The 57,671-nt window shown below is 58.3% G+C and carries 40 protein-coding genes and 3 pseudogenes (1 of these 43 cut by a window edge); 20 read left to right on the plus strand and 23 right to left on the minus strand.

Annotation, left to right across the window (positions count from 1 at the left end; translation table 11 throughout):
• Window positions 1–44 precede the first annotated feature (44 nt).
• From AC1MDT_RS16725 to AC1MDT_RS16735, 3 genes are read right to left on the minus strand one after another with little or no spacing between them, the layout of a single operon-like run.
• Window positions 45–542, minus strand: a complete 498-nt coding sequence (locus tag AC1MDT_RS16725) for an N-acetyltransferase family protein (RefSeq protein ID WP_480418164.1) — start codon at window positions 540–542, stop codon at window positions 45–47.
• Between the two features lie 2 nt (window positions 543–544).
• A complete protein-coding gene (locus AC1MDT_RS16730; protein ID WP_480418165.1) occupies window positions 545–1,183 on the minus strand; it encodes a LysE family translocator in 639 nt (212 codons plus the stop codon).
• A 25-nt stretch (window positions 1,184–1,208) separates the two neighbouring features.
• Window positions 1,209–1,631: an NUDIX hydrolase gene (locus AC1MDT_RS16735; RefSeq protein ID WP_480418166.1), complete on the minus strand. Its 423-nt coding sequence runs from the start codon at window positions 1,629–1,631 to the stop codon at window positions 1,209–1,211.
• Window positions 1,632–1,862: 231 nt separating this feature from the next.
• On the opposite strand from AC1MDT_RS16735, the gene AC1MDT_RS16740 reads away from it, so the two are divergent.
• From AC1MDT_RS16740 to AC1MDT_RS16755, 4 genes are all read left to right on the plus strand, one after another.
• A complete protein-coding gene (locus AC1MDT_RS16740) occupies window positions 1,863–3,737 on the plus strand; it encodes an EAL domain-containing response regulator (RefSeq protein WP_480422810.1) in 1,875 nt (624 codons plus the stop codon).
• 44 nt (window positions 3,738–3,781) lie between these two features.
• On the plus strand, window positions 3,782–4,741 hold the full coding sequence (locus AC1MDT_RS16745) for a cytochrome-c peroxidase (RefSeq protein WP_480418167.1): 960 nt from the start codon (window positions 3,782–3,784) through the stop codon (window positions 4,739–4,741).
• Window positions 4,738–6,549: a DAHL domain-containing protein gene (locus AC1MDT_RS16750; protein WP_480418168.1), complete on the plus strand. Its 1,812-nt coding sequence runs from the start codon at window positions 4,738–4,740 to the stop codon at window positions 6,547–6,549. The genes AC1MDT_RS16745 and AC1MDT_RS16750 overlap by 4 nt, the downstream gene beginning before the upstream one ends.
• A gap of 320 nt (window positions 6,550–6,869) precedes the next feature.
• Window positions 6,870–8,489, plus strand: a complete 1,620-nt coding sequence (locus tag AC1MDT_RS16755) for an FMN-binding glutamate synthase family protein (protein ID WP_480418169.1) — start codon at window positions 6,870–6,872, stop codon at window positions 8,487–8,489.
• 25 nt (window positions 8,490–8,514) lie between these two features.
• Here the strand turns inward: AC1MDT_RS16755 and AC1MDT_RS16760 are convergent, their stop codons facing one another.
• The 3 genes from AC1MDT_RS16760 to AC1MDT_RS16770 are packed head-to-tail and all read right to left on the minus strand — an operon-like array spanning window position 8,515 to window position 11,337.
• Window positions 8,515–10,023, minus strand: a complete 1,509-nt coding sequence (locus AC1MDT_RS16760; protein ID WP_480418170.1) for a glucosyltransferase domain-containing protein — start codon at window positions 10,021–10,023, stop codon at window positions 8,515–8,517.
• 1 nt (window position 10,024) lies between these two features.
• A complete protein-coding gene (locus AC1MDT_RS16765; RefSeq protein WP_480418171.1) occupies window positions 10,025–10,966 on the minus strand; it encodes a glycosyltransferase family 2 protein in 942 nt (313 codons plus the stop codon).
• A complete protein-coding gene (locus AC1MDT_RS16770; RefSeq protein WP_480418172.1) occupies window positions 10,963–11,337 on the minus strand; it encodes a GtrA family protein in 375 nt (124 codons plus the stop codon). The genes AC1MDT_RS16765 and AC1MDT_RS16770 overlap by 4 nt, the downstream gene beginning before the upstream one ends.
• Before the next feature lie 255 nt (window positions 11,338–11,592).
• Between AC1MDT_RS16770 and AC1MDT_RS16775 the strand changes: the two genes are divergently transcribed.
• From AC1MDT_RS16775 to AC1MDT_RS16785, 3 genes are all read left to right on the plus strand, one after another.
• A complete protein-coding gene (locus tag AC1MDT_RS16775) occupies window positions 11,593–12,717 on the plus strand; it encodes an OpgC family protein (RefSeq protein ID WP_480418173.1) in 1,125 nt (374 codons plus the stop codon).
• A gap of 1,098 nt (window positions 12,718–13,815) precedes the next feature.
• The gene (locus AC1MDT_RS16780) at window positions 13,816–16,935 is read left to right on the plus strand and encodes a transglycosylase domain-containing protein (protein WP_480418174.1); all 3,120 of its coding nucleotides are present in this window, start codon (window positions 13,816–13,818) and stop codon (window positions 16,933–16,935) included.
• Between the two features lie 378 nt (window positions 16,936–17,313).
• Window positions 17,314–22,122: an NEL-type E3 ubiquitin ligase domain-containing protein gene (locus AC1MDT_RS16785; RefSeq protein ID WP_480418175.1), complete on the plus strand. Its 4,809-nt coding sequence runs from the start codon at window positions 17,314–17,316 to the stop codon at window positions 22,120–22,122.
• 54 nt (window positions 22,123–22,176) lie between these two features.
• Here the strand turns inward: AC1MDT_RS16785 and AC1MDT_RS16790 are convergent, their stop codons facing one another.
• From AC1MDT_RS16790 to AC1MDT_RS16820, 7 genes and pseudogenes are all read right to left on the minus strand, one after another.
• Window positions 22,177–23,445, minus strand: a complete 1,269-nt coding sequence (locus AC1MDT_RS16790; protein WP_480418176.1) for a hypothetical protein — start codon at window positions 23,443–23,445, stop codon at window positions 22,177–22,179.
• 66 nt (window positions 23,446–23,511) lie between these two features.
• Window positions 23,512–24,773, minus strand: a pseudogene (locus tag AC1MDT_RS16795) (hypothetical protein).
• Between the two features lie 77 nt (window positions 24,774–24,850).
• Window positions 24,851–26,095: a hypothetical protein gene (locus AC1MDT_RS16800; RefSeq protein ID WP_480418177.1), complete on the minus strand. Its 1,245-nt coding sequence runs from the start codon at window positions 26,093–26,095 to the stop codon at window positions 24,851–24,853.
• A gap of 116 nt (window positions 26,096–26,211) precedes the next feature.
• Window positions 26,212–26,706 (minus strand): CS1 type fimbrial major subunit, encoded by a 495-nt coding sequence (locus AC1MDT_RS16805; RefSeq protein ID WP_480418178.1) that lies wholly within the window; start codon window positions 26,704–26,706, stop codon window positions 26,212–26,214.
• A 15-nt stretch (window positions 26,707–26,721) separates the two neighbouring features.
• Complete coding sequence (locus AC1MDT_RS16810; RefSeq protein ID WP_480418179.1) at window positions 26,722–27,462, minus strand: molecular chaperone; 741 nt, start codon at window positions 27,460–27,462, stop codon at window positions 26,722–26,724.
• Window positions 27,463–27,502: 40 nt separating this feature from the next.
• On the minus strand, window positions 27,503–30,025 hold the full coding sequence (locus AC1MDT_RS16815; RefSeq protein ID WP_480418180.1) for a CS1-pili formation C-terminal domain-containing protein: 2,523 nt from the start codon (window positions 30,023–30,025) through the stop codon (window positions 27,503–27,505).
• Between the two features lie 109 nt (window positions 30,026–30,134).
• On the minus strand, window positions 30,135–30,626 hold the full coding sequence (locus tag AC1MDT_RS16820; protein WP_480418181.1) for a CS1 type fimbrial major subunit: 492 nt from the start codon (window positions 30,624–30,626) through the stop codon (window positions 30,135–30,137).
• 488 nt (window positions 30,627–31,114) lie between these two features.
• On the opposite strand from AC1MDT_RS16820, the gene AC1MDT_RS16825 reads away from it, so the two are divergent.
• A complete protein-coding gene (locus tag AC1MDT_RS16825; protein ID WP_480418182.1) occupies window positions 31,115–31,690 on the plus strand; it encodes a PadR family transcriptional regulator in 576 nt (191 codons plus the stop codon).
• Window positions 31,687–32,469 (plus strand): siderophore-interacting protein, encoded by a 783-nt coding sequence (locus AC1MDT_RS16830; protein ID WP_480418183.1) that lies wholly within the window; start codon window positions 31,687–31,689, stop codon window positions 32,467–32,469. Before AC1MDT_RS16825 ends, AC1MDT_RS16830 begins: the two co-directional genes overlap by 4 nt.
• A gap of 104 nt (window positions 32,470–32,573) precedes the next feature.
• On the opposite strand, the gene AC1MDT_RS16835 is transcribed toward AC1MDT_RS16830, so the two are convergent.
• Both AC1MDT_RS16835 and AC1MDT_RS16840 read right to left on the minus strand, forming a co-directional pair.
• Window positions 32,574–33,245, minus strand: coding sequence for a Pr6Pr family membrane protein (locus AC1MDT_RS16835; protein ID WP_480418184.1), 672 nt, complete (start codon window positions 33,243–33,245; stop codon window positions 32,574–32,576).
• A 2-nt stretch (window positions 33,246–33,247) separates the two neighbouring features.
• On the minus strand, window positions 33,248–33,478 hold the full coding sequence (locus AC1MDT_RS16840; RefSeq protein ID WP_059406114.1) for a VF530 family protein: 231 nt from the start codon (window positions 33,476–33,478) through the stop codon (window positions 33,248–33,250).
• 373 nt (window positions 33,479–33,851) lie between these two features.
• Between AC1MDT_RS16840 and AC1MDT_RS16845 the strand changes: the two genes are divergently transcribed.
• From AC1MDT_RS16845 to AC1MDT_RS16885, 9 genes are all read left to right on the plus strand, one after another.
• The gene (locus AC1MDT_RS16845; RefSeq protein WP_480418185.1) at window positions 33,852–35,234 is read left to right on the plus strand and encodes a carbohydrate porin; all 1,383 of its coding nucleotides are present in this window, start codon (window positions 33,852–33,854) and stop codon (window positions 35,232–35,234) included.
• A 213-nt stretch (window positions 35,235–35,447) separates the two neighbouring features.
• Window positions 35,448–37,856, plus strand: coding sequence for a glucose/quinate/shikimate family membrane-bound PQQ-dependent dehydrogenase (locus AC1MDT_RS16850; protein WP_480418186.1), 2,409 nt, complete (start codon window positions 35,448–35,450; stop codon window positions 37,854–37,856).
• A 387-nt stretch (window positions 37,857–38,243) separates the two neighbouring features.
• Complete coding sequence (locus AC1MDT_RS16855; RefSeq protein WP_480418187.1) at window positions 38,244–40,295, plus strand: putative bifunctional diguanylate cyclase/phosphodiesterase; 2,052 nt, start codon at window positions 38,244–38,246, stop codon at window positions 40,293–40,295.
• A 259-nt stretch (window positions 40,296–40,554) separates the two neighbouring features.
• Window positions 40,555–41,907: an imelysin family protein gene (locus tag AC1MDT_RS16860; protein ID WP_480418188.1), complete on the plus strand. Its 1,353-nt coding sequence runs from the start codon at window positions 40,555–40,557 to the stop codon at window positions 41,905–41,907.
• A 267-nt stretch (window positions 41,908–42,174) separates the two neighbouring features.
• Window positions 42,175–43,602 carry a di-heme oxidoreductase family protein gene (locus tag AC1MDT_RS16865; RefSeq protein ID WP_480418189.1) on the plus strand — a complete coding sequence of 476 codons (1,428 nt, stop codon included), beginning with the start codon at window positions 42,175–42,177 and terminating at the stop codon, window positions 43,600–43,602.
• Window positions 43,603–43,627: 25 nt separating this feature from the next.
• Window positions 43,628–44,692 (plus strand): imelysin family protein, encoded by a 1,065-nt coding sequence (locus AC1MDT_RS16870; protein ID WP_480418190.1) that lies wholly within the window; start codon window positions 43,628–43,630, stop codon window positions 44,690–44,692.
• Window positions 44,693–44,706: 14 nt separating this feature from the next.
• Window positions 44,707–45,804, plus strand: coding sequence for a DUF1513 domain-containing protein (locus AC1MDT_RS16875; RefSeq protein ID WP_480418191.1), 1,098 nt, complete (start codon window positions 44,707–44,709; stop codon window positions 45,802–45,804).
• A gap of 263 nt (window positions 45,805–46,067) precedes the next feature.
• Window positions 46,068–47,216: an efflux RND transporter periplasmic adaptor subunit gene (locus AC1MDT_RS16880; RefSeq protein WP_480418192.1), complete on the plus strand. Its 1,149-nt coding sequence runs from the start codon at window positions 46,068–46,070 to the stop codon at window positions 47,214–47,216.
• Between the two features lie 13 nt (window positions 47,217–47,229).
• Window positions 47,230–50,256 (plus strand): multidrug efflux RND transporter permease subunit, encoded by a 3,027-nt coding sequence (locus AC1MDT_RS16885; protein WP_480418193.1) that lies wholly within the window; start codon window positions 47,230–47,232, stop codon window positions 50,254–50,256.
• Window positions 50,257–50,431: 175 nt separating this feature from the next.
• On the opposite strand, the gene AC1MDT_RS16890 is transcribed toward AC1MDT_RS16885, so the two are convergent.
• The 5 genes and pseudogenes from AC1MDT_RS16890 to colR form a co-directional block, all read right to left on the minus strand.
• On the minus strand, window positions 50,432–50,659 hold the full coding sequence (locus AC1MDT_RS16890) for a hypothetical protein (RefSeq protein WP_480418194.1): 228 nt from the start codon (window positions 50,657–50,659) through the stop codon (window positions 50,432–50,434).
• Between the two features lie 56 nt (window positions 50,660–50,715).
• Window positions 50,716–50,826: pseudogene (locus AC1MDT_RS16895) on the minus strand (lipopolysaccharide kinase InaA family protein); the annotation flags it as partial.
• A gap of 9 nt (window positions 50,827–50,835) precedes the next feature.
• Window positions 50,836–51,504, minus strand: coding sequence for a class I SAM-dependent methyltransferase (locus tag AC1MDT_RS16900; protein ID WP_480422811.1), 669 nt, complete (start codon window positions 51,502–51,504; stop codon window positions 50,836–50,838).
• 161 nt (window positions 51,505–51,665) lie between these two features.
• A complete protein-coding gene (locus AC1MDT_RS16905; RefSeq protein WP_480418195.1) occupies window positions 51,666–52,955 on the minus strand; it encodes a sensor histidine kinase in 1,290 nt (429 codons plus the stop codon).
• The gene (gene colR, locus AC1MDT_RS16910; RefSeq protein ID WP_414910041.1) at window positions 52,945–53,628 is read right to left on the minus strand and encodes a two-component system response regulator ColR; all 684 of its coding nucleotides are present in this window, start codon (window positions 53,626–53,628) and stop codon (window positions 52,945–52,947) included. Before colR ends, AC1MDT_RS16905 begins: the two co-directional genes overlap by 11 nt.
• Before the next feature lie 154 nt (window positions 53,629–53,782).
• Here colR and AC1MDT_RS16915 point away from each other — a divergent pair.
• Window positions 53,783–54,057: pseudogene (locus AC1MDT_RS16915) on the plus strand (sulfatase-like hydrolase/transferase); the annotation flags it as partial.
• Between the two features lie 53 nt (window positions 54,058–54,110).
• A complete protein-coding gene (locus tag AC1MDT_RS16920; RefSeq protein ID WP_480418196.1) occupies window positions 54,111–54,854 on the plus strand; it encodes a phosphatase PAP2 family protein in 744 nt (247 codons plus the stop codon).
• Window positions 54,855–55,039: 185 nt separating this feature from the next.
• Here the strand turns inward: AC1MDT_RS16920 and groL are convergent, their stop codons facing one another.
• From groL to AC1MDT_RS16935, 3 genes are all read right to left on the minus strand, one after another.
• On the minus strand, window positions 55,040–56,683 hold the full coding sequence (gene groL, locus AC1MDT_RS16925; RefSeq protein ID WP_414910040.1) for a chaperonin GroEL: 1,644 nt from the start codon (window positions 56,681–56,683) through the stop codon (window positions 55,040–55,042).
• 49 nt (window positions 56,684–56,732) lie between these two features.
• Window positions 56,733–57,026 (minus strand): co-chaperone GroES, encoded by a 294-nt coding sequence (locus AC1MDT_RS16930; RefSeq protein ID WP_019827816.1) that lies wholly within the window; start codon window positions 57,024–57,026, stop codon window positions 56,733–56,735.
• A 247-nt stretch (window positions 57,027–57,273) separates the two neighbouring features.
• Window positions 57,274–57,671, minus strand: partial view of an FxsA family protein gene (locus tag AC1MDT_RS16935; RefSeq protein ID WP_480418197.1) — the 3' portion only. 79 nt of this gene lie beyond the right edge of the window; 398 of the gene's 477 nt are visible here — the last part of the coding sequence; its start codon lies beyond the right edge, outside the window; it ends in the stop codon at window positions 57,274–57,276.

Below are 57,671 nucleotides of genomic sequence, written 5' to 3' on the forward strand. Positions count from 1 at the left end.
CGCCGCCCGGAGCAAGCTCGCTCCTACAGGGGGGGCGGTGATCCTTAGAGTTCACGCCACATATGAATTTTATCGAAGTAGTCTTCGCCCACGCGCACGGCCAGCGGTTCGAGGCCGAACTGGATGAAGCCGCAGCGCTGGTAGAGGTTTAACGCGGCTTCGTTGCCGGCCGTGACAGTCAGCTGGATCAGCTTCAGGCCTGGATGGGTCTGCGCTTGATTCAGAGCCGCTTGGACCAGTTGATAACCGAGCCCACGCTGTCGAACCTTGCCGGACACGTACATGCCAAACAGGGTCACTTTGTGCCGGGCCTTTTCCCGAGGCTCGAAGGCCAGCCCGACGATGCCCGCCAGCTTGCCCTCTTCAAACGCCCCGAGTACCACATCCAGCTTGCTGGTCAGGCGCGATTCCCACCAGCTCAGCGGCATCACGGCGCGCTCGCGTACGCTGGAGGTAAACGCCTGGGGATGCAGGTCATAGGCTTCGAGCATCAGCGCCCGATAGTCCAGGGCATGGCTGGCGTCCAGCTGTTCGATCCACATGGTCAAGCCGCCCTTCGTTGCTCAAGCATCAGGCGCACCGCCAGCGCAGACAGGACAAAGCCCATGAAGTAACGCTGCACCGCCAGCCAGGTCGGGTTGTTGACGAACCAGGAGGCGATGCTCGCCGCAAACACCGCAATCAGCAGATTGACGCAGAAGCTGACGCTGATCTGCGTCAGGCCGAGAATGACGCTTTGGGAAAACACCGAACCGTGCTCAGGCGTGATGAACTGGGGAAACACCGACAGATAAAACACCGCGATCTTCGGGTTCAGCGCGCTGGTCAGAAACCCCATGGTGATCAGTTTGCGCGACGAGTCCGGCGCTAACTGCTGCGCTTCGAACGGTGAGCGCGCACCCGGCTTGACCGCTTGCCAGGCCAGCCATACCAGGTACAGCGCACCGGCCCACTTCAACACTTCATACGCTATCGGCACTGCCATGAACACGGCGGTCAAACCGGCGGCGGCCGCGAATAGATGCACGAAAAAACCCGCGACCACGCCAAGCAACGAGGTCACTCCAGCCTTGCGCCCCTGGCAGATCGAACGGGAGATCAGGTAAATCATGTTCGGCCCAGGCGTCAGCACCATCAACAATGCGGCAGCGGCGAAAATCAGCACGTCTTGAAGCGGGATCATGGGCAGTCCTTTAGTCCAGAGATGATCAAGCGGTCGCGGTTAACGAGGCTCGATAAAACGGCAGGATCAGGTCCCGTGTCAATGGCGCCAGCGTGATATCACCGTCGGTGGACGGGTCAATCCAGCGCACCTCTTCGATCTCCGCCGCAGGTGATACGAGCGAATCGATCGTCAGCTGAAAAAGTTCGGCCTGCACCACAAAACCCGGTTCGTTGGCGGCCGGTGCCGAGAATTGCCCCAGGTAAGTGGCGCACGCCGGATCGATCACCAACCCCAACTCTTCTTCCAGTTCACGGGCCAGGGCGTGGACCGGTTGTTCATGGGCTTCGATCTTGCCGCCGGGTTGCATGAAGGCTTCGGTGCCGCGTTTGCGGACCAGCAAGGTGCGGCCGTCGGGACCGATCAACAGGGCGGCGGCGATGCGGATGATACGGGGTGCAAGGGTCATGGATCGGGTATGGCCTTGAGTAAAAGGCCTAAGGATCACATGGGGGCAGGGTCTTCGTCACCTTGGGAAAGGATCAGAGCCTTCGGCAGTTTTGCCGCGCGAAGTTGGCGTCTGGCGACTATGCTCTGCGCATTCGGATCCATTATCTGTAGCCGTTGGCCTGGAGATCAGGGAAAGGATGCCCCTTATGAAAACGCCGCACACAACCGCCATCGCCCCCCACACATGCCAATGAACACGCTGCCGGCGCGGACCAATCGTCGGATTCTGATCGTCGACGACACACCGTCCATCCATCAAGACTTTCGCAAGATCCTCGGTCCCGAGTCCGAAGGCGAGCAAAGCCTGGCCGGCACTGAAGAAGCCCTGTTCGGCACGCCGCAGCCTGATCGCCTGACGTTCCAGCTCGATTCGGCTTACCAGGGTCAAGAGGCGCTGGAACTGGTCAAGCGCGCACTGGCCGAAAGTCGCCCCTATGCCCTGGTGTTCACCGACATGCGCATGCCTCCCGGCTGGGACGGCCTGGAAACCATCGAACAATTGTGGAAGGCCGACCCGCACCTGCAAATTGCGCTGTGCACCGCGTTTTCGGATTACTCCTGGGAAGCCATGGCCGAGCGCCTGGCATTCGGCGATCAGTTACTGGTGTTGAAGAAGCCTTTCGACAGTCTGGAGATCCGCCAGATGGCCAGCGCCCTGACCTGGAAGTGGCAGATGGCGCAGGACGCCGCGATGAAGGTGCTGAGCCTGGAACAAACCATCGAGGCCCGGGTTCACGAACTGCTCAAGGTGTCCCACCTGTTGCAGTACGACGTCTTGACCGAACTGCCCAACAGCGCGCTGCTCGGCGACCGGTTGAACCAGTCCCTGGCCCTGTCCCGCCGCCATGACAAGCAGTTGGCGGTGATGTTTCTGGGACTGGATCGCTTCAAGCGCATCAACAATGCCCTGGGCCATCCGGCCGGTGACGAAATCCTCAAACGGGTCGGGCAAAACCTGGTAGCCACGGTGCGCGAGTCCGACTCGGTGTTTCGCTACGGCTCCGATGAATTCGTGGTGATCCTCGCCGACGTCCGCCATCCCCAACAGACCAAGGGCATCGCCGAAAAACTCTTGAACGCCATCCGCGCGCCCCAGCATATCGCCGGGCATGATCTGATTGTCACCGCCAGCCTGGGCATCAGCATTTACCCGGACGACGGCTTTGATGCCATCGCACTGATCAAGAAAGCCGAAACGGCGATGCGCAACATCAAGGAAAGCGGCCCGAACGATTTCAGTTTTTTCATCGACGAGATGAACCAGCGTGCCCGCGATCAGCAAAGCATCGAAACGGGCATTCGCCTGGGGCTGGAGCGCAAGGAATTTGTCCTGCATTACCAACCCAAACTGGACCTGCGCACGGGTCAGGTCGTCGGTGCCGAGGCATTGATTCGTTGGCAAAAACCGGGGGGCGGACTGGTCTACCCGTCGGAATTTATCGGTGTGGCCGAAGACAGTGGCTTGATCGTGCCGTTAAGCAAATGGGTGCTGGCCGAGGCCTGTCGACAAGCCTGCGCCTGGCAGGCCGCCGGCCTGCCTAAGCTCTGCATGTCGGTGAACATGTCAGCCATCGATTTTCGCCAGCGGGACTTCGTCGACGGTGTTGAACAGACACTCGAACAAACGGGTCTGGAGCCGACCTTGCTGGAGCTGGAAATAACCGAAGGCGTGCTGATGCAGAACATCGACATTACGGTGAACGCCCTGGCCCGGCTCAAGGCATTGGGGGTCCGGCTGGCCATCGATGACTTCGGCACCGGTTACTCCAGCCTGAGTTACCTGCGCCGGTTTCCCGTCGATGTGCTGAAGATCGATCAGTCATTCATTCGCGGCTTGAGCAGCGACAGCAATGACGCCGCCCTGGTCAGCGCCATCATCAGTCTGGGCCGCAGTCTCAACCTGACCATCATCGCCGAGGGGGTGGAAACCCTCGAGCAACTGGATTTCCTCAAGGCACATCAGTGCGAGGAAGGCCAGGGTTACTACTTCAGCAAAGCCGTTGAGCCCAGCGCTTTCGTCCAGTATCTGCGGTCGGTAAAACCGCCTCCCTCTGCCGTCTCGTGAACGATACGCAACGACACGCAGGCCGCCAGCCAAGGAATTATCCGATGTCGCCGTCCTTTCACCGACTGCTCCTGATGCCGCTACTCGGGTTCTGTTTGAGCGTCGTCGGTGCGCCGCTGGATGAACCACTCAAACCGCTGCCGGCGTTGCCGCAACAAGATCCGCTGCGGGTCGAACTCGGTCACCAGTTGTTCAACGAGCCCCGCTTGTCGGTCAACGGCAGCCTGTCCTGCGCCAGTTGCCATCGCCTGGAAACCGGTGGCGCCGACAACAAGGCGTTTTCCATCGGTTTCGCCGGCCTCCCGGTGACGATCAACACCCCCAGCGTGCTCAACGCCAGTCTGAACTTCCGGCAATTCTGGGACGGTCGCGCCGACACCCTGGAAACCCAGGTCCACGAAACAGTGCAGAGTCCCAACGAGATGGGCAGCAACTGGGTACACGTGATGCAGACGCTGTCCGCCGATCCGGCTTATCGGACTTCATTCGAGGAGGCTTACCTGGACGGGGTAACCCTCAACAATGTGCAAAATGCCCTGGCCACGTACGAACGCACGCTGATCAGCGCGAATTCCCGTTTCGACCAATACCTGCAAGGCAATACCGACATTCTCACCCTCGATGAAAAATACGGTTACCAACGTTTCAAGGAGTACGGCTGCATTGCCTGTCATCAGGGGGTGAACATCGGCGGCAACATGTTCCAGAAGTTCGGTGTCATGGGCGATTACTTCCAGAAGCGTGGCAACCCGAGCGAATCCGACCTCGGACGCTACCGGGTGACCAAGGAGGAAGAGGACCGCTATGTGTTCAAAGTCCCGAGTTTGCGCAACGTTGCCGTGACCGCGCCGTACTTTCACGACGGCACAGCCACCACCCTGGAAGACGCGGTGGACGTGATGTTCAAGCTCCAGCTCGGGCGCATTCCTGGCGCCGAGGACAAGACCCTGATCATCAAATTCCTCAAGACCCTGACCGGGGAATGGGGAGGCAAACCGTTATGAAAATGTCCCGCCGCCGCAGCCTGGCGCTACTGGGCGTTATCGCCCTGATGCTGGCCTCGACACTGCTGTTCTTGTACCTCAAATCCAGTTCGAACCAAACGACGACCTACGCCGAATCCCGAGACCTGATCGGGCGAGTCAAACAGCTCAATGCACAATGGGAAACCGAGATCCTCAAAGCCAGGCTCTCCACTAACTACGACTACGATCCGCTGGTTACGCCGCTAACCGAGATAACGCAACTGTGGGAACAATTCGACACGATGGCGTCGAACCACGGTCGCAAGGATTCACCCGGCTGGCGGGCCAGCCATGATGCGTTCCTGACCGCCATCCAGGAAAAGTCCCGGCTGGTGGAACAGTTCAAGTCGCACAACGCAGTTTTGCGTAACTCGCTGGCGTTTCTGCCCACCGCAGAGGACGACATTCTGCAACCACTGGCCCAGTTGCGGGACGGCGACAAACTGCAACTGCAAAACATTGCCACCGACACGTATGACCTGGTACTCAGCACCCTGGAGTTCGCCCAGGTCACCTCTGACGACAAGGCTGCGGAAGTTCTGGTGGGGTTGAATACGCTGGGCATCAACAAGCAACGTTTGCCTGATCCGTTTCACAGTCCAATTGATGTGCTGAGTAACCACATTGCGTTGATCCTGCGGGAACAACCCGTGGTTAATCGCTTACTGGAGAACATCGAGGCCATTCCCGTGGCCGAACGCCTGGACGACATCACTCGCCTGCTGAACACGAACCAGCAGCAGGCCGTCGCGGTCGATCAGCGCTACCACTTTTACATGTTGGTATTTTCGACATTGCTGGTGCTGTTGCTGGTGTACCTGGCCATTCACTTGATGCGCAGTTTCACGGTCATCAATCGCGTCAACAAAGCCCTGAAAACCGCCAATGACGACCTTGAACGGCGGGTGGAAGAACGCACCCGGGAACTCAGGGACACCCAGAGTGAACTGGTCGACGCCGCGCGGCAGGCCGGCATGGCCGAGATTGCGACCAATGTGCTGCACAACGTCGGCAACGTGCTCAACAGTGTGAACATCTCGGCCGATCAGGTGAGCCGCAAACTGCGCGCCAGCAAAGCGCAGGGCCTGGGCAAGGCCATGCAGTTGATCAACGAGCATCCTCATGACCTGGGGGCTTTCCTGACTCAGGATGAGAAAGGCAAGTTGCTGCCCGTCTACCTTAACCAGCTAGTGGAGGCCATTGGCCTGGAACAACAGAGCATGACCGACGAGCTCGCCCACCTAAGGAAAAGCGTCGACCACATCAAGGACATTGTGGCCACCCAGCAATCCTACGCGGGCGCCAACAGCCTGATGGAACCGTTGCACATCAGCGAACTGCTGGAGGACGCCCTGCGCATGAACTCCGGTGCCCTGACCCGACACCACGTCATGGTGGTCAAGGAGTACGGCGAAGTGCCGCAGATCATGGGCGACAAGCACCGGTTGCTGCTGATTTTGATCAACCTGATCAGCAACGCCAAATACGCCATGTCCGACCTTAGCGACCGCCCGCGGCAAATGACCCTCGGGGTAAAAATCGTCGACGACACGACCCTGCAAGTCAGCGTCAAGGACGACGGCGAAGGCATCGTCGAGGAAAACATGACACGCATCTTTGCCCACGGTTTTACCACCCGTCAGGAAGGTCATGGCTTCGGCCTGCACAGCTGCGCCCTGGCCGCAATGGAGATGAACGGCCACCTCACTGCCCATAGCGACGGACCGGGAAAAGGCGCGCTGTTTACCTTGCAAATCCCGCTGAAAACCGTGCCAGTGGAAGCTTGAACCTTCTGTGATTCAGGTCGTTTCGGCATTGACTGTCAGGGCCTCTTCGCGAGCAAGCTCGCTCCCACATTGACCGCGAATAACCTGTGGGAGCGAGCTTGCTCGCGATGGCGGCAGTCCCGCCAATCGGGCGAGTTCGAACTTTCATGGGTATTACTGGTCAGGGGCCGGGTGGCAGAAAGATTGCCCGGTCGGTGTGTGTGCGCCAGTATGCGCAGTCAGTAACTGGCCTGGGCCACCGGGGTAACGCGATTGAGGTCTCACCCCAAAGCTGTCTGTCACTGGCCTACTACAACCACGTTCGAACCCAAGGAAACCGTATGAGCCTGTCACTCCTGAGCCGCTACGCCTTCTTTGCCGTCTGTGTGATTTTCACCCTTGCCAGTCTGCCTTTCCTGGAACATGACTGGCTTTGGCCGATCGCCGCCGTGACCGGCGTTCTGAGTCTGATCGGCCTTTTCGATCTGCTGCAGATCCCCCATGCGGTGCGCCGCAACTACCCGATCCTGGGCAATATCCGTTATCTGGTGGAGGGTATCCGCCCGGAAATCCGCCAATACCTGCTCGAGTCCGACAGCGACGCCCTGCCCTTTTCCCGAGCCCAGCGTTCGCTGGTTTATTCCCGGGCCAAAAATGAAAGCGCCGACAAACCGTTCGGTACGCTCATCGACGTGTATCAGTCGGGTTTCGAATTCATCGGCCATTCCATGCGCCCGGCACCGTTAAGTGATCCCAACAGTTTTCGGGTGATCGTCGGCGGCCCGCAGTGCACGCAGCCGTACTCGGCGTCGGTGTTCAACATCTCGGCCATGAGTTTCGGCTCCCTCAGCGCCAACGCGATTCGCGCGTTGAACCAGGGCGCCAAACTCGGCAACTTCGCCCATGACACCGGTGAGGGCAGCATCAGCGCGTATCACCGGGAAAACGGCGGCGACCTGACCTGGGAACTGGGCAGTGGCTATTTCGGCTGCCGCACGGCTGACGGCCGATTTGACCCGGAACGCTTCGCCGCACAAGCGCAGACACCGCAAGTGCGGATGATCGAAATCAAGATGAGCCAAGGCGCCAAACCGGGCCACGGCGGCATACTGCCCAAGCACAAAGTCACCCGGGAAATCGCCGAAACCCGCGGCATCCTGATGGGCGAAGATTGCATCTCGCCGTCTCGGCACAGTGCCTTTTCCACGCCGATCGAACTGATGCATTTCATCCAGCAATTGCGTGAACTGTCTGGCGGCAAACCGGTGGGCTTCAAGTTCTGCCTTGGCCACCCGTGGGAATTCATGGGCATCGCCAAGGCCATGCTGGAAACCGGCATCCTCCCGGACTTCATCGTCGTCGACGGCAAGGAAGGCGGCACCGGTGCCGCGCCCGTGGAATTTACCGACCACATCGGCGTGCCGATGCGCGAAGGCCTGCTGTTCGTGCACAACACGCTGGTGGGCCTGAACCTGCGAGACAAGATCAAACTCGGCGCCAGCGGCAAGATCGTCAGCGCCTTCGACATCGCCAGCGTCCTGGCCATTGGCGCCGACTGGGCCAACTCGGCGCGCGGCTTCATGTTCGCCATCGGCTGCATCCAGTCGCAAAGCTGCCACACCAACAAATGCCCGACCGGCGTTGCCACACAGGACACCCTGCGCCAACGCGCGCTGGTGGTACCGGACAAAGCCCAGCGGGTGTTCAACTTCCATCGCAACACGCTGAAGGCTTTGGCCGAGATGCTGGCTGCCGCGGGGCTTGATCATCCGTCCCAGTTGTCTGCCAAGCATTTGGTACGACGCATGTCAGCCACCGAAATCAAACTGTTCTCGCAGTTGCATGTGTTCCTGAAACCGGGGGAATTACTGACCGGTGAAGTGAATGGCGAGTTTTACTCGCGGATGTGGCAAATGGCGCGAGCGGACAGTTTTGAACCCAATGAGATCGCGGCGGCCTGACCCCGACGGCCCCAGTCATCGCGCTTTACCAGTGAAGCGATTTAATCGGGGCCGGCTCTTTAAAGACGATAAAACCGTAATCACCCAGCACATAAATCCGGTAGTACGGGCTCTCCACCAGCGGTGGATAACCCAGATAACCGACCAAGGTCGCGTTACGTCGCTCCTTCTCCGCCACCACGTTGGTGATGCCCACTTTCGGCAGGTCCTCGGCCAGCAGGTAAAAGTCGATGTTCAGCAAGTAGTGCAATACCGGCATCTGCTTGAATGAGCCCGCCGCCCCCATCAGCCAGTGATCGGAATACGTCACCGACATATAAATACGCTTGGCTTCGCGCAGTTCCCGGTGAGACGCAATGTCTTGCTCAAGGTTCAGCAGCGCGCTGGTGGCGAAGGTTTTCTGCATCGTCAGCACCCGGCCATAGGCATACGACAATGAAAGCATCGCCAGCAAAGGCACCACCAACAACAATGGAAGCCGCATGTGGAGGCGCCCCAGCGCCAAATGGCTCAAATAGAACAACAGCACCAACAGGACCCCGAAGCCCATCAGTGTCCTGGCGCCTTCATTGAAATCCTGGAAAAACAGCGCGACACCCGACACCAGCAGCACCACGGCGGGCAATGTCAGCAAACACCCCAGCGCGATCAGCCCTTTCCTCACCCCTGTGTCCTGACGCTCCAGCACGTTCAGGCCAAGGCGCACAGCGCCGGCCAGCGCACACAGCAACAGTACCGCGAACACCCAGGCAAATCCGCCATGAAACAGCCGCACGATTTTTTCCAGCACTCGCTCGATGTTGATTTGAAGTTGCAGCAAAGGCGCCGCCGTCCAATTCAACAACGCCGTGCGATTTTGCCTCATGTACGGGTAAGCACTGGCCGAGTAGATCAGCCAGGCGAGCACGATCTGGGCGACTTTCCAGCCGATCAAATCGCGCCATTGCGCCCAGGCCAACCGATCATTGGCGGCCCTGAGCAGCTCCAGGCAACACAAGCCCAGAAACACGTTGAGGCTGATTTGATAGAGGCCCAGCGCCAGCGCGACCAGGAAAGAAGGCACCAGCCACTGAAGGATGCGCGAGGGATGACGATACGTAATCGCGTAGATCACCGAGACCAGGCTCAAGGCCATGACGGGGCCGTCGTATTGATACGTCAGGTTTTGCAGGAAAAACGGGTTGTACCACAGCGGCAATACCACCAGACAATGGGAAATCGTCGGCTGCGGGTCGTAATGAAACGTCAGGCTGGTCAATGCCGAGGCCATGGCCAGCGTGGCGATCAACAGTGGTAATGGATAGATGTTCGGGGCGGCATTGCTGAACGTGAGCAGCTTGTAAAACAGCTCGGCAAACAATCGGCCCTCCTGTGCCCACGCCATTCCGGCCGACAGGGAACGCCAGTTGTCATCGATATAGGCAAAGTCCGCGAGCATCAACGGCACGACATACACAAGGGTCGCGAGCAGAAAAAACAGGAAGACCTGGCGGCGTCCGAGTTCTTTGCCGAGAAAATCGCTAAACCTGCCCATGCTAAAGCCCTAGCCGGTCTTTGCCGCCGACGACGTCTTTCACCACATAGCGCGGCCGATGCTTGGCTTCGATGTAGATCCGACCGACGTACTCACCGAGTATCCCGATGCCGATCAGCTGTACGCCGCCGAGAAACAGAATGGCCGTCATCAACGAGGGGTAACCGGGCACGCTGTTACCGAAGAAAATCTTGTCCAGCACCATGTACACCGCGTAGAGCACCGCAAAGAGCGAAATACTGCCGCCGACGTATGTCCATAAACGCAACGGTACGGTGCTGAACGACGTCACGCCTTCCAGCGCCAGGTTCCAGAGCTTCCAGCCGTTGAATTTGCTGGTGCCCGCTACACGCTCCGCTCGCTCATATTCCACCACCACGGTGTTGAACCCCGCCCATGACAGCACGCCCTTCATGAATAACTGATGCTCGGGCAGTGCGCGAATCACGTTGACCACCTTGCGATCCATGAGCCGGAAATCGCCGACGTTTTCTTCGATCCGGGTGTAAGCGATTCGATTCAGCACATGGTAGAACAGCGCGGCACTTTGGCGTTTGAGGTACCCGTCAGCGGTGCGATCGCGGCGTTTGGCGAGCACCACATCGGCGCCTTTTTGCCATTTTTCAATCAGCAACGGGATGACACTGATTGGGTCCTGCAGGTCCACATCCATAGGGATCACCGCATCGCCGGTGGCATACTCCAGGCCTGCGAACAGCGCCGGTTCCTTGCCGAAGTTTCGCGAGAAGTTAATCAGCATTACCTGTTCATCGGCTTGCGCCAGCGCTTTGATCTGCTCAGCCGTGCGGTCGGAACTGCCATCGTTGATAAATACAATTTCGATCTCGGCGCGTTCAAGTCTCAACTCTTGCCGCACAGCCAAGTAAAACAGGCTGATCGCCTGCTCTTCATTGAATACCGGGACGATCAACGAGACTTTCATTCGTCACGCTCGCGAAACACTACGTACTTTGAAAACAGAAAACCAAACACAAGGCTCAGTGCCGAAAATATAGCCACTGTCAGCAAGCCGTGTAGTTTCCATACGTCTCCCAGATGGCCGATACCCAGACTCAACGCCCCCATGGCCCCCAGAAACAGCAGATACCCGCCGGGCGTTGCCTTGGCGTCGAAGGTATAAAGCGCGTTCATGCAGTAAGAGAATGAGGCGGCAACACAGAAGGCGGACAGGTTACTCACCGCCTGACTGAAGTCAGCCGCCACACTCAGCAGGAAAAAGATTTGCCAGTGAATCAGGGTATTGGCGATCCCGATCACCGTGTACCTGGTAAACCCTTTCCACAAGAGCCTCATGGTGATTCTCCTGTCTGACAGCGCGGCACGAACCCGTCATAAAACTTTGAACCTGTCTACTGTCAGAAATCACAGGTCTGACAACGTTTCAGACCAGTGGTCGCGCGCACCGGCCACTCCAAGAGACATCCCGTAATATCCCGACTTTGCAATTGCCCACGAATCACGCCACCCTGCGCGCCGCCGATGTGCGGCACCCATCCTTTGGCGCCTTCGGTTACTCCCTTTTAAACACCCGTTCACGAGCCCGCCGTCATGACGTTTGAACGCGATCACCGGATCGACTTTTTTCGAGGACTCGCGCTGATCTTCATTTTCTGGGATCACGTGCCTCACAACCCGCTCGGCCAAATCACCCTGCGTAACTTCGGCTTCAGTGATGCGGCGGAAATATTCGTGTTTCTGGCCGGGTACGCAGCGGTGCTGGCCTACGGCAAAATCCTCCAGCGCGACGGTTACCTGATTGCCTGCGTGAAGATTCTGCGCCGCGCCTGGGTGCTCTACGTGGTGCATATATTCTTGCTGGCGATGCTGATGGGCATCGTCTTCTTCGCCAACAGCCACGTGGAAACCCGGGACCTGGTGGAAGAAATGGGCCTGCACCATTTCATCAGCAATCCCCAGCAAGCCTTGGTGGATGAATTGCTGTTGCGCTTCAAACCGAACCTGATGGACCCGCTGCCGTTGTACATCGTGCTACTGGCGGGTTTGCCCTTGGTGCTGCCGATGCTGATGCGCAAGGCCGGGGCGGTGGTGGCGGTGTCGTTGACGGTGTACCTGCTCGCCCCCTGGTTTGGCTGGAACCTGGCCGCCATCAAGGACGGCGTGTGGTACTTCAACCCCGTTACCTGGCAATTGCTGTTTGTGCTCGGCGGCGCCGCAGCGATTCATGGGCAGCGGCCGCGCGTGCCTGACATTCGACCGCTGGCGCGCCAGCCCTGGTTTGTCGGCGCAGCGGTGTACGTGGTGGTGACCGGGGTGATTACCGTTTCGTGGCGGTGGCCGGAAATACACGATGCCGTGATGCCGGCCCGCCTGAGCAACTTGTTGTACCCGATCAGCAAGACCGATCTGTCGCCGGTACGCCTGTTGCACTTCCTGGCGTTGGCCTATGTCACCGCCCGGCTGTTGCCCGGTAACGGTTGGACGCAAAACTGGCCGGCACAGCAATGCTGTCGCATGGGGCGTTATTCGCTGGAGGTCTTTTGTCTGGGTGTGCTTCTGGCGCCGTTGGCGGACATGCTCAATGCACTGACCGACGATGCGTTTGCCATGCAAGTATTCACTGCGTTGGTGGGGGCTGGGTTGATGGTGTTGCTAGGGATGTGGCTGGATTTCAACAAGCGCCTGACCCGTTCACCGCAGTTCGCGGCAGCCTGAAACGAAAAGTCCCCCGGTACGAAAGTTTTTGGGTTGGGTTGGGTCGGGTCGGGTTGGGTTGGGTGGTGTACATATCCGTTTCTGCGGTAACGGCAGCTTAGGGTTCCGCCCTTACGGCGGGTCACTTTGAAAAGCGCAAAGTAACCAAACGCTTTTGCCCCGCCATTCGGTGCCTCGCTAAGGCTCGGCATGCCTTAACGAAGGCATTGCTTCGGGGGCCCGCCGCCATCGGCCATCCATGGCCGCGGTGCCCCCTGCGCAACGCCTGCGTTCGGCCTCTGGGAAAGGGGCGGCAGATCTGAAGCCGAAGCAACGGCAACGGCAACGGCAACGGCAACGGCAACGGCAACGGCAACGGCAACGGCAAGATCAAGAGCTTCGCGAGCAATGTAGGAGCGAGCTTGCTCCGGGCGGCGTTCCGACGATGAATTAGAAGGCAACGCATTTTTCCAGACAGCACGCGTTATCGTTCACGTCCATCGCGAGCAGGCTCGCTCCCACATTGGATCGGCGTACCGCAATTATTCCCCCCCACAATGGATCGGCGTACCGCTTTTGATCCTCACCACTCATCAGGCCGAGCGTTAGCTCGCCTTCAGCTTTTGATCTTGAGGCACCGCCCCCTCGAGAGGCCGAGCGGAGGTTCTGCGCAGTGGGCAACCCGGCATGGATGCCGGGTTAGCCGCCCCCGGCCATGGATGGCCGATGGCGGCGGGCCCACGGAGCAGGACCGGAGCGAGGGCATGCCGAGCCACAGCGAGGCACCGAACGAAAGGGGCAAAAGCGTTTGGTTACTTTGCGCTTTTCAAAGTGACCCGCCGTAAGGGCGGAACCAATAGTCGCCATAACCCAAAAAACGGATATACACCCAAGAAAAGCCCCCATCCCCCACCCACAACGACAAGCCCCCCCTGAAGCCCCCGAGCCAAATCAAACCAGTGCCAATCGAGATCACTCCTTCCAGCTTGTCAAGCTCCCTGACCACAAAAAAACAATGCACTTTTCGAAATATGTGTATTCACAATTTTTTCACCAATGCCAACCACCGTCTAAGCTTCAGTCAAGTCCGATCAATCTGCGTGAATGGATCAGTCGACTATGGGCGCATTATGGCAAACCGATTCGAGTAAAACTGTGGTCCCGACTGAACGTGTGGATGAAGCACCTTTACCCGAAAAACCCCGTCGCAGTCGCATCAAGCACGGGTGGAAGGCGTTTTGGCTGCTGTTGCTGATTATCCTGATCGTCCTGAGCCTGGCCGCCGCCAAGGAAATGCGCACTTCGAAGTTCCAGGCCCAGGAAGTCAGCAAATTTGCCGCATCCCTGAGCTACGAACTGAAACCCGGCCCCAGCGATGCTATTCGCTATCCCGGGGCAGGCCCGTTCGACCTGCGTCTGGGCTACAGCTCTCTGGATGAATTCCTGCCGCGCCTGATCAAGCGCGACTACGTCATCGCCGCACAAACCCGCTTTTCCCAAAAGCTGATGGACTACACCGACAGGGGCTTTTTCGTGCCCTACCCGGAGAAAATCCAGGCCGGGCTGTCGATTACCGACTGCCGTGCGGCACCGCTGTACCAGTTCAAATATCCCCAACAGCTGTATTCGAGTTTTGCCGCCATCCCGCCGGTAGTGGTCAACAGCTTGCTGTTCATCGAAAACCGCTTCTTGCTCGATCCCCGGCAGCCCCAGGCCAACCCCGCCGTGGACTGGCCACGGTTCGGCATGGCGGCATGGTCCCAGGTCGCCAAACTGATGCACATGCCTGGCCAATCTGCCGGTGGCAGTACCCTGGCAACGCAACTTGAGAAGTACCGGCACTCACCCGATGGCTTGACGGTGTCAGGCGGGGAAAAAATCCGTCAGATGATATCCGCCAGTGTGCGCGCCTATCAGGCCGGTCCGGAGACGCTGGCGGCTCGGCAGAACGTGGTTCGCGACTACCTGAACAGCGTGCCCCTGTCCGCCGTACCGGGCCACGGTGAAGTGCATGGCATGGCCGAAGGTTTACGCGTCTGGTACGGCGCCGACTTCAACCAGGCTAACGAATCGCTGGCCAGCAGCGCGACGGATCCAAAAACCATGTCGGAAAAAGGCCTGGCCCTGCGTGAGATGTTGTCACTGATGATTGCCCAGCGTCGTCCTTCCCATTACTTGACCAAGGGGCGCGAAGAACTGGTCGACCTCACTGACAGCCACATTCGCCTGCTCGCCCAGAATGGTGTGATCGATGAAGCGCTGTCTGAAGCGGCCCTGGCCAGCAAGGTGACTTACCGTGACTGGCAGACTCAGCCGACTATCCAGCCCATCGAAACCAACAAGGGCATCAGCGTGGCGCGCAGTCGTCTGGGCGGTTTGCTCAATCGTCCGTTGTATGACCTCGACCGCCTCGACCTCTCGGCCACCAGCACCCTGCAAGGTGTTCTGCAAACCAAGGCCACCGAATACCTCAAGCATCTGGCCGACCCGGCGTTTGCCGCGCAGATCGGTTTGATGGGCGAACACTTGCTCACCCCGACCAGCACTTCCCAAGTGCGCTACAGTTTCACGCTGTTTGAACTGACACCTGACGGCTCGCGCGTGCGGGTGCAGACCGACAGCACCGACCAGCCGTTCGACATCAACGAAGGCAGCAAGCTGGAACTGGGCTCAACCGCAAAAATGCGCGTGCTCACCACTTACTTGCAGATCATCTCCGAGCTGCACGATAAATACGCCGGGATGACCGTCCCGGAACTGAAGAAAGTCAACGTCCCGGAACAGGACCATATCAGCCGCTGGGTCGTCGATTACCTGATCCAGAATAAGGATCGCAATCTGCCGGCCATGCTTAGCGCCGCGCTGGACCGCAAATACTCCGCCAGCCCCGGCGAAGCCTTTTTTACCGGTGGCGGGTTGCATGTATTCCATAACTTTCGCAAGGAAGACAATGGCCGCATTCCGACACTGCGCGATGCAATACGTGAGTCGATCAACCTGCCGTTCATTCGGCTGATGCGCGACCTGGTGCATTACGCCACCTACTCCGGCCCCAACAACAGCGCCGAATTGCTGGTAGACGACCGTGATCCACGTCGTCAGGAATACCTCGCCTCGTTCGCCGACAGTGAAGGCACATCGTTCCTGCTGAAGTTCTGGAAAAAGTACAAGAACAAGGACACCCAGGCGCGGCTCGAAACCTTCCTCGACGGCATGCACCCGACGCCCATTCGCATGGCCGCGGTACACCGGTATCTGTTGCCAGAGGCCAGTCAGGAAAGCTTCAACACCTTCGTGCGTTCGCACCTCAAAGGCGCCAAGCTCACCGAAAAACTCACTGACGAACGCCTCCAACGCCTCTACGAAAGTTACGGCCCTGGCGCTTATGACCTGCCGGACCAGGGCTTCATCGCCAAGGTCCACCCGCTGGACCTGTGGTTGATGGGTTACCTGCTGAACAACCCGGATGCCAAGTGGAGCCAGATCGTCAAGGCCAGCCAGTTTGAACGCCAGGAAGTCTACAGCTGGCTGTTTAAAAGCCGTCACAAGGGCGCCCGCGACAGTCGCATCCGCACCATGCTGGAGATCGAAGCGTTCCTCGACATTCACCAGCGCTGGCAGAAAGTCGGCTACCCGTTCGATCACCTGGTGCCGTCACTGGCCACCGCCATCGGCAGTTCCGGCGACCGCCCGGCGGCCCTGGCGGAGCTGATCGGGACCATCCTCAATGACGGTATTCGCATGCCAACGTTGCGCATCGACTCCCTGCACTTCGCCGCGAATACGCCGTATGAAACCAAATTGATCAATAACCCGAATGTCGGCAAACGGGTGATGCCTTCCGAGGTTGCCACGGCCATGCGCGAAGCCTTGTCGCAAGTGGTAGACGCCGGTACCGCCAAACGGGTTTCCGGCAGTTTTACCACACCCGATGGCAAACCATTGGCCATGGGCGGCAAGACCGGGACAGGCGATAACCGCATTGAAGCCTTCGGTCCGGGCGGACGGGTTCTCAGTTCAAAATCCATCAACCGTACCGCGACCTTTGTGTTCTACATCGGCAAAAATCACTTCGGGACGTTGACCGCGTTCGTTCCCGGCCAATCTGCCGAAGCCTTCAAGTTCACTTCGGCGTTGCCGGTGCAAGTACTCAAAGGCATGGCGCCGATTCTCTCGCCGTATCTGCAACCAGAGAGTCATACGCAGTGCCTGCCTGTCGAGGTGGCACGGAGTGAATGAACGAAGGTGGTAATTAATTATTTTCGGCATTGATAATTCCGGTGCTTCGTACTGACGAACACCGGTTTAACCACAGATATTCAGACTTTTACTTTGGGCGATGGAAGATAGGCTGGTGACTTCCATCATCACTCAAGGCTTGTTACCACGATGTCTGATTTACAAGGACGTACACCCGACAACAAAGGCCGCCATTACGACTTCATCAACAGTCGTATCCCTCACCCATTCAAAAATGCCTCAGTGCAGAGAATCCAGGATCTCAGTGCCGCTCGAAAGGGCCGCACGCAATGGGTAATCACAGCCTCAAACTTTAATCACAACCTGTTACAAGACGCCAACCTGAAACTCTGGGCAGCCCAAAACAACGTCGATCAGATGCTTGATGAGTTACAGGATATTTATACATTCGCCGCACCGTTACTGAGCGCCGCACTGAAAGAACACTACGGCGTCGACGATGATGTCAGAACCACTTACTTGCGTCTTTACCTGCCCAAAGAACGCCCCTGGTATGCGATCAACCTCTCCCAGGGCGTGGTGACCCGTACGGTTTCACTGCTTGACGCTGCACTGCATAACTTCGCCCGATCCGAAACCTGCGAAGCGGACTCCGACTTCATCAGCCAGCCCGATCAGCGAGGGCTGTTCGATATCAAGCCGATCAAACGCAAAATGTCCATCGCCCAGTTCCAGACCCTGTGTCGCGAACTGGACATCGGCGCGCGATACACCCAGTACCTCGAAAGCATCTTGCTGCCCAGCGATGCAGTCGCCAGAACGTCCTTGAGACACAAAGTCATCGAGAGCGAGAAAGCGGCATTCGTGGCCGCGGCCCACCTGGCCTTCATCACCAAAGACATCGACCGCAACGCCCGTGACCTGGTACTGGCCATGCTCGACGGGCAGCACTACCTCACCCTCAAAGGCAAAGCGGTGCGGTTCGCCGAACTGTCCATCATGAACACCACCCTGACCGGAATAGTGCTGATTGCCCCGGACCTTGAGAAAAGCCATAAGGTCGAAGGCCTGATCGCTTACATCCCCGGTGACCCCGAGCATCCACTCAAAGAGTATGCCTCGGTGACCGACTTCCTGAACCAGTTGACCGGCCAGTTGCGGGACGACGCCTTTATCGAATCGGCCCGGATGACCTACCGCCAGTTTTTCAGCCGGTTCGTCGACCAGCAAGAGCGAGGACACTTTTTCGCCGGTCTCCAGCAACGCCTGTTCAGGGTTGAATGGCATAAGAAAGAAACGCTGGACCAACGTCCGACGTGGCGAGAAGAACCGGTAACCAACCCCCATCTGCAATTCAACGTCACACCGATCACCGGTGCTTTGTGGACTCATCTCTATCAGCAAAAGCTCAACAAGATCCTCAATGACGCCAGACACGTCGCCGTCTCCACCGCCGATACCGATAGCAACGCACGCTGGGCCTGGTGGGATAACTTCAAGAAAATCGTGTCTGACATCTTCAATGTCGCGCTGATGGTGATCACGCCCTTCGTGCCGGGGCTGGGTGAATTGATGATGGCTTATACCGCCTATCAGATTGCCAACGACGTCATCGAATCCATCATCGACCTGGCCGAAGGCCTGTGGATCGAGGCCATCGAACATGTTGTGGCCGTCGTGAACGATGTCGTGCAACTGGCGGCTTTTGCGGCGGGCGTAAAGATTGGCAATATCGCTCGCCTCAAACTCTCGGGGCTGATCGAAGGCATGAAACCGGTTGAACTGCCCGACGGCCAACGCCGCCTGTGGCACCCCGATCTCAAGCCCTACGAACAGCCAAACCTGAAGTTGCCGGCCGACTCCCGTCCCAATGAGCAGGGTCTGCACTCACACAAAGGCCAGGACATTCTGCCTTTGGATAATAAAAACTACGCCGTGCAGCAAGATCCAAAAACGGGCAACTATCGCATCAAGCACCCACACCGCTCCGATGCCTATTTGCCCGAGCTGAAACACAACGGTCGCGGTGCCTGGACCCATGAAGCCGAAACCCCGCGAGCCTGGGAAGGCCCGACACTGATGCGTCGTCTCGGGCATAGCGTGGACAGCCTTAGCGATGCCGAGCTGGCGCGAATCCGCATCACCAGCGGTACCGAGGACAATGCGCTGCGCAAAATGCACGTCGACAACACTGCGCCGCCACCGCTGCTGGCCGACAGCCTGAACCGCTTCAAACTCTTCAAAGACGCCGCGCAGGCGAGCGAACGGATCCGTGCCGGCCAGCCACTGGCGCCGTCCTCCTATTGGTTCGAACCGCTCCCCACCTACTTGGAAGGATGGCCCGCCGACAAAGCGTTGAAGGTCTACGAAGACGCCGGCCGGACAGGACACTTTCGCCAGTATGGAAATCCTGGGGCGAGCGCCGACCAGACACTCGTCACCCATCTCTCTGAGGTCATGAGTGGAGAATGGCCGCAAAACATCATCGACTTCCTTGACGAAAAAGAACTCAAGACCCTGTTCGGTCGGCAGATGCCAAAAGATGAGCAGGTACAAACGCTGCGCAACAGGCTGGCTGACGAAGCGGACAAGCTCAAGACGGAGATCTTCGACCAGCACTACCAGGCCGGTGAAACGTCGAATAATCCCCAGGTTCGACTGTTTAAAAATACGTTCCCGGAGCTGCCGACCAAAGCCGCGCAAACGCTATTGGGCAACGCCAGTGCCGCCGAGCTTGAGCGCATGACCGTCGAGCAACGGCTACCGTTACGCCTGAAAAACCAGGCCCGGGAATGGGCATTCGAGGCGCGAACCAGTCATGCTTACGAAGGGTTCTACAACGACGTACAGCTGACGGCGGATACCGAGCGTCTGGCCCTGAATACGCTCAGGATCTACACCGACACGTTCAATGATTGGCGTATAGAAGTCCGTGAGGGCACCACTGACGGCCCGCTGCGTTGCAGCGTGGGTGAAGGAGATGCGGCGACCGTGCGGATTCTGGTCAAGGATGAATTTGCACAGTACGAGGTTCATGGCGACCGCAGGCCCCGTGAAGCAGAGGATTTTTTTCAGGCGATTTTGCAGACACTGCCCGCAGACAAACGCCAGGCACTGGGTTACCGCACGGGCGAAGGGCAGAAGCTCAAGCAATGGATCATGGAAAAAACCGCCGCCCCCGCCGAGCGTCGAACCGTCCTCGCAACGCCGCCCATCCGCCCCGTCGCCGACCCCGACAACGCTCTACTGTTGCGCGGCCCCGGTCTTTCAAAATCGGGACAAACACTGGAAGAACGGACGAGTGATCTGTACCCCCACTTGAACGAACGAGAGGTCAGCACCTTCGTTCAATCATTGGGTGCAGAAGAAGACGCGCTGCAAACGCTCAGACGACTCGACCGTGAACTGGCCACTCTTCAGGAAACCCTCAACAAATGGCGGTATCAGCAACCTGATGCCTGGGGCCCGGATCGGCAAGGCTTTGTAAGGGGCGGCGGCCAACACATTGCCGAACGGCTCGTGGAATGCTTCCAAAGAAAGGCCAAGGTTTTCGGCGAACGCAGTACCACCGTCGACGGGGGGTATGCACTGGATCTGTCGTCAGAGTTAAGCCGTTATGATCTCGAACTCTGGTGGAAAAAACTGCCTGACCTCAAGCCCTACCTCGATCAGATCAGCACTCTGAATCTGGATCGCACGACCTTTTCCGCATCTTCCACCGGCCTGCTGAAAGACTTCCCTCACCTGCGGCAACTGAGCGCCAGGAGTTGCCGATTGACGCAACTGCCCGAAAGCGTTGGCAAGATGCATTACCTGCGTACCTTGCGGCTGATGAGCAACGAGATCACGTTGACACCGTCGGCGGTCGAACAACTGCGAAATCTGACCCATATGGAAACCCTCAGGCTCGATGACAACCCGCGGCTGGGAAATCTGCCGAACGTCGAACGCATGCCCAAGCTGAGAATCCTGAGCTTGAGCAACACGGGCGCCACCACGTGGCCCGATGGCGTCTTCGCGCCGGGCAAGCGACGACCTCGCGGCTTCTTTCTGGACTTGCAGGAGAATCCCATCGGCAACATTCCGACCGTCGTGCCCGGCTCGGCAGATGCCTTCATCGTGGCGCGCACCCGTTTGTTCGAAGCAGATCTCTCGGAGGTCAATCTGGTCATTTTTGAAGCGTATCGACGCTCGGTCGGCATATCCCCCAAGCAGGTCTACACCGAGGCCGCCATGGACGCGGTCAACCAATGGCCGATGAAGGATGACTCCGCCTGGTGGAGCGCCGAGGTCCCCGGGCTGGGTACCTTCCGCATGGAAGCCTGGCACGACTTGATGACCGAGCCCGGCTCTCAGGGGTTCTTCTCGTTGATCCAGAAACAGACACTCTCGGCCGACTACCAGGCCGGCGGCCTATTGCGCGAACAACTCAGCAGCCGGGTATGGCGCATGGTCGAAGCCATCGACCTGGACAGCAAATTGCGCAAGGAGCTGTTCGAAATGGCGGCGGCGCCCACCACGTGCGCCGATGCGGGGGCCCAGGTGTTCAACCACATGGGCATCAAGGTGCTCGCCTCCGAAGCCTATGCCTTGTCGACTTCGAATGCGATCCTTCAAAGCAGGTTGGTGACACTGGCGAAAGGTGCCGCTCGTCTTGCGCGAGTGGATGACATTGCACGTGCCGATTACGCCAGCCGTTCGGACGCCGATGAGGTTGAACTGTATCTCGCTTATGAAACCGGCCTCGCTCAACGCCTCGGTTTACCGTGGCAATCGGAGTCGATGCTGTATCGCCCCAGGGCAGGAGTGAACGCCAGTATGCTCGACACGGCGTTCGATACGGTGATGTCCATGGAAGCAGGCGACGGCTTGGTCAATGACATGATCGAACAACTTTTCTGGGACAAATACTTGGGTGACACTTACCCGAGTGAGTTAGCGCGCAATACCCGACTATACAAGCGCAAGGCCGAACGGCTCGATGAGTTACGGGACGTTCAACGCACCTGGGCAGGTTCCAAAGGGATGCTGATCGCGCAAAGACGAGCGCTCAAACAGCGACTGCAAACCCTCGCCCGACAACTCAACGTCCGGGAAAGCCTGGTGGTCACGGATGAAGAAATGAGCGATGCAGTCTATGGCGATTTGCTTAACGATATCGCTTACGAAAGAAAGGAATTGAGCAGGCAACTGACCCGTGCGGCTCTGCAAAGAGCTGGACAATAACGGCTCAACCACTCGCCCCTGAAAGCATCAGGCTCCTTTCAGGGGCGCCCCCCCTTAACCTACGTCCGAATCCCAGATCACCGTGATAAAGCCCCGGTAGAGTCGTGATTGCCCCGGTTGCATCATGCTGGCCACAGCGTCCGGTGGCACTTCAAAGTGCAACGTTCCGGGTTTGCGATCCACATAGAAACCCGGTTGAAAACTTGTGGCTTCGTACCGACTCAATAACTGACGGTCGACGGTTTTCCCATCAGCGTCGGTCAAACCGTGGGGCAGGCTTACGCTGATGTGCAATGGAACGTTACGGCTATTTTCGAAATCCAGCAATCCACAGTGGCCGTTACCCCCGGCAATGGAACATTCCAGCTTCATTTTGAAAGGTGTGCTCGTTGAGATATTGAACGTTTGATCCCTGAACAGTCGCGTCGGTTTCCGCCCCTGAGCCAGCCAAGCCTGCCAGCCCCCCTGGGGGACCAGTTCAATGCGATTGCCTCCGGGGGGAATATCGACTTTCAGGGTATGCCTGACCTCAAGCAGAAAATTAAGCGTTAACTGGCTATCGCTCGGGATCATGACATCGCCCATGTCGAAATCCATGCCCGGACCAACGGTGTATGAAATAGTCCCCGTGTATTCACCCGACTGCATGTTCAGGGGGTCGGGTGTACGCATTTCATAACCAAAAACGATGTACTGATAGGAAAAAAACGGAATATCAAACAACGCTTTCTTGCTGCATACACCCGCTCCCACGGGCACTTTCCAGAAACTGTTGTAGCCATGGTGACCAGCAGTCGCCACGCCAACACCTTCGCAAGGAGAAGGTGCGTATACCCAACTGCCACCCGCCCATAGTTGATCCCACCAGCCACCACCGGTCAGCTCACCGATCAATACGGGAATGGAGGCTTCGTGACCAATACCCGCGATCCTCACTTGAACCACTTTTGTCTCAACCACTGTTGAATCACCCGATGCAAGGGTAACAGTCACATCTCGCCACTCGGAAGGCACTTTGGCCATACCGCCCTTGCGCGGGTCAGCATGATTGGCCAGGATCGGTGCATTAGCCGTGAATGGAATGCGAGCGAGAAGGCTGAACAGACCCGCAGGTTTACAGATACCCGGCACCTGGCTACAGAAGCCCTCGGAAGGGGTTTGATTGACGAATTCATTTTTTTGCGGCTTCGACGCATCGGGTTCGAACAAGGCCCTGATGTCACGCACGTCCGCCAGTGCTGCCCCTGTCATCAGGGAATACAGCAACCCGATCCCTGAGCCGACCCTCAGCACCCGGCATATACGTCCATTTGTAAAACTCATATTTCTTCCTTCCAACAGATCACATGTGTGTTCGAACCACCGGAGCAGTCCATGTTCCGGACTTCACTAAACCTCCGAATCCCAGATAACCGTGACGTTGCCGGAGTACTGCCGTTGCGACCCGGGCTTGATCATCTCGGCCACTTCATCCGCGGGAACTTCGAAGTGCAGCGTTCCCGGTTTTCGATCCACGTACACACTCGGCTGGAACAATTCGGTACCACTGCCATCACGCAGTAACTGGCGGCGGTTAACGGCTTGCCCGCCCACGTCGGTCAAGCCATGGGGAAGACTGACGCTGATATTCAGCGGTACCACATGGCCGGAAACAGGCTCGCGCAAGGAACAGGTTCTGCCATCCTGGGTGTATTGGCATTCCAGGTTCATCTTGAAACGCGAACTTGCGGAGATATTGAACGTTTGATCCCTGAACAACCGCGTCGGCTTTCGCCCCTGTTGCAACCAGGATTGCCAGCCGCCCTGCGGAACCAGTTCAACGCGATTACCACCCGGTGGTACATCGACTTTGAGGGTGTGCTGAACATCCAGCACGAAATTCAATCCCAGGGTTGAACTGCTGGCTGCATGACGTCACCCATGTCGAAATCCATCCCGGGCCCGACGGTGTAGGTCAGCTTTCCCAAGTACTTTCCCGAGGACATCCCCAACGGGTTGGGGGTTACCAGCTCATAGGCAAAGTCGAGGTAGTCAAAACGAAGCCAAGGCACATTGAATTTCGCCTGTTTTTCACAGGCACCTTGAGACGGGGTTTTCCAAAAAAAAGCATAGGTCTGCGGGGCGAATAGACCCACACCGCTGTAAAAACAAGGGGACGGCGCATACACCCAGCTATTGCCCCACAACTGATTGTGCGCGACCCGATAGTCGGTTCCACCGCCTACCAGGCTGATCACGTCTTCAGTCACGTATCGCGAGCCGATGCCGGCAATGCGAACCTGAACGGTTTCAGGCTCCCCGGTCTTTTCATGTATCACCGTCAATTCTCGCCACTGTGCCGGAACCATGATCATCGCCCCTTGACGGGCATTCTCATGATTGGCCGCAATTGGCCCACTGGAATTGAACTGAATTGGCACGCGCAGACTGAACATTACGTTGTCCCGGCATTCGCCGGGATAGCTCTCGCAATAACCACTTGGAGGCGTGTCGTTCTGGAATTGATTACGTTGCGGGTTGCCAGAGTCTGGTTTGAACGAGGCCTGAATCGACACCTCCTCAGCCCAAGCCGTTGGCAACCACATCGAGAACAAAAGACCCGCACCTGCACTGCGCAATGCACATCGTTGAAAGGCGTCTAAACGCTTCATCCTTTAAGCCTCATAGTGTCAGTAATACTTGGCCCAATGGCCTCAGATCATGGCGCGCCCCTCCTTGGGCAAAATGATTAAACTTGCGAATCCCAGATCACTGTCACGCTTCCCGAGTACTGCGTTGCTTGTCCCGGGCGAATCATTTCATCGACTTCAGTGGGGGGAATTTCGAAGTGCAACGTTCCAGGTTTGCGGTCCACATATAACGCTGGCTGGAACAACTCCGTACCACTCCCGTCACGCCGAAGCGGCCGACGCGTCACCGGTTGCCCGCCCGCATCCGTCAAGCCATGGGGCAGGCTGACACTGAGGTGCAGCGGAACAGTGTGACGGGACATGGGTTCATACAACGAGCAGTTATTACCGTCCTGACTGTATTGGCACTCCAGCAGCATTTTGAAGCGCGAACTGGCGGAAATGTTGAAGGTCTGATCGCGGAACAACCGAGTCGGCTTGCGCCCATGGGTCAGCCAGGCTTGCCAGCCGCCCTGCGGCTCCAATACCACACGATTACCACCGGGCGGGACATCCACCTTGAGTGTGTGCTGAACATCGAGCGTGAAATTGAACACAAGCTCGCTCTGAGAGGGAATCATGACGTCACCAAAATCGAAATCCAGTTCTGGGCCAACCGAGTAAAGAGTCGATCCTGTGTACTGCCCCGCCGACATGCCTAACGGGTTTGGCGTCCGGAGTTCGTATGAGTATTCAAGATATACATGCGCTGTCTGAGGAATATCTTTTACAGCTTGCATCGCACAAGCGCCCGCCCCTTCTGGCACGATCCAGTGCCAAAGTAAGGAACGCGTATTACCCGTCGCATAACCTGTGGTTTGACAGGGTGCTGGTGCATATAGCCAACCGGCCGAGCCCCGAACCCATGCTTCACCAAAGCTCACGCCAGCAATATCTGTCCGACTACCGACGCCGGCTATCCGTACTTCAACCGTTTCAACTTCCCTCGTAGTGTTGTTTATAACGTCAACCTGACGCCAATATGAAGGCACCTTGAACATTGCACCCTCACGGATACTTCCATGATTGGCCAGGATAGGACGGTTGGACCTGAAAACAATATCCGAATTGCGGATGCTGAAAATATTCATATCCTTGCATCGCTGCGGAATATGCCCAGGGCAGAATCCACTTTGCGGCGTTGTATTTTCGAATTTATTGTTCTGTGGATTCGCAGAGTCGGGTCTGAACACAGCGGTAATCTCCTGCACCGCCGCGTTCGCCACTTGTGCAACAGAGTTACTCAACAACCCAATGACCAACATCCACTTGGCGCCAGTTTTAGCGCAATTAATCCAGCTCATGTACTTAATCCAGATTCACTCACAAACAAGACATCCCTACCCTCCGCGTTTAACCATTAACAGTCGGCGCAATCCAACATCCTTGTTGAACTCAATACTTGTTGCTTGATTTACGTCTACGGCATGACAGCGTTGAAGATCAGGTTGACGCTGCCGAAATAATTGCCGGATTTGTAAACGCCATCGGCAGGCGGCTGCGGCAAGATTTCCAGCAACACACGTTTGCCCGGCGCGGCATCGGTCAACGACACCACTTCAATACTTTCCCGTTCGTTCAACAGCAGGCCGTTGAACAGCACCCGCAAGCCAATGTCATGAGCGTCAGTGCCATTCGACAGGTAGGGTCGGCCTTCAAGCCGGGCTTCGATCGAACCGGCTTCATTCTTGACATCGAAATATTTGCGCAAGCCCCCCAGCGTCGACGAGGTCAGGTTCCAGGGCAGTTGCTGCTCACGATGAATCCAGCCAGGGTCTGACGGAATGACATAAAACGCCTGGGTCGGAATCGTCACGAACACCTCGAATTGATGTTCTTCGCGGGCGGCGAAAACCGAAGAACTTGCCAGCGGGACAACAGCCGACAACAGCACGACAGTCAGTTTCTTGAACATGCTCATCACCCGGTCTTATCCCTTCACGTCGAGTTTTTTGCTGCGTTCGCCTTCAACCAACGTGAAGTTGTATTGGCGACCGGCCTGCTTTTCGAACTGGAACGTGCGGCCCGCGAGAATGTGATGCTTGGTGGTCGGCTGGCAGTCCTGCTCGTTTTTGATCGAGCAATCCTTGAACTCATCGATCACCACCACGGTGTTGCCGTTGTTGCGAATCCGATAATTGCCGGCGCCGTTTTCGATCGCACTGTCGAAACGGGTGTCCTTGGGCCGAACGAAAAACACCGCGCCGTAACCGGCCAACACGGTCACCCCGGCGGACAACTCTTTTTTGTATTCTTCGCGTTCCTCGCTGGAGACGGCGAACTCATCTTCTTTCTCCGGCACCACCGGCACGAAGCGCACGCGGAAATAGCGCTCCTTGTCACGCTCACCCATGTACAGCAGGCGCGTGCCCTGCATGCCATTGGCCGGCACGATCAATCGGGCCGGGCTGGCCATCAAGCCATCGCGGGCACTGCCGTCAGCCTGGGACTGGATCGGTACTTCTCGCGAAGTACCGTCCGCCTCATAGAGAATCTCGAGGATGTTGACCTTGACGAACGCAGTGCTGTCGCCTCCGTTGAAGACCCGTTTCAAGTAGGTACTTTTGTCGCCGTCCATGTAGTCATACACGGTGCCGATGTTGATGCTCGGGCCAGCGTGTGCGCTCTGGGTGAACAAACAAAAACCAAATACTGCCAACAGACGTTTCATCGTCTTGAACCTCATCGATTAGTTGCGTTTGACCGAGCCATCAACCCGCGGTCGGTGCCTTGAAAGTCGTATCCGCCAAGGTGTCCGGCGTGCAGCGCAGATCCCCGATCATCAACACGTTGTTCTCGGTGCGACCACGGCTCGGGTCCAGCCGGAACTGACACAGCAGTTGATTGCCATGACGCACCTCCAGGGTCGGTGAGCCGGCGTTCATTTCCATGGAGAAGAAGCCGTCCACCTCACTCACACCGCGACTGGCGTGATTGATGATGTGGTGGCCCTTGAGCGGATTGCCTTGGGGGTCGACCAAGCGGCCAAGCACGGTGAGGGTTCTCATCACTTTCACCTGGCGGTACTCCACGCCGCCCTTGTTCAGGTGATAGCTGGAGCGCGCCGGCTGGATTGTCGCGGCGGGAACGTGATTGCCCTCGAAATCGAAACTGACGGAGCTGCTTTTGTAGGCCGTGATCGGCACGAAGTTGCGCCCGGGCTTGAGGACCGCGCTGCCACCACTCAAGTCGTCGGCACGCAGGGCGATGTCTTCGATGTCCGATTCCACATCGATGATCATGCCGGCACCGTTGCGGTGGTATTGGCTGGTCATGACCATTTTTTGCCCACCGACGGCGACGGTGCTGTCCAGGTTCAGGCCACCGGTGAAGTCGTTGTTGAAAGACGAGCGCTGGATAAATCCATCGCCATTAACCAGGTCCGTTTGCATCGTCGCCATCGCATTCAACCCGACGCCGTAGGTGTCGGTGATGGCCGTGGCCGAAACGCTTTGCAATAGGTGATCCTGAAGGTCTTTGCGGTAGGTGACCGAAGCGTTGTTATCGCGCCCGCCATCACGCGAGGTGCGCGTTCCAATGCTGCCGGAAATCTGTTCACCCGGGCCGCCCAACGCGATGTTGACGCTCAAGTCGATGCCACGATTGCGATCATCACCGGAGCTGATACTGCCCGGCCTGTCGAACAGTGACAGACGCCAGTTGGCATCACTGCCGAACAGTTGGGTGCGCTGGGTCCAGCCCAGATCTATTCCCGTGCCATTGGTGTTGCCTGAGCTGTTGGACACCCGGGCATTGACCGAACTTTTGCTGGTGAGTCGATGATTCACAGACAACGATGAGCTACTGGTCTGACCGACAAACACGTTGGGCTGTCGCACCCGCGTGCCATCCGGCAAGGTGTCGTAGAGTCGGGTCGTGTCGAGCCAGCTGCGGTTGTGGCTGGCGACGATGCTGCCACTGCCATAGGAATAATGACTCTGCACATCCAGGCCGGTGCCGTAATTCTCGGTCTGGTAGACGTTGGCGTAGAGGCTGGCATTGTTGACGATTGCCCAGTCGACCGAGGTGCCGTATTGCATGGCGTCGCGAACCTGTCGCCCGGTCAGGCCGAGGATCACTCGCGGGTGCAGAAGGAAGTTGAACGCGGCGCCGGCCGTCATGTCGCCATCGACCTGATCATCCCAGTTACTCAACACTTTGGACTCACGGCCGGCGAACAGATTGTAACGCCAGCGCTCGTCGTGGTTGCGCCAGTTGTTCGGTTTGTAGATCAGCTCCTGAGTGCTGGAAGTAATCTGGCCGTCTTCGATCAGGCGCACTTCCACTTCATAGATACCGCCCGGCAACGGACGCGTATCAAGGGTCTGTAGCCCCGCGGGCACAGCCTGGGTGTTGATCATCAAGCCGTCGCGGTAAATCTCCACTGAGCCCTGGCGATTGGCGGTGACGTAGATCGGATAGACCGCCGGTTTCGGATTATTGATGGCCAGGCTGTCGGAGCTGCCGTACATCACCCCCACCGCCGTGTCGGGGCCAGTGCCAAAGGTGCGCGCTTGCCGGGTCAGCCCTTCCGACGACGGTGTGAATAAGCCCAGGCGCAGAAAATTGCCTTCCAGTTCGCGCTGGGTATAAAGCTCATTGACGGCGTGAAAGAGCGTGTCATCCATGCCGCCGAGTCGGGACAGCTGCAGGTTGACCGCTTGGGTCCAGTTACCCAGGCTGCTGCTGGCTTCCAGGCCATAACGCCCACCGAGGTCCTGGTCTTGGCCACCGTTGAGGTTCAGCTGGTTACGTACAATCAACCCGGTGCTGCCGCCCTCGGGAAGTGAGTAATAACGCTGTACCTGATCGTCGCGTTCGGCGTTTTCAGTGAGGATCGACACCAGCGAGTTTTCCAGGCTGTAATGCACGGCCAGCAGTTGCTCCGGGCATTTGACTTGGCAGCTGCCGAGCGCCACACCTTGCTTGAGATAGTTCGACCAGGTATCACGCTCGCTGGGTTTGATCTGGCTGTCGCTGACATCGGTGAAATCAACGAGGGTGATGCGATCGTCACGCGTTAAAACGACCATCGCCTCACCGAGAAACTGTTGGTCAAGTTCCACGCGCACCGCCAGCGGCACATCAAAGAAGTGCTCTTCGAACTCGCTCGGCAAGCCCTTGGCCTGCGCTAACAGGCCTCGAGGTGTCGTGCCGTTATCCATAGGCGCGGCCAGGGCAGTTGCACAGAAAAAAAGGGCAAGCGCCGTCGCGATGGGAGTCATCGGGAACATGAACGAAATACTCTGAAGAGGAATGCGTTGAAACCCGATCGACAGACAGAAGTTGTCCGCCGACCGGTAATCGTTATCAGATAAGGGCTAGCCTTAGTTCATAACTGTATTACGGGGTGACGCGAGGGATGGCGTCGAAGATCACCACCGGCGTAGCGGTGTAAAGGCCATTCTGGCCATCAGCCGGTTTGGCAGCGGCAATTACCAGATCGGCCTGCATGCCACCGTTGGACTCGGTGTCGCCGACCACTTCCTGCGAAACGCCGGACAGGGTTGTGCCATTGAAGGTGTACGTCAATGCGATGGTGTTGGAACCGTTGGACAACGGTTGCGGCCCGCCTTCGACGTAGGCACCGACCGAACCGTTGGTGTGCTGTACATCATAGGTGGCACGCAACGGCGTCAAGGTGCCTGCACCCAGCACATAGGCCATTTTTTCATCTTTACCGAAGTCCGGATTGCGCGGCTGAGCGTGGAAGACCTTGCTTGGGATGGTGGCGCTGATGTTGATCGAGGTGCGCGCTTCTTCCGCAGCGAACGCCACCGAAGAGCTCAGTGCCAGGAGGGTCATCGGAACGGCGATTGCAAACTTCTTGAACATTGTTGAGTACCTGTCTTTTACGATGGATTGGTTCGTAGAAAGTCTTGTAGACCGCAACAACCACCAGAGTGATAGCGTTTTGGCTCAACTTTCGACGCCGGGGCATAATCGACCAATTCTTTAAGAAAGTAAGTACGAAGATTCCGAAGAGCATGTAGCTCAAACAGCCCACGAGCGTTAAGAAAAAAACCAATAAAATATCAAACTGACAGTTCAGCTGTCAGAGAGGTACTACATACAGTATTAGTAAAAAAACCACACAGACAGATACAACTACAACTTCTGTAAGATTGATACTACTTATATCTAGATAATGATTACAACTAACATTAGATGGATATTAGTCCAATTACTCTAAATAACAGACTCAGCATCCTTTTAGCCCTGCCCCATCGGGGGTTTCGCTTGGATGACCATTGGTCAAAGAAATTTGCGTCCACTTAAGATATATCTTAAGTTGTATCTAAACACGACAAAGAGAAGGAAAAATGAGAGACCATCATTCCCCCCACCGCGAGCACGGCGATGGCCGTGACGGCTTCGAAAAGCGCCCTGGCCGCGAACGCGGAGGTCGCGGGCCAAGGGTATTTGCTCCCGGCGACCTGAAATTGCTACTGCTGGCACTGATCGCCGAGCAGCCCTGCCACGGCTACGACTTGATCCGCCAGATTGAAGGCATGTTCGACGGCGCCTACAGCCCGAGCCCCGGCGTGATCTATCCGACCCTGACCTTTCTGGAAGAAAGCGAAATGATCCAGGGCGACGCCGAAGGTGGAAAAAAGCGCTACAGCGTGACCGACGCCGGCCGTCTGTCCTTGAGCGAGCAAGCGATTGCCCTCGACGGTGTGCGGATGCGCATCGATGTCAGCAAGCGTTCGTTGCGTGGCCATGATCGCCCGGCTGAAATTCATGAGGCTGTGCATAACTTGCGTCATGCACTGCAACTGCATCACGGTCGCTGGAGCCCGGAAGAAATCCTGCGCGTCGCCACCCTGCTCAATGACACTGCCAAAGCCATCGTCGACGGCCCTGCCGTTCCAACCGCATCGGAGACAGCCGAATGACTGAAGTGATCCAAACCATTCACCGCGTCTTGCATGAAATTAAACGCCGTCGACTGGAAGTGTTGCGCGTGGTCGACCTGACCCCGCGGATGCGCCGAATTACGCTGGGCGGCCCGGAACTTGCCGGCTTCGTCAGCCTAGGTACGGACGATCACGTGAAACTGCTGTTCCCACAGAACGCGGCGGAGCAAGCGGCGCTGGAAACCCTGGTGTTGGGCGCCGGCAAAGACAACGGGCCGATGCCGGCGATGCGCGACTACACACCGCGCCGTTACGACCTCGACACGCTGGAGCTGGACATCGACTTCGTGCTGCACGGCGACGGCCCTGCCGCGACGTGGGCCGAACAGGCCAAGCCAGGCCAGTTCCTGCACATCGCCGGGCCACGCGGTTCGATGATCGTGCCGGACCTATTCGACAGCTACTTGCTGATCGGCGATGAAACCGCCCTGCCCGCCATCGCCCGACGCCTGGAAGGCCTGGGGGCCAACCGGCGTGCGCTGGTGATTGTGGAAGTGGAGAACGGCGCCGAGCAGCAGCGTCTGGAAAGCGCCGCGCAGATCAATGTGATTTGGGTACTGCGCGAAGGTGGCAAGAACAACCTGCTGACCACCGTCAAGCAACTGCAAGTGCCGAGCGGCAATCTGTATGCATGGGTGGCGACCGAAACCAAAGTGTCGCGTCAAATCCGTAGAGTGTTGCTCGATGAGCACGGGCTGAACGAGCAGTTGGTCAAAACCGTTGGTTACTGGCGGCTGGATCAAAGCGACGAGGAGTGACAGCCTTTAGGTCCCCATCGCGAGCAGGCTCGCTCCCACATTGGATCGGCATACACCAGCCCCCTGTGGGAGCGAGCCTGCTCGCGATAGCGATGTCACAAACCCTACAAATCCATGCCTTTACCACGACGCCCAAGCCACCGATCCAGCCCAATCACCATCAAAGCAATCAGAACAAATCCCGCCAACAGTCCCCCCGCATTCACAAACACCTGTGGATAACCCAGCTTCTCGACATCAATGAACGGGTAGGGATAAACCGCCAGCAGATGCCCACGCAGCAGCGAGTACGCGAAGTACACAATCGGAAAAATCACCCACAGCATGATGAGTCGCAGGCGCAACGTGCCCTTCGGCACACACAACCACCAGTAAGCCAGAAACAGCAACGGCATGACGTCATGCATCAGCTCATCGGCGATCCACTGCCAGCCCTCGGGATGCCACAGATGGCGCAGCAACACGTTGTAAGCCAGGCCGACCACGGCGATGCTCACCGCAATGCCGCTGCTCACTGACGGTAGTAAAAACCAGCGCCGCGCCGACGACTCGCGGGATGTCCACTCACAGGTCAATACGGTGGCCACGAGCGTGTTCGTCAGCACCGTGAAATAACTGAAAAAGCTCACCAGCCCACCGAGCAAACTGGCTTCAAGGCTCCAGCGTGAATAGAAAACCAGGTACATCTGAATAGTCAGCCCCGCCCAACCCAGCACCGCGCCCATAACAACTAAACGACGCCGCGCGACAGACCCGGGTGCCGCCTGGGTGACCATGTTCAGAGCGGTCGCTTGGTGCGCATCAGCTTAACGTACAAGCGTTCGACCTTTTCCCGCGCCCACGGGGTTTTGCGCAGAAACGTCAGGCTCGACTTGATGCTCGGGTCACTCTTGAAGCAGCGGATATCAATGCGCTCGGCCAGCCCCGACCACTCATAGTGTTCCACCAGGACGTTGAGGATTTGCTCCAGCGTCACACCGTGTAGCGGGTTGTTGTTCTGTTCGGTCATGCCGGGCCTTCGAGCGTTGAAAGGATGGGAAGGCGCGCACCTTAGCCGAGGGGGTGATTGGGTGGAAGGGCTCTGTGCGCTATCTCGTAAATGTAGGCGAATCCTGAAAACTACACCGTTCAACTGTAGGAGCGAGCTTGCTCGCGATGGTGGGTCAGCTGGATAGGTGTCAACTGACACACCATCGCGAGCAAGCTCGCTCCTACAGGGGACTGTTACAAAATCCGAAAGAATTCATGTCAGTAAAAGCGCTTTCTCTATTTGTAACAGAACATTATCCTTGCGCCCGCCCAAGCTGAAACGTTTCTTCTGTCAGTTTCACTCCTGCTGCTTTCAGTTTACCCCCCAGAAAAAGACCCAGAATTTCCTCTTTATGCCTTACTTTCAATCCTCGAGAGACAGCGCTGTCTGCACCCCGGTTGCCAGCCGCAAAGCCCTGAACCTGATCGGCGGATTTACCGCTTTGGGCCTCACCACGTGCACCCAGGCGGCCCCGGCCTTCGACAGTGAATCACCGTGGATGCTCGGCGACTGGAACGGTACCCGCACCGAACTTTCGGACAAAGGCTACGACTTCAAAGTCGATTACACCGGTGAGATGGGCAGCAATCTGCACGGCGGCTACGACCATGACCGCACCGCGCGTTACAGCGATCAGTTTGGCCTCGGCACACACCTGGACTTGCAGAAAATCCTCGGCTGGGACGGCGCTGAGTTTCAGCTGACCATCACCGAGCGCAACGGCAACAACATCAGCAACGACCGGATCAACGACCCGCGCGTTGGCGGTTTCACCTCGGCTCAGGAAGTCTGGGGCCGTGGCCAGACCTGGCGCCTGACGCAGATGTGGTATCAGCAGACATTCGTCGATCAGACACTCGACATCAAAGTCGGTCGATTCGGCGAAGGCGAAGACTTCAACAGCTTCCCCTGCGACTTCCAGAACCTGGCGTTCTGCGGCTCTCAGGTCGGTAACTGGGCGGGGGATATCTGGTACAACTGGCCGGTCAGCCAGTGGGCGATGCGGGTCAAATATCACCTGACGCCGCAGCTGTACGCACAGGTTGGCGCCTACGAGCAAAACCCGTCCAACCTGGATCGCGGCAACGGCTTCAAGCTCAGCGGCAGCGGCACCCAAGGCGCGATCCTGCCGGTGGAGCTGGTGTGGTCGCCCAAGCTCAATGGCCTGCCGGGCGAGTACCGCGCCGGTTATTACTACAGCAGCGCCAACGCCACCGATGTCTACAAGGACAGCAATGGCCAGCCCGCCGCCCTGACCGGCGAGGCTTACCGCAGCGCGTCGAGCAAGCACGGCGTGTGGCTCGGTATTCAACAGCAGATCACTAGCCGTGCCAGCGACAACGCGCGCGGCTTGAGCGTGTTCGCCAACGGCACGATGCACGATAAGAAGACCAACGCCATCGACAACTACGTCCAGGCGGGCGTCGTCTACAAAGGCCTGTTCGATGCCCGCGCCAAAGACGACATCGGCTTTGCACTCGCCCGGGTCCACGTCAACCCGGCCTACCGTAAAAATGCCGAGGCGACCAATCATGCCCACGCCGTTTTCGACTACGACGATCCGTCGTTCCTGCCACCCCAGGACACCGAATACAGCGGCGAACTTTATTACGGCGTGCACGTCACGAACTGGCTGACCGTGCGCCCCAACCTGCAATACATCCGCCACCCCGGTGGCGTGAACGAGGTCGATGACGCACTGATTGGCGGGATCAAGATCACATCATCCTTTTAAGAACCCCGCAAAACCTGTGGGAGCGAGCCTGCTCGCGAAGAGGTCAGCACAGACAACATTGATCTTGTCTGACCCACCGCTATCGCGAGCAGGCTCGCTCCCACAAAGGACTGCATCAACCGTTCATTTTTTAACCTGAACCATGCCTGCGCCGGATCGTCATCTACAGTGAACTTGCGCGGGACTACCTGAAACGTCACGGAGAACCACACTATGAGCACTGATGGTGCTTTGGGTCGAAGCCGTCTATTGCCGACCCTGCTCGGCATTCTGCTTCTGCTAATGGGCTTGGCCATGCTGGCCGGCGGGATCAAGCTGAGCATGCTCGGCGGCTCGCTGTATTACCTGCTGGCCGGTATCGGTCTGGCACTGACCGGCGTGCTACTGATGGTCGCCCGCCGCGCCGCCCTGGGCCTCTACGCGCTGGTGCTGTTTGCCAGTACCGTGTGGGCCTTGTGGGAAGTTGGCCTCGATTGGTGGCAACTGGTGCCGCGTCTGGCGCTATTGTTTGCACTGGGCATCGTCATGTTACTGCCGTGGTTGCGCCGTCCGTTGCTGCGCGAAGGCGCTGCACCGATGGGCACCGCCGCTCTGAGCGTTGCCGTGGTACTGGCGGGCGCTACGGCACTTGCCAGCCAGTTCACCAACCCCGGTGAAATCAAAGGCCAACTGGACCGCGACAGCGTGCCGGGCATGACCAACACCGCGCCGGCCATGCCCGACGGTGACTGGAACTCCTATGGCCGCAGTGCCCACGGCGATCGTTACTCGCCCCTGGCGCAGATCACCCCGCAAAACGTGAACAAACTCGTTCCGGCGTGGACCTATCGCACCGGCGACCTGCCCGGGCCGAACGACCCAGGCGAAACCACGGCCGAAAACACCCCGCTGAAAGTCAACGGCATGCTTTACGTGTGCACACCGCACAGCAAGGTGATCGCACTGGACCCGGACACCGGCAAGGAACTCTGGCGTTTCGATCCGAAGCTTTCCACGCAAAACGCGGCGAACTTCAAGGGTTGGGCGCACATGACCTGCCGTGGCGTGGCCTATCACGATGACGCTGCATACGCGTCCGAGCAGAGCTCGACCGGCAGCGCCAGCACGCCCGTCGCCAGCGCCTGCCCGCGCCGGATCCTCCTGCCGACCGCCGACACCCGTCTGATTGCCCTGAACGCCGACACCGGCAAAATGTGCGAAGACTTTGGCAACCAAGGTCAGATCGACCTGAGCGCCAACATCGGCAGCTTCAATGCCGGCGGTTACTACTCCACTTCGCCACCGGCCGTGACTAAAGACCTGGTAGTGATTGGCGGCCACGTCACCGACAACGTCTCCACCGACGAGCCTAGCGGCGTTATCCGCGCGTTTGACGTGCACACCGGCAAACTGGTGTGGAACTGGGACAGCGGCAAGCCGGACGATACGACACCTATTGCCGACGGCAAGGTCTACACCCGCAACTCGCCGAACATGTGGTCCATGTTCGCGGTCGACGAAAAACTCGGCATGCTCTACCTGCCGATGGGCAACCAGACCCCGGACCAGTTCGGTGGGGGGCGTACCCCTGATTCGGAACTGTACTCCGCCGGCCTGACCGCGCTGGACATCGCCACCGGTAAAGTGCGCTGGCACTTCCAGTTCACCCACCATGACCTGTGGGACATGGACGTCGGCGGCCAGCCAACCCTGATGGACCTGAAAACGGCGGACGGTGTGAAACCGGCGGTACTGGCGTCCACCAAGCAGGGCAGCATTTACGTCCTGGACCGCAGCACCGGCAAGGCCATCGTGCCGATCAACGAAATACCGGTGCCGCAAGGCGCTGTCGCCGGTGATCACACCTCGCCCACCCAACCGAAATCCGACCTGAACCTGATGCCGCCGCCGCTGCAAGAGCGTGACATGTGGGGCGTGACCCCGTTTGACCAACTGATCTGCCGGATCGATTTCAAATCCATGCGCTACGACGGTCCGTTCACGCCGCCGTCGCTGCAAGGTTCGATTGTTTATCCAGGTAACTTCGGTGTGTTTGACTGGGGTGGTATCTCGGTTGACCCGGTGCGTCAGATTGCTTTCATGAACCCGAGCTACATGGCGTTCAAATCGAAACTGATCCCCGCCGCAGAAATCGCCGCCCAAGGCCCGCGCAAAAGCGAAACCCAAGGCGTGCAGCCCAATAAAGGCGCACCGTATGGCGTGATCCTCGAAGCACTGCTGTCGCCAATGGGCCTGCCCTGCCAGGCGCCACCATGGGGTTACGTGGCGGCGGTCGACCTGACCACCGCCAAAACCCTCTGGAAGCACAAAAACGGCACCGTGCGCGACAGCTCGCCGGTTCCGATCCCGCTGAGCATGGGCGTGCCCAGCCTGGGCGGCACCTTCACCACCGCCGGTGGCGTGGGCTTCCTGAGCGGCACCCTTGACCAGTACCTGCGCGCCTATGACGTGAAAAACGGCAAGCAGTTGTGGGAAGGCCGCCTGCCAGCGGGCGCGCAAACCACGCCGATGACCTACACCGGCAAGGACGGCAAGCAATACGTGCTCGTCGTTGCTGGCGGTCACGGTTCGCTGGGCACCAAACAAGGTGACTATGTGATTGCATACAAACTGTCGGAGTAAGCGATAGTCGCCGTTAATCCAAAAGCGACCCCTGTGAGGGGGTCGCCTTTTTTTTGTGGGTAACCGGAAAAGTACGCTTCCCACCGTGAAATGGCGCACCTCTGCAAAAAACGGGGCAATTTCCCACATTGAAACCCGCATTCAGCACCTTGCCCCGCCGCCACAGCCGTCTAACATCAAACGAAAGGAAAATAAGGTCACATTCCTCTCAAGTTGAAGGACTCGACAACCGACACAGTGCTAATAGGTCACTGTCTCCAAACAGCAGCATATCGGCCAAGCCATAGTCAAAATCCCCTGTGAATGAATGTCCCTTTGACTGCCATCACGGGATTGCCAATACTCATGGCAACTTGATGCTACCCGCACGGAACAAGGAATGACTCTTTGAAGCTGGAACTCAAGAACAGCTTGTCGGTGAAGTTGCTCCGGGTCGTGCTCCTGTCGGCATTGATCGTGGGCGTGGTATTGAGCTGCGCGCAGATTGTTTTCGATGCCTATAAAACACATCAGGCCGTCGCCACCGATGCTCAGCGTATCCTCGACATGTTCCGCGACCCCTCGACCCAGGCCGTCTACAGCCTGGACCGGGAGATGGGCATGCAGGTCATCGAAGGCCTGTTTCAGGACGATGCCGTGCGCCAGGCCTCCATCGGCCATCCCAACGAAGCCATGCTTGCGCAAAAATCTCGCGAGTTGCAGCACTCCCACAGTCGCTGGCTGACCGACCTGATCCTCGGCAAGGAACGCACCTTCACCACACAACTGGTGGGTCGCGGCCCTTACAGCGAGTATTACGGCGACCTGAGCATTACCCTCGACACCGCCACCTACGGCCAGAGTTTTATCGTCAGTTCGGTGATCATCTTTATTTCCGGCGTTTTGCGCGCACTGGCCATGGGCCTGGTGCTGTATCTGGTTTATCACTGGCTGCTGACCAAACCGCTGTCGCGGATCATCGAGCACCTGACCGAAATCAACCCGGACCGCCCCAGCGAACACAAAATTCCGCAGCTCAAAGGGCACGAGAAAAACGAGTTGGGGATCTGGATTAACACCGCCAACCAGTTGCTCGAGTCCATCGAGCGCAACACCCATTTACGCCATGAAGCGGAAAACAGCCTGCTGCGCATGGCCCAGTACGACTTCCTGACCGGCCTGCCGAACCGCCAGCAATTGCAGCAGCAGCTGGACAAGATCCTGGTCGACGCGGGCAAATTGCAGCGTCGGGTCGCGGTGCTGTGTGTCGGCCTCGATGACTTCAAGGGCATCAACGAACAGTTCAGCTACCAGACCGGCGACCAACTGTTGCTGGCCCTGGCCGATCGCTTGCGAGCCCACAGTGGTCGCCTTGGCGCCCTCGCTCGCCTCGGCGGCGACCAGTTCGCCCTGGTTCAGGCTGATATCGAACAACCCTACGAAGCAGCCGAACTGGCCCAAAGCATTCTCGATGACCTGGAAGCGGCGTTTGCCCTCGATCATCAAGAGATTCGCCTGCGCGCCACCATCGGCATCACGCTGTTCCCCGAAGACGGTAACAGCACCGAAAAGTTGCTGCAAAAAGCCGAACAAACCATGACGCTGGCCAAAACGCGTTCGCGCAACCGATACCAGTTCTATATCGCCAGCGTCGACACCGAAATGCGCCGCCGTCGCGAGCTGGAAAAAGACCTGCGCGATGCCTTGGCCTGCGATCAGTTCTACCTCGTCTATCAACCGCAAATCAGCTATCGCGATCACCGCGTGGTGGGCGTCGAGGCATTGATTCGCTGGCAACATCCTGAACACGGGCTGGTGCCGCCGGACCTGTTTATCCCCCTCGCCGAACAGAACGGCACCATCATCGCCATTGGTGAATGGGTGCTGGACCAGGCGTGCAAGCAATTGCGCGACTGGCATGACCAGGGTTTCGGCGACCTGCGCATGGCGGTAAACCTGTCCACGGTGCAACTGCACCATGCCGAGCTGCCGCGAGTGGTCAATAACCTGCTGCAGATCTACCGCCTGCCACCGCGCAGCCTGGAACTGGAAGTGACCGAAACCGGCCTGATGGAAGACATCAGCACCGCCGCCCAGCACCTTCTGAGCCTGCGTCGTTCCGGCGCGCTCATCGCCATTGACGACTTCGGCACCGGGTATTCGTCATTGAGCTATCTGAAAAGCCTGCCGCTGGACAAGATCAAGATCGACAAGAGCTTCGTTCAGGACCTGCTCGATGACGACGACGATGCGACCATCGTTCGGGCCATTATCCAGTTGGGTAAAAGCCTGGGCATGCAGGTGATTGCCGAAGGCGTGGAAACCGCCGAGCAAGAGGCCTACATCATCTCTGAAGGCTGTCACGAAGGTCAGGGCTATTTCTACAGCAAACCGCTGCCGGCACGGGAGCTGGGTGCCTACCTGAAACAGGCCCAGCGCAGTAACGCCGCCATTTTGTAAAAAGCGTACCCTGTAGAGCGAGCTTGCTCGCGATGAACGTGAACGATGACGCGTGATGTCTGAAAAAATGCGCCGCCTTCAAATTCATCGCGAGCAAGCTCGCTCCTACAGAAGAGTGAAGCGAGGCGGCGATCTTTTAAGCTAAATAAGAAATATTTCCAGCTACAACGCTTTACACATAATGCGAAAGATTTGCATTATGTCGCAGCTTTGCGCGCGTGCAGCGCCATTCCACCCCTCTCGAAGCAGGATGTTCGCCATGATTCGTATGCCTCTGGCTACCGCCAGTCTGTTAGCCATCGCTATTACCCTCGCCGGTTGTGGCGAAGGTAAAGACAAAGACAAGGCCACCACTGCGCAAACGCCTACACCAGTCGCCACCACGACCACTCCAGTCAAGGCTCCCGCCGCTGCCAGCACAGTCGATGAAGCCGCCGCCAAAGCCGTTGTTGCGCATTACGCCGACATGGTCTTTGCCGTTTACAGCGATGCCGAATCCACCGCGAAAAACCTGCAAGCTGCCATCGACGCCTTCCTTGCGAAGCCGAACGCCGACACCCTCAAAGCCGCTAGAGAGGCCTGGATTGCTGCTCGCGTTCCTTACCTGCAGAGCGAAGTGTTCCGCTTCGGCAACACCATCGTTGATGACTGGGAAGGCCAGGTTAACGCCTGGCCCCTGGATGAAGGCCTGATCGACTATGTCGACAAATCCTACGAACACGCACTCGGTAACCCGGGCGCTACGGCCAATATCATCGCCAATACCGAAATTCAGATCGGCGAAGACAAGGTCGACGTGAAAGACCTCACCCCGGAAAAACTCGCCAGCCTGAACGAATTGGGCGGTTCCGAGGCTAACGTCGCTACGGGCTACCACGCCATCGAATTCCTGCTCTGGGGCCAGGACCTGAACGGCACTGGCCCTGGCGCCGGTAACCGTCCTGCGTCCGACTACCTGGAAGGCGCCGGCGCTACTGGCGGTCACAACGATCGCCGTCGCGCTTACCTCAAATCCGTGACCCAACTGCTGGTCAGCGACCTGGAAGAAATGGTCGGTAACTGGAAGCCGAACGTGGCCGACAACTACCGCGCCAAGCTGGAAGCAGAACCGGCTGAAACCGGCCTGCGCAAAATGTTGTTCGGCATGGGCAGTCTGTCCCTGGGCGAACTGGCGGGCGAGCGCATGAAAGTTTCCCTGGAAGCCAACTCCCCTGAAGACGAACAGGATTGCTTCAGCGATAACACCCACAATTCACACTTCTACGATGCCAAAGGCATTCGTAACGTGTATTTGGGCGAATACACCCGCGTCGACGGCACCAAAATGGCCGGCGCCAGCCTGTCGTCCCTGGTGGCCGCCGTTGATCCGGCTGCCGACACCGCGCTGAAAGCTGATCTGGCCACGACCGAAGCCAAGATCCAGGTCATGGTTGATCACGCCAACAAGGGTGAGCATTACGACCAACTGATCGCTGCCGGCAACACCGCTGGCAATCAGATCGTCCGCGACGCTATTGCTTCCCTGGTCAAACAGACCGGTTCGATCGAAACCGCCGCTGCCAAACTGGGCATCACCGACCTGAACCCGGACAACGCTGATCACGATTTTTGATCAACGCTGACTGAATAAAGAGGCGACCTTCGGGTCGCCTTTTTCATGCCTGCCACAGCCCCCTGTAGGAGCGAGCTTGCTCGCGATGGTGTGTCAGTTGACATCTCATTAGCTGACACACCTTCGCGAGCAAGCTCGCTCCTACAGGGGATCGTTGTTTCCAGATAAACCCTGCCTCAAATTAACTAAACGATAATTCCTCTTATTCAAACTCCCCTGCCCTGTTAGACTTTGCGCCCTTGTTTTGCTCGTCTTGCAGGATGCCTGATGTCCCCGCTGCTGCTTCGCTTGTCCGCTCTGTTTCTGGCCCTGGGCCTGAGTGCCTGCGATGACGCCCCACGCTTTACCAAGGCCGAACCCGGTGAAGCCCGGTCCGGTGGCAGCGCCACTGTGCGCAAGACCGATCAGAACTCATTCTCCCTGCCTTCCGCTAACTTGCCGCCGTCACGACGGGTGGACTTCAGCGTCGGCAACAGTTTTTTCCGCAGCCCGTGGGTGATCGCGCCGTCGACCACCACCGCCCGGGACGGCCTTGGCCCGTTGTTCAACACCAACGCCTGTCAGGGTTGCCACATCAAGGACGGCCGTGGCCATCCGCCAACCCCGGATTCGCCGAATGCCGTGTCCATGCTGGTGCGCCTGTCGATTCCCGATGCGCCGGCCTATGCCAACGTGATCGAACAGCTCGGCGTCGTTCCGGAGCCGGTCTACGGCGGGCAATTGCAGGACATGGCCGTGCCTGGCGTCGCCCCGGAAGGCAAGGTGCGCGTCGATTACACGCCGGTTGCCGTGCGTTTCAAGGACGGCACCGACGTCGAGTTGCGCAAGCCGAGCCTGAACATCACCCAGCTCGGCTATGGCCCGATGCACCCTGACACCCGTTTCTCGGCCAGGGTTGCGCCGCCGATGATTGGCCTGGGCTTGCTCGAAGCGATTCCCGAGGAAGCGATTCTGGCCAATGCTGCCGCACAAGCCGCCGACAAAAACAGCATCGCCGGACGCCCGAACCGGGTCTGGGACGACGCGCAGCAAAAAACCGTTCTCGGCCGATTTGGCTGGAAAGCCGGGCAACCCAACCTCAACCAGCAAAATGCTCACGCGTTTTCTGGTGACATGGGGCTCACGACCCGCCTGAAACCCGTTGATGACTGCACCGACACACAAACGGCCTGCAAACAGGCACCGAATGGCAGCGGCCCCAATGGCGAGCCAGAAGTCAGCGACAACATCCTGCGCCTGGTGCTGTTTTACAGCCGTAACCTTGCGGTTCCCGCCCGTCGCCATGTCAGCGCGCCCGACGTGCTGGCCGGCAAAACATTGTTTTTCCAGGCTGGTTGTCAGTCCTGTCACACCCCCAAATACACCACCGCCGCCAACGCCGCCGAACCTGAACTGGCCAATCAAGTGATTCGCCCGTACAGCGATCTGCTGCTGCATGACATGGGCGACGGCCTGGCCGACAACCGCAGCGAATTCCAGGCCAGTGGCCGCGACTGGCGCACGCCGCCGTTGTGGGGCATCGGTTTGACGCAAGCGGTCAGTGGACATACTCAGTTTTTGCATGACGGTCGCGCCCGCAATCTACTTGAAGCCGTGCTCTGGCACGGCGGCGAAGCCAAAGGCGCGCAGCAACAGGTTTTGTCTTTCAATGCCGAGCAGCGCGCAGCGTTGCTGGCGTTTTTGAATTCCCTTTAATACGTATCCATAGCGGGAGCCCGACATGTTCCGTCCCAAATTGTTGTTCACCAGCCTTGCAGCACTGGCCCTGGGCGCCTGTTCGCCACAGGACCCGCAAGCCGTCACGTCGGCGGCAATCGCCAAATCAGTGATCCTGCCGACCTACACCCGCTGGGTTGAAGCCGACCGCCAATTGGCTGTCAGCGCGCTGGCCTACTGCGAAGGTACGGAAAATCTCGACACCGCCCGCGCCGATTTCCTGCATGCGCAAAAGGCCTGGGCCGAGTTGCAACCGCTGCTGATCGGACCGCTGGCCGAGGGCAATCGCGCCTGGCAAGTGCAATTCTGGCCGGATAAGAAAAACCTCGTCGGCCGTCAGGTCGAGCAACTGGTCACTGCGCAACCGCAAATCGATGCCGCCGCCCTGGCCAAGTCCAGCGTCGTGGTACAAGGCCTTTCGGCCTACGAATACATTCTGTTCGACAGCAAACCGGACGTGGCCAACGACGCGCAAAAGGCCAAGTATTGCCCACTGCTCAAGGCGATTGGCGAACGTCAGAAACAGCTGGCAGAAGAGATTCTGAAAAGCTGGAACAGCACTGACGGCATGCTCGCGCAGATGAGCAAATTCCCGAACCAGCGTTACGCCGATTCCCACGAAGCCATTGCTGACCTGCTGCGCGTACAAGTCACCGCACTCGACACCCTGAAGAAAAAACTCGGCACGCCGATGGGCCGTCAGACTAAAGGTGTGCCGCAACCGTTCCAGGCCGATGCCTGGCGCAGCCAATCGTCCCTGACTGGCATGGAAGCCAGTCTCGCTGCCGCCAAAACGGTGTGGGAAGGTGTCGACAACAAAGGCCTGCGCGGTCTGCTGTCGAGCGAGCAGAAACCTCTGGCCGACAAGATCGGCGCCGCCTACGCCGCGTCCCTGAAACTGTTCGCCAGCAACCAGCGCTCGCTGACCGAAATGCTCAACGACGATGCGGGTCGCCAGCAACTCAATGACCTCTACGACAGCCTCAACGTCGTCCATCGCCTGCACGAAGGCGAATTGGCCAAGGCGCTGGGCATTCAACTGGGCTTCAACGCCAACGACGGTGACTGATGAGGGTGAGTGCCATGCTGCGACGCCAGGCTCTGACGTTAGGTAGTTTGCTGCTGGGAGCAGTGACACTGGGCGGCTGGACGCTGTTCAAGCAAAAGGACACAAGCCCGCTGCTGCTCTCGGCGCGGGACGATAACGACGGCAAGCATTATGCCGTCGGCTATCGGCTGGACGGCACCCGGGTGTTTGCGACCCAGGTCGGCCAGCGTTGCCATGACATCATCAACCACCCGACGCTGCCGATGGCGCTATTCGTCGCACGCCGGCCGGGCACCGAAAGTTACCTGATCGACCTGCGCGACGGCACGCTGCTGCAAACTGTGGTCTCGCAACCGAACCGGCACTTCTACGGTCATGCGGTGATTCACAAGAGCGGCGACTGGCTGTACGCCACCGAGAACGACACCTCAGACCCAGGTCGCGGCGTGCTGGGTGTGTATAAGTTTGAAGAGGGGCGACTTATCCACAGCGGCGAGATTCCTACCCACGGCGTCGGCCCGCATCAAGTGTCGTGGATGCCGGACGGCGAAACCCTGGTGGTGGCGAACGGCGGGATTCGCACCGAGGCCGAAAGCCGGGTCGAGATGAACCTCAACGCCATGGAACCGAGCCTGGTGCTGATGCAACGCGACGGCACCTTGTTGAGCAAGGAAACCCTCGCCCAGCAGATGAACAGCGTGCGGCATTTGGGCATTGCCGGCGACGGCACTATCGTCGCGGGCCAACAGTTCATGGGCGATGCTCACGAGCCGTCGCAGTTGTTGGCCATCAAACGTCCCGGCCAACCGTTCGAGGCCTTCCCGGTCCCCGAGCATCAACTGCAAGCCATGGGGCATTACACCGCCAGCGTCGCGGTGCACAGCGAACTTCGTCTGGTCGCGTTGACCGCGCCACGGGGCAACCGCTTTTTCATCTGGGACCTGGACAGCGCTGAAGTGCGCCTGGACGCGCCGCTTGCCGATTGCGCCGGGGTCGGGGCCGTAGCCGACGGTTTTGTCGTGACCTCGGGCCAAGGACGGTGCCGGTACTATGATTGCCGTCAGACCGATCTGGTTGCAAAACCGCTGGAACTCCCTGCCGGCCTTTGGGACAACCACCTGCACCTCATCTGAACACCCGACCTGTAGCAGCTGGCGCAGCCTGCGTTCGGCTGTAGGAGCGAGCTTGCTCGCGAAAGACCTGAGAGCGCACGTTTTTCCAACATGAACGCGTTATCGTTAACGTCTTTCGCGAGCAAGCTCGCTCCTACAGCCGAACGCAGGCTGCGCCAGCTGCTACAGGGATCGTCCGGTGAAATGTGTCAGTTGGAATCAGCCGCGCACTCGGAGTAATGTTCCCGACTGTCTCACCTGATTTTCTCCAAGGAAATGGAACTATGCTGCGTCGCCGCATGCTGATCATGTTGGGTGTTGTTCTGCTGGTCGTGCTGGTGCTGGCCGGTTACAAAGCCTTCTCCATCTACACGATGGTTCAAGGCTTCTCCGCGCCGAAACCGCCGATAAGTGTCGCTGTGGCCACTGCCACCGAGCGCCCGTGGCAAGTCCGTTTGCCCACTGTCGGTACGTTGAAGGCGCTGCAAGGGGTGGACCTTAGCCTGGAGACCGACGGCACCGTCACGGATGTGCAGTTCCAGTCAGGGCAGATGGTCAAGGCCGGTCAGCCGATCGTCAAGCTCGACAGCGCCGTAGAAAGCGCCTTGCTGGAAACCGCGCTTGCCGACCTCGGGCTGGCGCAGCTGGATTACAGCCGTGGCAGTCAACTGGTCGGTAGCCAGGCCATTTCCAAAGGCGAGTTCGACCGGCTCTCGGCGGTCCTGAAAAAGAGCAAGGCCACGGTCAATCAGCTCAAGGCTGCGCTCGGTAAAAAAAGTATCCTGGCGCCGTTCAGCGGCACCATCGGCATTCGCCAGGTCGACGTCGGTGACTATGTGGCCACCGGCACCATGATCGCCACCCTGCAAGACCTCAGCAGTCTCTACGTCGACTTTTTCATACCCGAGCAATCGGTGCCGAAGATCGCCATTAGCCAGCCGGTAGAAGTCATTGTCGCGGCCTATCCGTCCCAGACCTTTCCCGGCACCATCAGTGCCATCAACCCGAAACTCGAGAACAGCACGCGCAACGTCCAGGTCCGCGCCACCCTGGCCAACCCGGACGGCAAACTGCTGCCGGGCATGTTTGCCAGCCTGCAAGTCCTGTTGCCAGACCCGCAGCCGCACATTGTGGTGCCGGAAAGCGCGATCACCTACACGCTGTACGGCAACTCGCTCTATGTTGTCGCGCAGAAAAAGGCCGAAGACGGCACCGTTGAAAAGGACGACAAGGGTCAGCCGATCCTGATCGCCGAGCGCCGTTTCATCGAAACAGGCGAGCGCCGCGAGGGGCAGGTGATGATTACCAAGGGCGTGCAGAACGGCGAAAAAGTGGTCACGGCCGGCCAGATCAAGCTGGACAACGGCACGCACATTGCCATCAGCGACGACAAGACCCTCGCCGAAAAGAACAGTCAGCCGCGCGCGGACTGATCAAGGAATCCCTATGGCTTTTACCGACCCGTTTATCCGTCGCCCGGTGCTCGCCACCGTGATCAGCCTGCTGATTGTGCTGCTGGGCTTCCAGGCCTGGAGCAAGTTGCCACTGCGCCAATACCCGAAAATGGAAAACGCCCTGATCACGGTGACCACCGCCTACCCGGGGGCCAACGCCGAAACTATCCAGGGTTACATCACCCAACCGCTGCAGCAGAGCCTGGCCAGCGCCGAGGGTATTGATTACATGACCTCGGTCAGTCGCCAGAACTTCTCGGTGATTTCGATCTACGCCCGCGTCGGTTCCAACAGTGATCGCTTGTTTACCGAACTGCTGGCCAAGGCCAATGAGGTAAAAAACCAACTGCCACAGGATGCTGAAGACCCGGTACTGAACAAGGAAGCCGCCGATGCCTCGGCGCTGATGTACATCAGTTTCTTCAGCAAGGAACTGAGCAACCCGCAGATTACCGACTACTTGTCCCGAGTCATCCAGCCGAAACTCGCGACCCTGCCAGGGATGGCCGAAGCCGAGATTCTCGGTAATCAGGTATTCGCCATGCGCCTGTGGCTGGACCCGATAAAACTGGCCGGGTTCGGCTTGAGCGCCAGCGACGTGACCAACGCGGTGCGCCAGTACAACTTCCTCTCTGCTGCCGGCGAAGTGAAAGGCGAGTACGTGGTCACCAGTATCAATGCCAACACCGAGCTCAAATCCGCCGAAGCCTTTGCCGCGATTCCGCTCAAGGTCGAAGGCGACAGTCGCGTGCTGCTCAGCGATGTGGCGCGGGTTGAAATGGGCGCGGAAAACTACGACACCGTCAGCTCCTTCGGTGGCACACCTTCGGTGTACATCGGCATCAAGGCCACGCCCGGCGCCAACCCGCTGGATGTGATCAAGGAAGTGCGCAAGATCATGCCGGACCTGGAAGCCCAGCTACCGCCGAACCTGAAAGGTGAAATCGCCTACGACGCCACGCTGTTCATCCAGGCCTCAATCAACGAGGTGATCAAAACCCTGTTCGAAGCGGTGCTGATCGTCATCGTGGTGGTGTTCCTGTTCCTCGGGGCGCTGCGCTCAGTGGTCATCCCGGTTGTCACCATCCCGCTGTCGATGATCGGCGTGATGTTCTTCATGCAGATGATGGGTTACTCGATCAACCTGCTGACCTTGCTGGCAATGGTCTTGGCCATCGGGCTGGTGGTCGACGACGCCATTGTGGTGGTGGAAAACATCCATCGGCACATCGAAGACGGCAAGACGCCGCTGGACGCAGCCATCGAGGGCGCCCGGGAAATCGCCATGCCGGTGATCTCGATGACCATCACACTGGCGGCAGTCTATGCCCCGATCGGTTTCCTGACGGGGCTGACCGGAGCGCTGTTCAAGGAGTTCGCCCTGACCCTGGCCGGGGCCGTGGTGATCTCTGGCATTGTCGCGCTGACCCTGTCGCCGATGATGTGCGCCCTGCTCCTGCGTCACGATGAAAACCCCAGCGGCCTGGCTCATCGCCTCGACCTGATTTTCGAAGGCCTCAAGCGCCGTTACCGGAGCATGCTCCATGGCACGCTCAACACCCGGCCGGTGGTGCTGGTGTTCGCGGTGATTGTGCTGTGCCTGATTCCGGTGCTGCTCAAGTTCACCAAATCGGAACTGGCACCGGACGAGGACCAAGGCATCATTTTCATGCTGGCCAACGCCCCGCAACCGACCAACCTGGACTACATGAGCACCTACACGGACGAGTTCCTCACGATCTTCAAGGCGTTTCCCGAGTACTACTCTTCGTTCCAGATCAATGGATTCAATGGCGTGCAATCGGGGGTCGGCGGTTTCCTGCTCAAACCGTGGAACGAGCGTCACCGGACTCAGATGGAGATCCTTCCGCAGGTCCAGGCCAAGCTGGGAAACATCGCAGGGTTGCAGATTTTCGGCTTCAACCTGCCTTCCCTGCCAGGCACTGGCCAGGGCTTGCCCTTTCAGTTCGTCATCAACTCCTCCAACGATTACGAGTCGCTGCTGCAAGTGACTGACCGGGTGAAAAAGCGGGCGCTGGCATCCGGCAAGTTTGCCTTCGCCGACATCGACCTGGCATTCGACAAGCCGGAAGTGGTGGTGGATATCGATCGTGCCAAGGCGGCGCAGATGGGCGTATCGATGCAGGAGCTAGGCGGAACACTGGCGACGTTATTGGGTGAAGCGGAGATCAACCGTTTCACCATTGAAGGTCGCAGCTACAAAGTCATTGCTCAGGTTGAACGGCCCTTCCGCAATACCCCGGACTGGCTGAACAACTATTACGTCAAGAACACCCAGGGCGAACTGCTGGCCCTGTCGACCCTGATCACCGTGACTGACCGGGCGCGGCCGCGGCAGTTGAATCAGTTCCAGCAGCTCAACTCGGCCATCCTGTCCGGCGTCCCGCTGGTGAGCATCGGTGAAGCCATCGACACCGTGCGCCAGATCGCCCGCGAAGAGGCCCCGGCAGGTTATGCCTTCGACTATGCCGGCGCATCGCGGCAATACGTCCAGGAAGGCAGCGCGCTGTGGGTCACCTTTGGCCTGGCACTGGCGATTATTTTCCTGGTACTGGCCGCCCAGTTCGAAAGCTTCCGCGATCCGCTGGTGATTCTGGTGACGGTCCCCCTGTCTATTTGCGGCGCATTGATCCCACTGTTCCTGGGCTGGTCGAGCATGAACATCTACACCCAGGTGGGATTGGTGACATTGATCGGGCTGATCAGCAAGCACGGGATCCTGATCGTCGAGTTCGCTAACCAGCTGCGCAAAGACAAAGGCCTGACGCCCCGCGAGGCGGTGGAGGAAGCGGCGGCGATACGTCTGCGTCCGGTGTTGATGACGACCGCTGCAATGGTGTTTGGCATGGTGCCATTGATCATCGCCACGGGCGCGGGCGCCGTCAGTCGATTCGACATCGGCACGGTGATCGCCACGGGGATGTCCATCGGAACACTGTTTACCTTGTTCGTGTTGCCTTGCGTGTACACGCTGTTGGCAAAACCCGATAAACCTTAGTGACACACATACCCCCCCTGTGGGAGCGAGCCTGCTCGCGAAGGTGTGTCAGCTGCATGGGTGTCGACTGACACACCTTCGCGAGCAGGCTCGCTCCCACAGGGGTTGTGCAAGATTGAAGGGCACAAAAAAAGGCCTCGCATTGGCGAGGCCTTTTTTGCTGGCTTTAATCTGTTCAACTTTGCGGCCTCAATCCTTGAGAGAGTCCGAACATGAACAGCAACAAATCATGATCGGGGCGAGTTGCCACGGAGGCCTTGGCAACGCGTGGCATAGAACATTGAGCGTCAGCGCTCACTGAACTGAGGACTTGCGTGCGGGGCTGCTCCCAAGCCGCTACCGCCAGTGAAGCAACTGCCAAGGCTCCTGTTAAAAATACACCTCGTGCAATTTCGAGTTTCATTGCTATAAACCCTTGATAGCGCTGCCAAACGCCGTCTTATAAAAGTAGTCGAGTTTTCACCGGTCCGTCGTGCTGAACGACGAGTGGCGACGCAGTTGCTGCATGTCATGGGCAGCGGCACGACGGGCGGTCAGGCGTTGCCGGCACTTCTTGAGATCGATCAGGGCGCCAGCCGGTTACCGCTTGCGTAATACGTACACTCGCCGCATTGCATAGAGTGGTAAAAAGTCCAGTTGTTCCTGGATACGAAAACCCGCCTGTTCGAATTCCTTTTCTACCGTGGCAGCCGGTAACACAAACCGGTTTTGGTAACCTACCTGCCTACGGCTTTTCTCTGCACGTTTGCGTTGCCAGGCTTTGAAATTGCCGTCCACCCACAACGAAAGGATCACACTGTCACGGGTGACGCGCTCCAGCTCACGTAAAATCACCAGTCGACGCTCGGCTTCACCGATGTGATGGAACAAGCGCATGCAGAAAATGCTGTCGACGGCGTTATCAGGCAAGGCGATGTCAAATGCCGAGATGAGCATGGGTTGGACCCTTTTTACCACATCGGCAGGTTGCGCCTGCATGGCGATCTTCAACATTGACTCTGAGTTGTCGGCTCCGATGATTGCGCGATTGCTTTTCTCTGCAAGCAATGGCCAGAAACGCCCTGTGCCACACGGCAAATCAAGGACCAGCCCCGGCTCATCGACCAGTGCCAGCGCCTTACGGGCCAGTTGTTCATCACGCCAGTGGGACAGGCGCCGGCCTAACCCGTCCTTATACTGGCGCAGGTAGCGTTGAGCGTGTTGATCGTCGTATTGTTCGGAAAAATCCAGTTTGATCGGGCCGTCCATCATCAAGGTCTCCTAACGACTGATGAGCACTAACTTAGGTACATGGGTGTCAGTGTCAGGTTACGCACCTGTGAAAATTTAGTGATGTACAACCCTGAACTATTCCAGCGTGTTACTGGGTGACCGCGATGGCTCGGGGCCAGCCGCCTTGAATGAATCGATCAGGCCACCTTCGAGGGATGCAACTCCACGTGAAACCGGCAGCCATTGGGCTCCATCGTCGTCAGGCTGACGCTCCAACCCTGGTTTTCGCAAATCCGCTGCACCAGCGAGAGCCCCAGCCCCAGGCCCTCACCGCGTTTTTCAGAGCCACGAACGAAAGGCTCGAACATCGCCTCGCGTTTTTCCTCGGGAATGCCCACCCCACTGTCCTCGACCACGAACCCCATGGGCGTCAGGGTCAGACGGATGAACCCGGTCTCGGTGTAATGCAGAGCGTTACGCAGCAAGTTGCCCATGACGGCGTGCAGGAGGGTTGCGTTGTAAGTGCTTTGCGTACTTTGCGGCTTGCCCGGTTCGAAGATCAGCTTCAACCCTTTGGCCTCGATCGGCTCGCGCCATAGCGTGAGCAAGCCATTGGCTACCTGGCTCACCGATTGCTGTGGTGACATGCTGGCGTCTTCACGTTGTGCGCGGGCCAGCATCAGGAAGGTTTGCACCAGCTCACGCATTTCCTCACAGGCACGGGCGATTCGCTCGACCTGAGCACGGCCGCGTTGATCAATGCCAGGGTTTTCCAGCAGCAGCTCACAGGAGCTGGCCAGCACCATCAAGGGCGTGCGAAGTTCGTGGCTGACATCACTGGTGAACAGTCGCTCCCGGGTCAACGCCTGGCGCAAGCGCCCGAGTGTAGCGTCGAAGGCCACGGCCAGTTCGCCCACTTCATCGGCCGCGTAATCCGGTGCCAGCGGCGGTGCCAGCCCCAACAATTGATCACGGTGGCGAACCTGACGGGCCAGCCGCACCACGGGCGCCATCACCTTGCGCGCCAGCACCCAGCCGAGAAACACTGCCAACGCCAGGCTCAGTACAAAGCCCACCAGCACCACGGCAAACAGTACGCGCTCACGCTCTTCGAAATCGCTTTGATCCTGCAACAGCACGTAACGCCGACCGTCGACGACTTCGACCATGGCGTGGTACGACAGGTGGTCACGAAACACTTCGTGAAAGCCCGGCTCAAGGTGGCGTAAATCCTTAGGCAACTGGAAGTCGCCCGGCCCGCCGCTGAAATAGAACAGTTGGTCCGGTTCGGGGCGATGTCTCCAGTCCGTGACACTGTCCATCAGCAACAGTCGCTGAAGATCGCCGCCCAGGCCGCCCGATATCAGTTTTTCTTCCACCAGGTGCACAGTCGCCATGATGCCCATGGCGAAGGATCCCGCTACCAGGGCGCTCATGAGCGCAAAGGCGATGATGATCCGTTGAGCGAGGCTCTGCTTAAACTCCATTACGGCCCTCGGCCAGGCGATAACCCACGCCGTGCACGGTTTGCAGCAACGGCTTGGCGAACGGTTTGTCGATCACTTGGCGCAATTGGTGCACGTGACTGCGCAAGCTGTCGCTGTCCGGGCAGTCATCGCCCCACAGAGCCTCTTCGAGAATTTCGCGACGCAGGACGTGAGGGCTTTTCTGCATCAGCACGGCCAACAACTTCAAACCGACCGGGTTGAGTTTCAGCAGGCGACCTTCGCGGGTCACCTCAAGGGTATCGAGGTCGTAGTTCAGATCGGCGACCTGCAAAGTGCGTCGACCTCCACCCTGGGTACGGCGCATGACGGCTTCGATGCGTGCGGCCAGTTCAGACAGGGCAAAGGGTTTGATCAGGTAGTCGTCGGCGCCGGATTTGAAGCCTTGAAGGCGGTCGTCCAGTTGATCGCGAGCGGTGAGCATGATCACCGGTGTGTCGCGCCGGGCGTCTTCACGCAGGCGCTTGCACAGGGTGTAGCCATCAATACCGGGCAACATGATGTCGAGCACGATCAAGTCGTAATGCTCGGTGGCTGCCAGGTGCAAACCTGACAAACCGTCCTGCGCGCAATCCACGGTATAGCCTTTGAGCCCCAGGTAATCGGCCAGATTGGCCAGGATATCGCGGTTGTCTTCAACCAATAAAATTCGCATGGGCATCTACTCCGTACACAGTAACGGCCGTCTTGGCCCGCGCAGCTTAAGGCCAACGGTGGCTCAGAGCTAGGGTTGGGGATCGTGCAAATCAATTCACCCGCTCAATGAAGGGATCAACAAGTTTATTACTGTCAAATCGCAACATGGCTAAAGTGGCCGCGACGGTGCAGTGAAGTACACCGACTATGCCATTGGTCAGTTTCTCGATCAGGCGCGCAAAAAGCCGTGGTTCGATAATACAATCTTCGTCTTCGTCGCCGACCACACCGCTGGCAGCGCAGGGGTCGCGAGTCACAGGCCACGGCCAGTGATCCGCTGATCAGCCGCGCAATGACTTACTACCAAACGGCCAGTTATGGCTTCAAGCAACGCCTGCTTGCCTGGAAGACGCCCACGGAGGGCACCGACCAGGTCAGCGACCGTTAACCGAACAGCCCCGAGCTGATGGCTCGGGGCTGTTCTATTGTTCAGGATCCATCATGTCGTCAACTGCTGTCCGTCCCGTCTCTCGCCCTCTCAATTTCTGGGTGTGCCTGGGAATACCCGCCATTGCGGCGATCACTCTACTGCTGCTCGAACTGACGTCCCTGGACATGTCCCTTGCCAAGCTGTTCTATGACCCGGTCGCGGGTGAATTCATCGGGCGGCACAATCACTTTCTCGAAGACATCGTGCACGACCGGGCCAAACAAGTGGTCATCGCCTTTTCGGTGTTGGCGATCTTCGGTTTCATTGCCTCCTTTTTCGTCGACAAGCTCAAGCCGTTCAAACGGGAGTTGGGCTGTCTGGTGCTGTCGCTGGCGCTGGCGACAGCCTTTGTCACTCCGGTCAAAGCGGTGACGGCGGTGCAATGCCCCTGGAGCCTGGAGCAGTTCGGCGGTCACGAAACCTACAGCGAACTGCTCAGCCCGCGCCCGCCTACCGACAAACCTGGCCGTTGCTGGCCCGGTGGTCATGCGGCTACCGGTTTCTCGCTGTTTGCGTTGTTCTTTGTGCTGCGTGATCGTCGCCCGCGCCTGGCCCGTAAAGCGTTTGTTTTCGCCTTCGCCCTGGGCACGGTGTTTTCCGTGAGCAGGATGTTGCAAGGTGCGCACTTCTTCTCGCACAACGTGTGGACCGCGATTTTCTGCTGGCTGATTTGTTTTGGGACCTATTACTACACTTTGTACCGCCCGGCCTCAAAGGCTAAGCGAGTGTCCAAAGCGCAACCGGTAAACGTCTGAAACACCGATTTTAAATGTAGGAGCGAGCTTGCTCGCGAAGGACCTCAGAACGCACGGGGATGTCAGGCTTACAGCGTTATCGTTGACGACCATCGCGAGCAAGCTCGCTCCTACAATGATCCGGGCAATAAAAAACCCCGCCTGCTTAGCGCAGGCGGGGTTTTTTCGTACGGGGTAAGGCTGGCTTACATCATGCCGCCCATGCCGCCCATACCGCCCATGTCTGGCATGCCGCCGCCAGCTGGACCGTCTTCCTTGATCTCAGCGATCATGGCTTCGGTGGTGATCATCAGGCTGGCAATCGACGAAGCCGCTTGCAGCGCCGAACGAGTCACTTTAGCCGGGTCCAGGATACCCATTTCGATCATGTCGCCGTATTCGCCGGTAGCAGCGTTGTAACCGTAGTTACCCGAACCCTGCTTGACCTTGTCGACTACTACGCTTGGCTCGTCGCCGGAGTTGGCAACGATCTGGCGCAGTGGCGCTTCAACAGCGCGGCGCAGCAACTGGATGCCAACGTTCTGGTCATCGTTGTCGCCTTTCAGCTCGGAGATCGCCTGCAGTGCGCGAACCAGTGCCACGCCGCCGCCAGGTACCACGCCTTCTTCAACGGCTGCACGGGTAGCGTGCAGGGCGTCTTCAACGCGGGCTTTCTTCTCTTTCATTTCAACTTCGGAACCGGCGCCAACCTTGATCACTGCAACGCCGCCGGACAGTTTGGCCAGACGCTCTTGCAGTTTTTCACGGTCGTAGTCGGACGAAGTGTCGGCTACTTGCTGACGGATCTGCAGAACGCGAGCCTGGATGTCAGCCTCAACGCCCGAACCGTCGATCACGGTGGTGTTTTCTTTGGACAGGATCACGCGCTTGGCATTACCCAGGTGTTCCAGGGTAGTGCTTTCCAGGCTCAGACCGATCTCTTCGGAGATAACGGTACCGCCTGTCAGAACAGCGATGTCCTGCAGCATGGCCTTGCGACGGTCGCCGAAGCCTGGAGCCTTGACGGCTGCGACTTTAACGATGCCACGCATGTTGTTCACAACCAGAGTCGCCAGGGCTTCGCCTTCAACGTCTTCGGCCACGATCAGCAGTGGACGGCCGGCTTTGGCAACGGCTTCCAGTACTGGCAGCATTTCGCGGATGTTCGAGATTTTTTTGTCGACCAGCAGGATCAGCGGACCGTCCAGCTCGGCAGTCATGGTCTCTGGCTTGTTGACGAAGTACGGGGACAGGTAGCCGCGGTCGAACTGCATGCCTTCAACAACCGACAGTTCGTTTTCCAGGCCCGAGCCTTCTTCGACAGTGATCACGCCTTCTTTACCGACTTTTTCCATGGCTTCGGCAATGATGTCGCCGATGGAGCTGTCGGAGTTGGCCGAGATGGTGCCGACCTGAGCGATTGCGCGGGTGTCAGCGCAAGGCTTGGACAGGGCTTTCAGCTCTTTGACGATAGCGATGGTCGCTTTGTCGATACCGCGCTTCAGGTCCATCGGGTTCATGCCGGCAGCGACGGCTTTCAGGCCTTCGTTGACGATCGATTGAGCCAGAACGGTAGCGGTGGTGGTGCCGTCGCCTGCGTCATCGTTGGCACGGGAGGCAACGTCTTTGACCAGCTGCGCGCCCATGTTTTCGAAGCGATCTTTCAGCTCGATTTCTTTGGCTACGGAAACGCCGTCCTTGGTGATGGTCGGAGCGCCGAAGCTCTTCTCGATGATCACGTTACGGCCTTTAGGGCCCAGGGTCGCTTTTACTGCGTCAGCCAGGACGTTCACACCGGCGAGCATTTTCTTGCGGGCGGAGTCGCCGAATTTAACTTCTTTAGCAGCCATGATCGATATTCCTTAAATACTTTGTAGTAGCGGGAAAATGAGCGGGAAATCAGCCTTCGATAACAGCGAGAATCTCGTTCTCAGCCATTACCAGCAGGTCTTCGCCGTCAACTTTCACGGTGTTGCTGCCGGAGTACGGGCCGAACACAACCTTGTCACCCACTTTCACGGCCAGTGCACGCACTTCACCGTTGTCCAGCACGCGGCCGGTGCCGACAGCGAGGATTTCGCCGCTGTTGGCTTTTTCAGCAGCCGAACCTGGCAGGACGATACCGCCAGCGGTTTTCTTTTCTTCTTCGCTGCGACGGATGACGACGCGGTCATGCAGAGGACGAAGCTTCATTGTCGATCTCTCCTAATTGTGGTTTTCATCGGCCGGTGTATTCCCGGCGGGTTTAACAAATCCGGCGGCGCCGGTTGCGCCTCGACAAGCGAGACGCGGAAGTCTGCCTGGCATGATTGCCAGAAACCTTGCGGTGACCGTTACATAAGGGCGCATAAGCTTATTACAAGGGCGAGGATCGAAATTTTTTACGTTGCTGGCCCGAAAACGAACACGGCACCCGAAGGTGCCGTGCAGGTGAAACGATTTACTTGGAATCGCGGTGTTCGAACTCGCCTTCGATCACATTCGGCTCCCGGCCCAGAGGCTCGCGCGGGGCAGGACCGCCACGTGGCTGCAGGTCGTCGGCGAATGCACGCTGACGGATGGCTTGTGCTTCGGCACGCTTGCGCATTGTGTTGGCCAGCAGCCGACGAGTGAGCGGCAGCAACATGATCAGGCCCAGCACATCGCTGACGAAGCCCGGCAGGATCAACAAACCGCCCGCCAGGGCCAGCATCAGGCCTTCGAGCATGGTCTGGGCCGGCAGTTCACCGCGATTCAGGCTTTCACGAGCACGCAGCGCAGTGGCCAGACCGGCGATACGCAGCACGAACACGCCTAGCATCGAGCCGAGAATGACCAGCAGCAGTGCCGGGAAAAACC

It is taken from the genome of Pseudomonas sp. ASL7 (genome assembly GCF_056680375.1).

Bases quoted from the DNA above. Each gene is read 5' to 3' on its own strand.
- AC1MDT_RS16725 (WP_480418164.1), bottom strand. From the start codon at position 542: ATGTGGATCGAACAGCTGGACGCCAGCCATGCCCTGGACTATCGGGCG.
- AC1MDT_RS16730 (WP_480418165.1), bottom strand. From the start codon at position 1,183: ATGATCCCGCTTCAAGACGTGCTGATTTTCGCCGCTGCCGCATTGTTG.
- AC1MDT_RS16735 (WP_480418166.1), bottom strand. From the start codon at position 1,631: ATGACCCTTGCACCCCGTATCATCCGCATCGCCGCCGCCCTGTTGATC.
- AC1MDT_RS16740 (WP_480422810.1), top strand. From the start codon at position 1,863: ATGAACACGCTGCCGGCGCGGACCAATCGTCGGATTCTGATCGTCGAC.
- AC1MDT_RS16745 (WP_480418167.1), top strand. From the start codon at position 3,782: ATGTCGCCGTCCTTTCACCGACTGCTCCTGATGCCGCTACTCGGGTTC.
- AC1MDT_RS16750 (WP_480418168.1), top strand. From the start codon at position 4,738: ATGAAAATGTCCCGCCGCCGCAGCCTGGCGCTACTGGGCGTTATCGCC.
- AC1MDT_RS16755 (WP_480418169.1), top strand. From the start codon at position 6,870: ATGAGCCTGTCACTCCTGAGCCGCTACGCCTTCTTTGCCGTCTGTGTG.
- AC1MDT_RS16760 (WP_480418170.1), bottom strand. From the start codon at position 10,023: ATGGGCAGGTTTAGCGATTTTCTCGGCAAAGAACTCGGACGCCGCCAG.
- AC1MDT_RS16765 (WP_480418171.1), bottom strand. From the start codon at position 10,966: ATGAAAGTCTCGTTGATCGTCCCGGTATTCAATGAAGAGCAGGCGATC.
- AC1MDT_RS16770 (WP_480418172.1), bottom strand. From the start codon at position 11,337: ATGAGGCTCTTGTGGAAAGGGTTTACCAGGTACACGGTGATCGGGATC.
- AC1MDT_RS16775 (WP_480418173.1), top strand. From the start codon at position 11,593: ATGACGTTTGAACGCGATCACCGGATCGACTTTTTTCGAGGACTCGCG.
- AC1MDT_RS16780 (WP_480418174.1), top strand. From the start codon at position 13,816: ATGGGCGCATTATGGCAAACCGATTCGAGTAAAACTGTGGTCCCGACT.
- AC1MDT_RS16785 (WP_480418175.1), top strand. From the start codon at position 17,314: ATGCTTGATGAGTTACAGGATATTTATACATTCGCCGCACCGTTACTG.
- AC1MDT_RS16790 (WP_480418176.1), bottom strand. From the start codon at position 23,445: ATGAGTTTTACAAATGGACGTATATGCCGGGTGCTGAGGGTCGGCTCA.
- AC1MDT_RS16800 (WP_480418177.1), bottom strand. From the start codon at position 26,095: ATGAGCTGGATTAATTGCGCTAAAACTGGCGCCAAGTGGATGTTGGTC.
- AC1MDT_RS16805 (WP_480418178.1), bottom strand. From the start codon at position 26,706: ATGTTCAAGAAACTGACTGTCGTGCTGTTGTCGGCTGTTGTCCCGCTG.
- AC1MDT_RS16810 (WP_480418179.1), bottom strand. From the start codon at position 27,462: ATGAAACGTCTGTTGGCAGTATTTGGTTTTTGTTTGTTCACCCAGAGC.
- AC1MDT_RS16815 (WP_480418180.1), bottom strand. From the start codon at position 30,025: ATGTTCCCGATGACTCCCATCGCGACGGCGCTTGCCCTTTTTTTCTGT.
- AC1MDT_RS16820 (WP_480418181.1), bottom strand. From the start codon at position 30,626: ATGTTCAAGAAGTTTGCAATCGCCGTTCCGATGACCCTCCTGGCACTG.
- AC1MDT_RS16825 (WP_480418182.1), top strand. From the start codon at position 31,115: ATGAGAGACCATCATTCCCCCCACCGCGAGCACGGCGATGGCCGTGAC.
- AC1MDT_RS16830 (WP_480418183.1), top strand. From the start codon at position 31,687: ATGACTGAAGTGATCCAAACCATTCACCGCGTCTTGCATGAAATTAAA.
- AC1MDT_RS16835 (WP_480418184.1), bottom strand. From the start codon at position 33,245: ATGGTCACCCAGGCGGCACCCGGGTCTGTCGCGCGGCGTCGTTTAGTT.
- AC1MDT_RS16840 (WP_059406114.1), bottom strand. From the start codon at position 33,478: ATGACCGAACAGAACAACAACCCGCTACACGGTGTGACGCTGGAGCAA.
- AC1MDT_RS16845 (WP_480418185.1), top strand. From the start codon at position 33,852: ATGCCTTACTTTCAATCCTCGAGAGACAGCGCTGTCTGCACCCCGGTT.
- AC1MDT_RS16850 (WP_480418186.1), top strand. From the start codon at position 35,448: ATGAGCACTGATGGTGCTTTGGGTCGAAGCCGTCTATTGCCGACCCTG.
- AC1MDT_RS16860 (WP_480418188.1), top strand. From the start codon at position 40,555: ATGATTCGTATGCCTCTGGCTACCGCCAGTCTGTTAGCCATCGCTATT.
- AC1MDT_RS16865 (WP_480418189.1), top strand. From the start codon at position 42,175: ATGTCCCCGCTGCTGCTTCGCTTGTCCGCTCTGTTTCTGGCCCTGGGC.
- AC1MDT_RS16870 (WP_480418190.1), top strand. From the start codon at position 43,628: ATGTTCCGTCCCAAATTGTTGTTCACCAGCCTTGCAGCACTGGCCCTG.
- AC1MDT_RS16875 (WP_480418191.1), top strand. From the start codon at position 44,707: ATGCTGCGACGCCAGGCTCTGACGTTAGGTAGTTTGCTGCTGGGAGCA.
- AC1MDT_RS16880 (WP_480418192.1), top strand. From the start codon at position 46,068: ATGCTGCGTCGCCGCATGCTGATCATGTTGGGTGTTGTTCTGCTGGTC.
- AC1MDT_RS16885 (WP_480418193.1), top strand. From the start codon at position 47,230: ATGGCTTTTACCGACCCGTTTATCCGTCGCCCGGTGCTCGCCACCGTG.
- AC1MDT_RS16890 (WP_480418194.1), bottom strand. From the start codon at position 50,659: ATGAAACTCGAAATTGCACGAGGTGTATTTTTAACAGGAGCCTTGGCA.
- AC1MDT_RS16900 (WP_480422811.1), bottom strand. From the start codon at position 51,504: ATGGACGGCCCGATCAAACTGGATTTTTCCGAACAATACGACGATCAA.
- AC1MDT_RS16905 (WP_480418195.1), bottom strand. From the start codon at position 52,955: ATGGAGTTTAAGCAGAGCCTCGCTCAACGGATCATCATCGCCTTTGCG.
- colR (WP_414910041.1), bottom strand. From the start codon at position 53,628: ATGCGAATTTTATTGGTTGAAGACAACCGCGATATCCTGGCCAATCTG.
- AC1MDT_RS16920 (WP_480418196.1), top strand. From the start codon at position 54,111: ATGTCGTCAACTGCTGTCCGTCCCGTCTCTCGCCCTCTCAATTTCTGG.
- groL (WP_414910040.1), bottom strand. From the start codon at position 56,683: ATGGCTGCTAAAGAAGTTAAATTCGGCGACTCCGCCCGCAAGAAAATG.
- AC1MDT_RS16930 (WP_019827816.1), bottom strand. From the start codon at position 57,026: ATGAAGCTTCGTCCTCTGCATGACCGCGTCGTCATCCGTCGCAGCGAA.